Below are 48,585 nucleotides of genomic sequence, written 5' to 3'. Positions count from 1 at the left end.
CGCGATCAACAACCTGTTTGACTGCTTCAATTTTAAACTCTTCGGGATAACGCTTACCGCTCATGGGCACCTCTCTTTAAGCCATCTTAAATGACTCTGAGGTGTCTGTTAAACCCGTGGCGATTCAGTTTGCTCCAGTTCTTCTTCAGACTTTGTTGTGAAACCGATCCCGTAAACTGACTGTCCGGTATAAATATTGCCGAAGGCAGTTAGACGCAGACCTGCGATCGTACCGACCCATTTATCACGGTATGCTCGCATGGTAGTTGAGGCATCCTCACTCATACTAAATATTCCATGCCAATTAGGAACATCTCCCCAGCTCGCTATGACGAGTTCATCTCTCTGATTTTCCAGGTCTGCAAGGTGGTCTTCGGCTATTTCCAGATTTCGTTCTGCACGTCTGACTGAGCGCTCGCGTTTTGCAATAACCTCTGAGGCATCGCTAATTAGCTTTTCAATGGCTTTGATATTTTCACCAGTTGGTAAACTGGACATATCAGTCTCCTGCGGCCGTGGAGAAGGTGACTTGCTCATTGCCCGACCTCCCGACTAACCTTCGTACCGCGTGCGACTTCCGGAATTTGTTTCCACAGGCGCGCGGTCCATTCAGGTTTAAGATGCTCCGGATTGGAGGAACGATAAATTGCGGTCACGTTGCTGCGTTTAGCATCGCCTGTGACTTCTATTGTCAGGCGATCATTAGCTGCCCAGTTCCGGCTCATGCGATAATAAGACCCAGGTTGGGCTGACCAACTGGCACCTTCTGAAATTGCCGATGCTGACCAGCCAGCATTTCCCTGGCCATTGTTTCTTGCTGCTGAAACATCTTCATCTGAGGGAAAACCATAATGTTGCTTCAGGCGTAGTGCAGCAGTATCTACGCCGACTGGCAGGCTGAATGCCTGGGTAATCTCATTACGTTCAGCCTGTTTGTCAGAAGTATGCTGCTCTCCAGGTGATATCATTGTGCTGACATCTGACAGTTGCTGCTGAAACTGATTGAGCTGGTTCTGGCTACACCCCGCAAGAGCCATAAGTACAAAAGAGATACCTGAGCAAAGAATGAGTTTTTTCATAGTGTTCTCCTGAGGACTTCCAGGGCTGTCAGTAAACAGCCCCTTCATTTTGCTGGATCAGAAAGTGAATTGAAGTTGTGCAACCGCCCCGTAGGTACGATCAGTGCCTGCGATGCCCGTGATATCCAGGTGAACCACATCAAACGGAGAGAACCCCAGGCCGGCAGTGAAAGCATTGCCTTCTCCGGAAGCCATGTTCTGGCGGTAACCCGCACGCACCTGCATCCAGTTCCAGGCATTAATCTCGGCACCCAGACTTGCAAACTGACGCTTATTATCACTGGTGAAACCACTCGCTTCAGTCAGGTCGACATCGAGCGCGGTTGTGATGAAGCTGTTGTGCCATGAGGCGCCGGCAGTGGCCTGCGGTTTAATCTTGAACGTTCCCTTTTCACCATTTACTTCTTTGGTATCGATTGAGCGGGGGATGATATTTTGTACGGCCAGACCGAGAGTCCAGTTATCGTTCAGGTTTGTGGACAGACCGACGTCGGCGTTAAAACCGGTTTTGGTATTGCGGTACTCGCTGGAGTCAATGTCGTTTTTGTCAAAATTACTGACGGAAACGTTGTAGTTAAACAGGTCAACGCGCTGGTATTTTGGTGTGATACCAAAGGACCAGGCATGTCCTGCAGTTTCGAACTCATGCGCCATGGCCACGCCGACATCGGTGATCACAGCCGCACGACCGTAGGCTCTTGACGTAAGTGAGTCAGTATCCACTGCAGAAGGGGGGATTGTGCCATCGGCGACCTTGTCGAGGTATTCCAGGTCGTGATCGCTGACCTTACCATCGACAGAGACAGTACCCCATGATTTCACCACAACGGCGAACGGTAGTGTCTGGTTCGGCACAGTTGCAATAACTGAAGCCCCGACCTGGCCGTTCGCATGTGTGTTTTTCAAATCCTGAAGCTTACTCTTGAGTGCCGCGGCGCTTTCGCTGACACCGGACTGATTAGCGACGGCGCTGTCGAAACGATCCCAGAGGTCCTTAACATCATCCGCTTTATCCACGGTTTTATCCGGGTCAGAGACCTGGGCGCCCATCGATGGCAGCACCAGGCTGAAATCATCGGTTGGTCCGGACGTAGTTAACAGAGCAGGGTTAGACAGAGCAGCTGTACCGTAGTGCGCGGATGCCACGCCGGTGCCACCCATAGCATCACCGCGTGCCTCCATCCAGTTCGTCGCAGCATTAACCGATGGCACTGCGGAAACCAGAAGAGCAAGGGAAACGCAGCGTGTAATCATTGAAATTGAAGCTTTCATCATTTATATCCTTTGTCGTTTATGGTGTTTAAGGCAAAAAAAACCCCTGGCGCTGGCGCACCAATAAAACAATGTGTCTGACTGGTTATTTCACTTAATATTGAGGGCTGTTATTTGGCTAACAAATTTACTCCATTCTGGTGTTATAAATTCCTCAGGGAAAAGAAAAGGTTCTCTTTCCTCTTCGGTCCAAATATTTTGAGAAAACTTACCTGACTCTGTTCGTTGAAGTTTCTGAATCTCCCACAGTGCAGCGGCCGGAAGTATCTTTCCTTCTCTCAGCGCATCCAGTAAATAACCGGATGCATAAAATGTGTCGAAACTGTTGAGAATATGCGCTCTGAAGAGAATGTTGCTCATGCTCAGAAATGAATTAAGTTGTGTTTTATAAGCACCTGAAGATGGACAGTGCCCGATACATTCAACTACACGAATTGTTGTGTTATTAACGGTTTTATAGCGCCGAATAAAAATGAAAACATGTCCGGATTCGTCTTTGATATCTCCTGAGGTGTATTGATTCTCTCTGACCAGGAATATGTCAGGACGGGTCAGGTTGTCGTCAGATGTATATTCCTGAATTCTTTTTTTAATTATCATGGCAACCTGCATCCATTCGCTGAAAGCGGTCAGGTACACTGGCCGGGGATCACTTCCTTCCAGCCATCTGGTACTTACACAGAACCAGTCAGATAGCTGTTTCAGCAAAGGTGCAGTTAAGTAATCCATCGTTCTTTCACGGCTTTCCAGAACGCTCAGACCGATATTCCAGTCCGAGAGCAGGCGAGCCACGTCCAGTACCGACAGGCGGTGCTCATCCATCAGCAGCCAGAACCGTTCGTGGATATGTGTGATCACAGCCTGTCGGGGGATAAGCGTCTCGCGCATGATACCCTCGACGAGAATATTGACCAGTTCAGCTGATGAAATACCCAGGCGTCCTGATACCAGTGTGACGAAATCCCTGACAGCTGGTTTAAAACGTATTGCAATAGGGCTGCCAGACGTTTTCTTTCCGTCCGAAAGCTGGGCTACCAGCTGCTGCATATTTTCATCCCGTTCAGTGATGATACTGGCAAGGATGGAGGTGATGTTCAGACGGTTCATATCATTTCCCGGTGTTGGCTAATACATTAATTCGACTTAAGTTATTAATTATTGTATCCACTGTGGATACGTTACCGCGCACCAGAGTGGATGTATAACGATGAAAATCGATCGTTCAGATCGACTACATTGATGTAGCCAGTGTGACAACAGGTGAAAAATCAAAACAGGGGAAATTATTTTTCCGGATTGAAAGTTTTTCGTATGACAAGAACGGGCCATAACGTTCTGGACGGTACACGCCAGCGCCACTGTGCAAGAAGAATTTCCAGTTGCATAACTGCACGCGCAGCGGGTGTGAAGGGGACATGTATGACATGGCTTCGGTAATGTCCGGCCTGAATCTGAAGATGCCTTCTGATACGTTTAATTCGATAAGAGGTGAGGAGATGGGAGGCAATCACGATGGTGTTTTCTCTGCCACTGAGAGCGTCCTCTATACTGGTTAGCACTCCATTCCAGAACCAGGCCACACGTTCGGATGAAATACTGACGGTTGGCTGGTTTGGCGACAGATGCACGAATATCCTTGAGCTGCGCTTATGGTAGCTCAGGATGCAGGGCTGGTTGATGAGTCTGCGCTGCATCCAGTTCACCACTCTCAGAGAAAAAGGGGATAGCAAAACAAGCCCCCAGAGATACACCATCCCATCCTGATACCCCGTAATCAGAGCGATGAGCCCGTAACTCACAAGACCCCAGCAGAGGATAATTCCAGAGACTACTAATCTTTGCATTTCTGTCGCTTCCCTCAGATTTCTGATGGCGCTTAAGGAAGCATGCTGATTAATTCTCTTCATCTGAAAACTGTGAACCGGCCTTTAAGGATTAATGCAAGTTCGTTTTGTTTAATCAGGAACTAAGGCTTTTGACTTGCAAAATACAACCGTCTCCATAGCGTAGCGTCAATTCGGAATCTGGTTATGGGGTGGTTATGCGTGGACTGAAATGGTTAACAGGCCTTGGGCTGGCAGTCGGAACGGAACACTCAGTAAGGCCATCCGTGCAGCCGGCGCAAGCGGGAGGGTTCCGGAACGTACTGTCCGGTCAGTTGTTACTGGGAACTGCGGAGCGACAGAAGTTCGTCCGGATGTTGCGGGAAAATTGCCCACTGTCACAGTCTGCCTTTGACGAATTCTGGCTAAAACCCTTAGAGCAAATGGCCGCTCGCGTTCAGGAAGTACCGGCAGCCTGGGCGGGGCCGTTCGCCACTCCAGGGGGCTTTACTGACCTCAGTTTATCCGTGGCCGCAAGTGCCGTGAGGCTGGTACGCGGTATGATGTTACCTCCGGGAGCGACGCCTGAGGAGCAGGCAGAGCAGGGGCCAGCCTGGATATGCGCAGTGTTCTGGGCTGGGCTTTTTCATCATCTTGACTGGTTGTCGCAGATTGAAGGGAGCCTGGCGAACGGAAAAGCCTGGTGTCCGGGGATGGAAATACCCGGTGCAAACTGGCGGGTGCGTCCCCGGCAGGGGAGAACGGCTTCAATGAACGGAATGTACATTGCCAGTAAACTCATCCCGGATGCTGCGGCTATCTGGCTTCAACGCTGGCCGGCGATTTCAGGTGCGCTATTTTTGTACCTCAGCGGACAAAAAGCTCAGTCTGGAATTCTCAACAGCATCATCAGCGATGCGCTTGCCAGCGTTGCCAATAAATCAGGAACCGTTTCTGGTACAGCAAGCCCCTCTGAAAGCGATAAGGTGATCACCACAGGGGAGGAAGGGGAGGAAGAATCCAGAACAAACAATATCCCAAATTTAATAGACGACGATATGCATCAAACGTCCAGTCACAAAAATATAACACCGGTTCCAGAGCCAATTAACAATGCATCAATAGGTTACGATACTAACCAGACAGGTGATTATGCTGCCAAGGATGTTACCGGTCAGGTTACGTTGCTTTCGGCATTTGATAATCATGATACGCAGTCATCCGATGAACGAACAGGTGATGACACTGTCCCGGATGAGTCGGTATCAACCGCAGAACTTCTTAGCGTGCTTGACCAGATGTCGGGCTCTGGTGCACCTGTTGTTGAAGCGAAGGTTGAAACTACTTCTTCTGAAGAGTTTTCGCTAGTCGGGATGGAATCTGGCACTCCAGGAGAAAAGTTTCTGGACTGGCTGAAATCCTCAATCCATGACGGTACGGTTAGTGTCAATGAGGGCGAGAGTTTTGCACATATTCTTGCTCAGTTTGTATTCATTGTTTCACCTGAGTGTTTTTTTAAATATTTATCGCTGAATACAAACGAGTCACTGGATAAATCAGCGTTACAAAAAAGCTTTGAAGCTCTGAACGTTCATTATTCACGAAATGGTAAAGGCCTCTGGCATTACCATAAATACGATACGCCGGACAAAAGCGGTCGTTACACCAAAATGTCAGGATACATGCTGAGCGCTGACATTATTTACAGAAAAGGAACCTGTCCACCGGACAGCGTATGGCTTGCACGAAGAAATTAATACTATTGCTTAAGTCAGAATAACAATATACGAGGTGAATATGAACAATGCATTTGAACAAGTGCTGGATGATTATTTTTTCAGTAAATCTTTGCGCCCGGCTACGGAGTGGAGCTACAGGAAGGTAGTCAGATCATTCATTTCCTTTAGCGGTGAAGGTATTTCACCTGAGCAGGTTGATAAAACGCTGGTTTTAACGTGGCGCCGAAAAATTATCCATGAGGAAGGACTGAGCAGAACGACCTGGAATAATAAAGTGACTCATATGCGCGCTATATTTAATCACGCCATCGTTAATGGGCTTGTAACGATGAGGGAAAATCCTTTCAACGGGGTAATTACCCGACCCGATGTCAAACGCAAAAAAACACTGACTGATGTGCAGATGAATAAAATTTATCTGCACATGCAGGCGAGGGAAGAGGATGAACGGACTGGTATGATGGAGTTAAGAAAAAGCGCCTTACGGCCAGCATGGTTCTGGTTAACGGTACTGGATGCATTGCGGAGAACAGGGATGCGCCAGAACCAGCTGCTGCACATTCGCCTGGAGGATGTAAATTTTGAGCACCGATGGATTAATCTCCGGCCTGAGGGTTCCAAGAACCATAAGGAACACCGGGTTCCGATTACTGAAAACCTACGACCCAGACTTGAAAGGCTCTATAACCTTTCCCTTGAGCGTGGCGCGAAGATGCAGGATCAGTTGTTTAATCTTTCTCGCTTTGATGGCCGGAAGAATGAAATCAGCAGCAACATGGATTATCCGCCGTTGCGCGCGTTTTTCAGACGACTTTCACGAGAATGCGGTTTTACAGTCAGCCCGCACAGATTCCGACACACCATCGCGACTAACCTGATGCGTTTGCCGGATCGTAATCTGAAGATGGCACAGGACCTGCTGGGTCATTCAACGCCGGCGGTCACGCTGGAGTATGTTGAAAGTGACCTGGATAAGGTCCGGGACATGCTGGAGGAGCTGGATGCGGCATAAGACTAATCTTAAGTTAAATCTAAGTTGATGAAATTAAAAATGGAAAAAAAAGGGATGTTTGCTTTACAAAAGATTGACACAGGGAAGATCTGAGGGTAAATACGTTCGTGAAGTAAATTGTGGACGTGAGAAATCCAGAGGATGGTTCGAACATCCTCTGGATTTAAGTCCCGTGTTCAACTGATGCGGTAACACAAGTACCATCATCATGCCGTCTGGGGACTACTGTCTTGCCCGTTAAGGATCTCATCTCTTAACGAACAGGCTCTGAAGAAGTGGTGCCCGGACTCGGAATCGAACCAAGGACACGGGGATTTTCAATCCCCTGCTCTACCGACTGAGCTATCCGGGCAACGGGGCGCATTAAAACCGATCCGCCTCATTTCGTCAACGAAATTTCTTCAATTCAACGCAGACTGCACAATCTATCACCACTTTGCTGTTATTGCACGCATTCTCAAGCGAAATACGCGGTCCAGGCGGCGGAGATCGGCATGGCGAGGATCAGCGCCGGAAGCATATTGACCACGGCAAACATTTTGATTCCGCAGATGCGTAAACCGGTGGCGACCAGCAGCAATCCCCCGACCGAGCTGAAATCGGCCATCATCGCGGGGGTGGTGAGCGGCAAAATGAGCGCCGCGCAGGTAGCCAGTGAAAGCTGGATGAGCAGCATCGGGGCAGAGATAACCGAAACGGCGATACCGAGCGAACAGGCGAAAATCATGGCGGTAAAGAAATCGAGGAAGGATTTAGCAATCAGGATACTCGGATCGCCTGTCATCCCTTCGCGCATCGCCCCAAAAATCCCCGTACCGCTGGCGCAGAAAAGAACAATGATGGCGACATAATTCTGGATAAACGATTCATGGGGCTGCTTTTTACCCGGGCGCATAAAGAGCGTCTGCGCTTTCGCGACGGCGTTGTTGATCCCCTTTTCCAGATAGCAAAACTCACCAATTAACGCACCGACCAGCGTTGCCAACACCATAACCGGAAGATTGGCGCATTTGACCACCAGTAAAATACCAATGCCAAGTGACGCGAGACCGAAAATAGAGGTCATTGAGACGCGAATCCGTTCCGGTAAACGTTGGCTAAGAAGGGCACCAATAACGCCACCCACCAAAACGGCGCTGGCGTTAATAAAAGGTCCGATTACCACGTTAGCTCCTGTTAATTATTATGTCAGATTGCATTATTATGACCCGATTCTCATTTTCAGTGTTGTTTAACCGCAACAAGTGTGCATAAGAATTAAATCTTGCCCCTCCTGGTTAAAGGTGCCATGATTGCGCGAATTTTCTCCAGTCCGTTTGGGGCCGCACGGGATGAACGCTACACCTTCACATCACCTTTCGCATCGCCGCTTAGCGCGATGGCTGCCCCTTCTCGTTATTCCCTCCCTTTTACTCACCATGCGGTGAGGGCAACGTATGCTCACTGCAGGACAACAGTAAAATCAGAAGCGGTCTGCTTTTACTGATGTCTGGCGGTCGGAGCTGGTGACCAGTTTGACCCAAACATCTCGTGGGGCAGGGCATTGAGCCTTGTCCGGGACTCTTATTCTCCCGAAACGGGTTTTTGCGCTTATGAAATCAATGAACATTGCCGCCAGTAGTGAACTGGTCTCTCGTTTATCTACTCATCGCGGCGTTGTGGCGCTGGACAGTACCGACTTCACCGATGTCGCGGCGGTCGTCATGACCGTTGCCGATAGCCGTAGCGGCATTCTTGCTCTGCTCACACGTACGGGCTTTCATCTGCCGGTCTTTATTCTCACTGAAGAGAAAATGGATCTACCCGCAGGCGCGACGGCGCTCATTAGCGGAAATGCGCAGGAGTGGCTGGAGCTGGAATCAGCCGCCTGTCTGTATGAGGAAGACCTTCTGCCGCCGTTTTACGACACGCTGACGCAGTATGTGGAAATGAAGAACAGCACGTTTGCCTGTCCGGGGCATCAGCACGGTGCGTTCTTTAAAAAACACCCGGCCGGACGTCACTTCTATGACTTCTTTGGCGAAAATGTCTTTCGCGCGGATATGTGCAATGCCGACGTGAAGCTCGGCGATCTGTTGATTCACGAAGGTTCGGCCAAACATGCGCAGAAGTTTGCCGCAAAAGTCTTTCACGCCGATAAAACCTATTTCGTTCTGAACGGCACGTCGGCAGCGAATAAAGTGGTCACCAATGCGCTGCTGACGCGTGGCGATCTGGTGCTGTTCGATCGCAACAACCACAAATCGAATCATCACGGAGCGCTGATTCAGGCGGGGGCGACCCCGGTGTATCTGGAAGCCGCCCGTAACCCGTTTGGTTTTATCGGCGGGATCGATGAACACTGCTTCGATGAAGCGTATCTGCGCGAACAGATCCGTGAAGTGGCAGAGGATAAGGCGGAGCTGCCACGCCCCTTCAGACTGGCAATCATCCAGTTGGGAACCTACGACGGAACTATCTATAACGCGCGTCAGGTGATCGACAAAATCGGTCATCTCTGTGACTACATCCTGTTCGACTCAGCCTGGGTTGGCTATGAGCAGTTTATCCCGATGATGGCCGACGGTTCGCCGCTGCTGCTGGAATTGAATGAAAACGATCCGGGTATCTTCGTCACCCAGTCGGTGCATAAGCAGCAGGCCGGGTTCTCGCAGACTTCGCAGATCCACAAGAAAGATAATCACATTCGCGGCCAGGCGCGTTTCTGCCCGCATAAGCGGCTGAACAATGCGTTTATGCTGCACGCCTCAACCAGTCCGTTCTACCCGCTGTTTGCCGCGCTGGACGTCAATGCCAAAATCCACGAAGGAGAGAGCGGCCGACGCCTGTGGGCAGAATGTGTGACGTTGGGAATTGAGGCGCGTAAGGCAATCCTTGATCGCTGTAAGCTGCTTCAGCCGTTCATTCCCCCGGTCGTTGACGGTCAGGCGTGGCAGTCGTATCCCACCGAGGTAATTGCCCGTGAGCGGCGCTTCTTCAGCTTTGCACCGGGCGCAAAATGGCATGGTTTTGAAGGGTATGCCGACGACCAGTATTTTGTCGATCCGTGCAAGCTGCTGCTCACCACGCCGGGCATTGATGCACAGACAGGGCGTTATACTGATTTTGGTATTCCGGCGACCATTCTGGCTCATTACCTGCGCGAAAACGGTATTGTGCCGGAGAAATGCGATCTCAACTCGATTCTGTTCCTGCTGACGCCCGCCGAGAGTCCGGAAAAGATGGCGCATTTGACGGCGATGCTGGCGCAATTCGAACAACATATTGAAGACGATACCCCGCTTGCAGAGGTACTTCCGACCATCTTCAATAAATATCCGGTGCGCTACCGCGACTACACCCTGCGCGAACTGTGCCAGGAGATGCACGATCTGTACGTTAGCTTTGACGTGAAGGATCTGCAAAAAGCGATGTTCCGTCAGGAGAGCTTCCCGGCGGTGGCGCTGAATCCGCAGGATGCGCACAGTGCTTTTATTCGCGGTGATGTTGAACTGGTGCGCATTCGTGATGCCGAAGGCCGTATCGCGGCGGAAGGGGCGCTGCCATATCCTCCTGGTGTGCTGTGCGTGGTGCCGGGCGAAGTGTGGGGCGGGGCGGTACAGCGTTATTTCCTGGCGCTGGAAGAAGGGGTCAATATGCTGCCGGGGTTCTCGCCGGAGTTGCAGGGCGTTTACAGTGAAACCGATGCTGACGGAATTAAGCGGTTGTATGGGTATGTTTTGAAGTAATCGAAGGAGAATGCCGGATGGCGTTTGCGCTTATCCGGCCTGGTATTCGCTGTAGGCCGGATAAGACGCGAAAGCGTCGCCATCCGGCAGAGAGATTAATGTGCGACGGTCTGCGTGCCGGTCGGTACGCGAACGTGTTTGTACTTAAACAGCGCCACGAAGGCAAAGGCCAGAACCAGCGAGTAGCCGGCAAAAATCAGCCACACGGTTTGCCAGTCGGTAATGCCGTTCAGAGTGTAATACTCCACCACTTTCCCGCTCACCACGCCGCCGAGGATACAGCCGAAGCCGTTGGTCATCATCAGGAACATGCCCTGCGCACTGGCGCGAATTTCGGGGCGAACTTCTTTCTCAACGAACACCGAACCGGAGATGTTGAAGAAGTCGAAGGCGCAGCCATAGACAATCATCGACAGAACCAGCAGTACGGTACCAAACGGGCTCGGGTCACCGTAGGCGAACAGGCCGAAGCGCAACATCCACGCTACGATACTGATCAGCATCACGTTCTTGATACCGTAACGGCTCAGGAAGAACGGAATGGTCAGGATGAACAGCGTTTCGGAGATCTGCGAGATCGACATCATCACCGACGCGTGCTCAACGATAAAGCTTCCAGAGAACAGCGGGTTGTTATCGAAGCTGTGCAGGAAGGTGTTCCCGAACATGTTGGTAATTTGCAGTTCTGCGCCGAGCATCATCGAGAAGATGAAGAAGATCGCCATGCGCTTGTTCTTAAACAGCGCGAAAGCATCCAGACCCAGCATTGAGGTCCAGCTTTGATTCTTCTGCTGATTCGCCACCGGGATGTGCGGCAGGGTCAACGTAAACAGCACCAGTACCACAGAGAGCGCGGCGCCAATATACAGTTGCATATGGCTCAGTTCGAAGCCGGAGAAACTCACGGCCCACATGGCGACGATAAAACCGATGGTGCCCCAGATACGAATCGGCGGGAAGTCGGTGATAATGTCCATGCCTGCGTTCTGCAAGCGATAATAGGAAATGGTGTTGATAAGCCCAAGCGTTGGCATATACGCCAGCGAGTTAAGCAGGATGACGAAGAACATCGCTCCCGGCGTGGTGACTTCGGCGGCGATGAACAGCGTTATCGCGCCCACCACGTGACAGATGGCGTAGACCCATTTTGCACTGAGCCACTTGTCCGCCACAATACCCAAAAGCGTCGGCATCAGAACCGCCGCGATCCCCAGTGAACTGTAGACTGCACCAATAGAAGCACCGTCAAATTTGAGGGTGACAAACATATAGGATCCGAGGGTTGTCAGCCAACTTCCCCACAGGCAGAACTGCAGAAAAGAGAGTATTTTCAGCTGCAGCTTAAGATTCATGTTAATTTCCTCACACCATAAGGCGAATGGATGTTTCGATTGGCACAAATGCCGTTGCTGTATGATGTGATTCTATCAATGACTGTGGGCGATTTTTTGTTACCTGTGACAAATAATTGCAAAACAATTCCCTTTTGCAATGCTAAAGGGTGATGGTCGTCACGATTTCTTGACTCACCCGCTCACCGTTTTATCGGGAGCGGGGGAAGAGGGGAATCAGTTCCGCCGATAGGTTTTTTGCGCGGAATTGACTTTATACAGGTAGCGGCGCGATTCAGAAGAGGGATGACGCGTGGTTAACGTCTGGTACACATCCCCTGGCGTCATGCTGTTGATGATCGTCGCGGCCTGCACTTTATCACTGGAGAAGACGCGCAGTACGCTGCCCGCCCCGCCGTTGTAGGCGGTGATTACCGCATAGCGTCGCGAGGTGGGATTATCGATTCCGCCCAGATAGACATTATTGAGCATCGCCAGATATGCGGTGCCGGTATCAATATTGCTGGCCGGATCGAACAGTTCACTGCGGCTCGGCGTACCGGAGCGGCCCTGCGAGCGATAAACGTCTTTCCCGGCGGTATGCTGAACCACCTGCATCAGACCCAGCGCATCGGAACGGCTCACGGCGTACGGGTTGAAGGACGACTCCGTCTGCATAATCGCCAGAATCAGCGACTCATCAATGCCATATTTATGGGACGCCTTGCGCACCATGCCGAGGTACTTATGCGCACGTTTATCCAGGTGGTTCGGCACCAGGTTAATCGTCACGCTGAAAATCATACGGATCCCGTTGCTGCGGCTTTTCATCCGCGTTTGCAGCAGGTAATCGGCGAAGTTCGTGGCCCGGCCTTCCCAGCGGATGGGTTGTCCCGTGTGATCGAGCACCTGACCGTACAAGAACGGTTCTCTGGAGATCTGAATGTCATCGACGTCAGAGTAGAGGTCGACAGAGGTGGGATCGTCACCCATCAGCAGCGTTTTAATAATGGCGCGACGTAAATGCGCCGCAGGCTCCGTCCCGGCGATGGTCTCAACGGTTATGGTCCCGTCGTCAAAGTTGATATGGCTGCGGGTCTGATATTGATCGGTGTACTTCACGTAGTCCTTCGGACCGGCGATCAGCACTTCCTGATAACCCCACAGATTCTCAATGTTGTGGGCAAACTGCCCCATGAGAATGTCAAAACCGTTGGTATCCTTGACCCAGGCTTCGTTATAAGAATCGCCTTTTTTGGTCGAGCTGGAACAGGAGATGAGCAACGGCGCAATAACGGCAAGCGCGAGAAATTTTTTCATCATTCCGGGAGTGCGTGTTGTGTTTGTCGTTGTGCCATTTTACCGGATAGCGTCATCATTGAGCGACCTACGAATCGTGCCCGCGTAGGCCGGACAAGGCTGTTTACGCCGCCTCCGGCTTCTTTGCATTGCCCGATGGCGCTGCGCTTATCGGGCCTGGAAAATTAGCGCTATAGGCGTTATTTACCTTCCGGCGTATAACCTTCGATATGCACGTCTTTACCTTCAAACAGGAAGTTGATCATCTCCTGTTCCAGCAGTTTGCGGTGCTCGACGTTCATCATACTGAGTTTCTTTTCGTTGATCAGCATGGTCTGCTTGTGCTGCCACTGCGCCCATGCTTCTTTTGAAATCTCGTTATAAATGCGTTTTCCCAGTTCGCCCGGGTACAGCTGAAAATCCTGTCCTTCTGCTTCACGCTGCAGGAAAGTGCAAAAAATCGTTCTGCTCATAACTCATCCTCTTCATCGTCCGGTGCGTTAAACGGGGGCACCGGTACGTAACTGCTGTAATAAACGCTCCACCGGAGCCGCCAGGCCAACGGATGGCGGTTGCGCTAAGTTATACCAGAGCGCGTTGCCTTCATCCATGCATGAACCGCATGAGGACACAGTAAGCCACATAGGCACAATATCCAGATGGAAATGGCTGAAGGTATGGCGAAACGCGTTAAGTTGGGTCAAATTATCAGCGTTAACATGCCGTTGTGCCAGCCATTCCCGTAATTCCTCTTCACTGGCAAACTGCGGGAAACAGAATAAGCCACCCCATAGTCCGCTCGGCGGGCGCTGTGCCAGCAGGATGTCATCCTGATGTTGCAACAGCAGAAAATAACTTGTCCGCTCTGGCAGCGTCTGCTTTGGCTTCTTGCCGGGATAGTGCGACCAGCTGTCGTTCGCATAGGCGATACAGCCGTTCTGCAACGGGCACAGCGAGCATTTCGGTTTTGAGCGCGTGCACACCATCGCGCCTAAATCCATCATCGCCTGGTTAAAACGTTCCACGCCCTTCACCGGCGTTACCTGTTCGCTCAGATCCCAGAGCGTTTTCTCAACCTCTTTTTTGCCTGGCCAGCCGCTAACAGCATAGCAGCGCGCCAGCACGCGCTTAACGTTGCCGTCAAGAATCGGAAAAGGTTTACCCAGCGAGAGCGACAGCACGGCGCCTGCGGTTGAACGTCCGACGCCGGGGAGCGCCGCCACCTCTTCAAAGGTTTCCGGGAAAACGCCCTTATGCAGTGTGGCAACCTGTTGCGCCGCTTTGTGCAGGTTGCGCGCCCGGGCGTAGTAGCCGAGCCCCGTCCACAGGTGGAGCACTTCATCCAGCGGCGCGTTGGCAAGATCGGTCACCGTCGGGAAATGGGCCATAAACCGTTCAAAATAAGGGATAACCGTCGTAACCTGAGTCTGTTGCAGCATCACTTCTGAGAGCCATACTTTGTAAGGCGTCTTATCAATTTGCCAGGGCAGGGTTTTTCGCCCGTATTTATCGTACCAGTCCAGAACCTGGGCTGAAAATTGAGACGCTTGCATGGACACCGAATTCATTATTGTTGGGGGCAAGATTGCAGCACAGAGGCAACAGGCTGTAAACCGGAACTTTCCGCAGCGTGACCGCTTCCTTTACTTGCATCCGGCAACTAACTTTGGATAATGCCCGTTTTCAGACCTTAATCACAAGCAGACTTAACTTTTATGAAAAACGACGTCATCTCACCGGAATTTGATGAAAACGGCCGTCCACTGCGCCGGATTCGTAGTTTTGTTCGTCGCCAGGGGCGACTGACCAAAGGGCAGGAACACGCGCTGGAAAACTACTGGCCGGTGATGGGCGTTGAGTTCAGCGAAGAACCTGTGGATTTCGCGACGTTGTTTGGCCGTGAAGCGCCGGTCACGCTTGAGATTGGCTTCGGTATGGGGGCTTCTCTGGTGGCGATGGCGAAAGCGCGTGCGGAGCAAAATTTCCTCGGTATTGAAGTTCATTCACCGGGCGTGGGCGCCTGTCTGGCGTCGGCCCATGAAGAGGGCGTTGAGAACCTGCGCGTGATGTGTCATGACGCGGTCGAAGTACTGCATAAAATGATTCCTGACAATTCTTTAACGATGGTTCAGCTCTTTTTCCCTGACCCGTGGCACAAAGCGCGTCATAATAAACGCCGTATCGTTCAGGTGCCGTTTGCTGAGTTGGTCAAAAGCAAACTGAAGCTGGGCGGCGTGTTCCACATGGCGACTGACTGGGAAGCTTATGCAGAGCACATGCTTGAAGTGATGTCCTCCATTGACGGGTATAAAAACCTGTCAGAGAGTAACGATTATGTACCGCGCCCACCATCGCGCCCGGTAACCAAATTTGAACAACGTGGCCATCGTCTTGGCCACGGCGTATGGGACTTAATGTTCGAGAGGGTGAAATAATGGCAAAGAACCGTAGCCGTCGTCTGCGTAAAAAAATGCACATCGACGAATTCCAGGAATTAGGGTTTTCGGTGGCATGGCGTTTTCCGGAAGGCACATCTGAAGAGCAGGTTGATAAAACCGTTGATGATTTTATCAATGACGTTATTGAACCGAACAAGCTGGCTTTTGACGGCAGCGGTTATCTGGCCTGGGAAGGTCTGATCTGCATGCAGGAAATCGGCAAATGCACTGAAGAGCATCAGGCGATTGTGCGTAAGTGGCTGGAAGAGCAAAAACTTGAAGAAGTGCGTACCAGCGAACTTTTCGACGTTTGGTGGGACTAACAACGCATACGGGGCCAGCATTTGCTGGCCCGATTTGTCTTGAGGGAAAGTTATGATGCGCAAAACGCTGCTGGCGGCAGCTCTTTCTGTAACGGCGATGACCGCTCATGCAGACTACCAGTGCAGCGTCACGCCGCGTGACGATGTGATTCTGAGCCCACAGACGGTGCAGGTGAAGGGTGAAAACGGCAACCTGGTGATCACGCCGGATGGCAACGTGATGTTTAACGGTAAGCAATACACGCTGAGCGCCGCACAGCGCGAGCAGGCGAAAGATTACCAGGCTGAACTGCGCAGCGCGCTGCCGTGGATTGATGAAGGTGCCAGAAATCGTGTCGAAAAAGGGCGCGCGGCACTGGATAAAATTATTGCCAAAGAAGTCGGCGAGAGCAGCAACATGCGGGGTCGTCTGACGAAACTGGATGCCCAGTTGAAAGCGCAGATGAACCGGATTATCGAGCATCGTACCGACGGTTTGACCTTCCACTACAAGGCTATCGATCAGGTTCGTGCTGATGGTCAGCAGTTGGTGAACCAGGCGATGGGCGGCATTTTACAGGACAGCATCAACGAAATGGGTGCGAAAGCCGTCCTGAAAGGCGGCGGTAATCCGCTGCAGGGCGTGCTTGGCAGCCTCGGCGGACTACAGACGGCGATTCAGGACGAATGGAAGAATCAGGAAAAAGATTTCCAGCAGTTCGGTAAAGACGTGTGCAGCCGCGTGGTGACGCTGGAAGATAACCGCAAGGCGCTGGTCAGCACCCTTAAATAATTTTTTTATATAAAACAATGGTACAGATCGTCTCTGTGCCATTTTCTTTTGCCTTTCTGCTTCGTTTTGATATCCACCTCTAAATTTAACAATCTGGCAGATACATTTATCTGGTTAATTGGATGAAATCACATTATTCGTCTCTGGCATTGGGATAATGCGGCAAATTCACGTAACTGGAGAAATAACATGGAGTTTTTCAGGAAAACGGTACTCGCTGCACTGGTGATGGGCTTCAGCGGTGCTGCGCTCGCCTTACCGAACGTTACTATTTTAGCGACCGGCGGGACCATTGCCGGCGGCGGTGACTCTGCAACCAAATCCAACTATACGGCGGGTAAGGTCGGCGTAGAGAATCTGGTCAGAGCCGTACCGCAGCTTAAGGATATTGCCAACGTTAAAGGCGAGCAGGTCGTCAATATTGGTTCACAGGATATGAACGACGACGTCTGGCTAACCCTGGCGAAAAAAATCAATACCGAGTGTGACAGCACCGACGGTTTCGTGATTACCCATGGTACAGACACGATGGAAGAGACGGCTTACTTCCTCGACCTGACCGTTAAATGCAACAAGCCGGTGGTGCTGGTTGGCGCGATGCGCCCGTCTACCGGAATGAGCGCGGATGGTCCGTTCAACCTTTATAACGCCGTGGTAACAGCGGCGGATAAAGCCTCTGCCAATCGCGGTGTGCTGGTGGTGATGAACGACACCGTGCTTGACGGTCGCGACGTGACCAAGACCAATACGACGGATGTGGCCACCTTTAAATCTGTGAACTACGGACCGTTGGGCTACATTCATAACGGCAAAATCGACTACCAGCGTACGCCTGCGCGTAAGCACACCACCTCCACGCCATTCGATGTTTCTAAACTGAACGCGCTGCCGAAAGTCGGTATCATCTATAACTACGCGAATGCGTCAGATCTTCCGGCAAAAGCGCTGGTGGATGCGGGTTATGATGGGATTGTGAGCGCCGGTGTGGGTAACGGCAACCTGTACAAAACCGTCTTCGATACGCTGGCGACCGCCGCGCATAAAGGGACGGTTGTGGTGCGTTCTTCCCGCGTACCGACCGGCTCAACCACTCAGGATGCTGAAATCGATGATGCGAAGTACGGTTTCGTTGCCTCAGGTTCTCTGAACCCGCAGAAGGCCCGCGTACTGCTGCAACTGGCATTGACCCAGACCAAAGATCCGAAACAGATCCAGACAATGTTTAATCAGTATTAATCTCACAGGCCGGGTCATCGCCCGGCCTGATTTTTTGCATCACTCGGCGAGAAAAAGCTCAAGCAGCGAGTTTAAGAACAGCTTGCCGTGCTGGGTGATTTGCCAGGACGTCTCGCACTCCGTCAGATATCCCTGGGCAATGGCCTCATCAAGCGGCTGACGAATCACCGCTTCAGACAGCCCCGTATACAGCGTAAACTCTGCGCGCGGCGCGGCTTCCAGCAGACGGAAGCGGTTCATAAAGAATTCAAACGGCTTATCAGCCTGCTCCACGTCGCGCTGGCTTTCGAGATAACGTCCCTGCATATAACCGCGCGGATGGCGCGTTTTGGTGGTGCGCAGAATACGCCCATCGGGGAACGTGACTTTACCGTGTGCCCCGCAACCAATGCCCAGATAATCACCAAAGCGCCAGTAGTTCAGGTTGTGCTGACACTGGTAGCCCGGCCTGGCATAGGCAGAGGTTTCATACTGCTGATAACCGGCAGCGGTTAACAATTGGTGGCCCTGTTCGAAGATATCCCACAGCGCATCATCATCGGGTAACACCGGTGGACGAGAACCAAACAGCGTGTTTGGTTCAATCGTCAGTTGATACCACGAGAGGTGCGGCGGATCCAGCGCAATCGCCTGGCGCAGGTCATCCAGCGCGTCGTCCAGCGACTGATCCGGCAGGCCGTGCATCAGGTCGAGGTTAAAGCTGCGCAGACCTAACCCGCTGGCGAGGTTCGCCGCGCGACAGGCTTCCTGTGGACCGTGAATGCGTCCCAGACGCTTCAGTTTCGGTTCACTAAAGCTCTGCACACCGATGGAGATTCGGTTCACCCCGGCATGCTGATAATCGACAAAGCGATCGGCTTCGACCGTGCCCGGATTCGCTTCCATCGTAATTTCCGCATCCGCTGCCAGATTCAGGCGCGCACGCACGCCATCCAGCAGCGTTTGCATCGCCGGGCCAGAAAGCAGGCTCGGCGTACCGCCACCGATAAAAATGGTCTTTACTTCACGGTCCTGTGCATACGCAACGTCCGTGTCGAGATCGTTCAGCAGATGCCGGACGTAATCATCGTGCGGGACTTCACCTTTTAACGCATGCGAATTGAAATCACAGTACGGGCATTTTTGCACGCACCACGGGATGTGAATGTAGAGACTCAGCGGTGGCAACTTAACCATTACGTAAGGCTTCCAGCAGCAGTTTCAGCGCCTGCCCACGGTGGGAGATCGCGCTTTTCTCTTCGCGCGTCAGTTCGGCGGCGGTTTTGCCTTCTGAAGGCACGAAGAAGACAGGGTCATAGCCAAAGCCGCCGTTGCCTGCTGCCGTATGGGCGATCGTGCCCGGCCAACTGCCGTGGCACACCAGCGGCGTAGGATCGTCGGCGTGACGCAGATAGACCAGCACGCAGTGAAAGCGTGCCTGACGTCGATCGTCCGGTACATCCTTCAGAGTAAGCAACAGTTTTTCCAGGTTCTGTTGATCGGTCGCGTCTTCGCCGGCATAGCGCGCGGAGTAGATGCCTGGCGCGCCGCCCAGCGCGTCAACGGCCAGACCTGAGTCGTCGGCAATTGCTGGCAACCCGGTTATCTGCGCGGCGTGACGCGCTTTCAGGATCGCATTTTCAATAAAGGTCAGCCCGGTCTCTTCGGCAGAATCAACGCCAAGATCGGTTTGCGCCACCACATCAAGCCCGAAATCGCTGAGCAGCGACGCGAGCTCACGCACTTTACCGGCATTGCCGGTTGCGAGGACAACTTTTTGCATAGGATACCTAATCAGTTAACGCCGCGACTTCTGGCGGGATCTGTTGCGGATGAATGATTTTAACCTGTTTATGGCGGCCAAGTTCGCCCTTTTCAATGACAACCTGGCTCTTTGCCACGCGGAACTGCTTGCCGAGAAACTTCACCAGATGACTGTTTGCCTGGCCGTCCACCGGCTGGGCGGTAATGGCGACTTTCAGTTCGTCGCCATGTAAACCAACAATGCTGTCGCGGCTGGCTTTCGGCTGAATATAGAGCCGTAAGACCAGTCCATCATCACAGCGTGTCACCGCACTCATAGCGCCATCCACAGCCCCGGCAGCAACATGTTACCGGTTGCCTGCAGAACCTCACCAATCCCCATGTTGATGACATACAACAGCAGGACGAGAACCATTGGCGAGAAATCGATGCCGCCCATCCCCGGGAGAATACGACGAATCGGGCGCAGCAGCGGATCGGCCAGTTGAATCAGCACATACTCAATCGGGCTACGACCCTGGCTTACCCAGCTCATAATGGCCATCACCAGCAGCACCCAGAAGATCAGCAGGCCAATGGTTTTGAGCACGATCAGCACGGCGGCGATCCAGACGATCGGCAGGAAGGTCACCACTTTAAACAGCACTATCGCTTTGATAAAGCTGAGGATAAACGCAACCAACAGCGATGCGCTGTCGACCGGTCCCATCGGGGGAATAATACGGCGCAGCGGCCCAATAATCGGTTGCGTCACTTTCACCACAAACTGGGAGAAAGGATTGTAAAAGTCACAGCGAGCCCATTGCATCCACACGCGCAATAACAGCACCATGGTGTACAGCTCAATTACCGTTGAGAGCAAGAAGGTCAACGTATTCATGGCGTTCCTCAGATTTCCTTAATTTTTTGTGTAATCACGTGCACCAAAAATGGCGGTGCCGATACGTACCATCGTGCTACCTGCCGCAATGGCGGCTTCCATATCGCCCGACATACCCAGCGACAGGGTATCGACGTCAGGATAGCGCGTTTTCAGCCCGGCAAATGCTACAGCCATTTGGCGGGCAACTTCAAACTGCCTTACATAATCTGACTCTGGGGCGGGGATCGCCATCAGACCACGCAGACGAAGGTGAGGTAATTCGGCGACCTCTGCGGCAAGTGCATTCAGTTCCTCCAGCGGAATGCCAGACTTACTGTTCTCATCGCTGATGTTGATTTGAATCAGCACGTTCAGCGGTGCCAGTTCTGCCGGACGCTGTTCGCTCAGGCGGGTAGCAATGCGCAGGCGATCGAGGGTATGACACCAGTCAAAATGCTCAGCCACCAGACGGCTTTTGTTGGACTGTAACGGGCCAATAAAGTGCCATTGCAGGCCTGCGATTCCTTTCTCGCGAAAGTGGCGAATTTTCTCTACCCCTTCCTGCACGTAATTCTCACCAAAGGCCTGCTGACCAGCAGCGATGGCTTCTTCGATGGCGCTCGCAGGTTTGGTTTTGCTCACTGCAAGTAGCGTAACTTCCTCTGAAGCACGCCCGCAACGCAATGCGGCGGCTGAGATTTTGTCCCGGACCTGTGCCAGGTTATGCGCGATATCGTTCATTTTCCGAGGATCTGTGTATGAATATGGAAGAAATTGTGGCCCTTAGTGTAAAGCATAACGTCTCGGATCTACACCTAAGCAATGCGTGGCCTGCGCGTTGGCGAAAACGAGGGCACATGGAACGCGCGCCCTTCACCGCAGCCGACATTACCGGACTGCTGACGGACTGGCTGGATGAAGGGCAACAGGCGACGTTACAGCAAAATGGGCAACTGGATTTCGCCGTTTCGCTTGCGGGAAACCTGCGGTTGCGGGCCAGCGCATTTCAGCAGCGACAGGGGACGTCGCTGGCGCTGCGACTGCTGCCGACACAGTGCCCGACGCTGGAAACGCTGGAGACCCCCTCCGTGCTGCCTGAACTGCTCAGCAGCGAGAACGGCTTAATTCTGGTGACGGGGGCAACGGGCAGCGGGAAATCGACCACCCTGGCGGCGATGGTGGCGTGGTTGAATCAGCATGTCGATGGGCACATTCTGACGCTGGAAGACCCCATCGAGTATGTCTACACCAGCCAGCGCTGTCTGATTCAACAGCGTGAGGTGGGATTACATTGCGCCTCGTTTGCCGCGGGGTTGCGTGCGGCGCTGCGTGAAGATCCGGACGTTATCCTGCTGGGGGAGTTACGCGACAGCGAAACCATCCGTCTGGCGCTGACGGCGGCGGAAACGGGGCATCTGGTACTGGCGACACTGCATACGCGTGGCGCCGCGCAGGCGATCGAGCGGTTGATCGACTCTTTCCCGGCGCAGGAAAAAGACCCGGTACGCAGCCAACTGGCAGGCAGCCTGCGCGCCGTACTGTCGCAAAAACTGGAGTCCGACAAGCAGGAGGGACGCGTTGCGCTATTTGAACTGCTGATTAACACCCCGGCGGCGGGGAATTTGATTCGGGAAGGGAAGTCCCACCAGTTGCCCCACGTCATTCAGACCGGGCAGCAGGTGGGGATGATGACTTTTGCTCAGAGCCTGCAACAGCGACAGGCGCAGGGAAGGCTTTGAGAAACGCGTGGCTTCAGTAGCCCTGCTCGAAGTAACTTTCGAGAATGATGACGGCGGAGGCGGAGTCGATCTTCCCTTTGTTCAACGCGCGATAGCCGCCCTGCTCGAACAGGCCGGAGCGCGCTTCCACGGTGCTGAGTCGTTCATCGTGCAAGGTGACCGTGACGCCGAAACGTCCGTGAATGCGGTTGGCGAATTTACGTGCGCGGGCGGTGAGCGGTTGCTCGGTGCCGTCCATATTCAGTGGCAGACCAACAATGATTTCATCCGGCTGCCACTCTTTGAGCAGACGTTCGATCAGGTTCCAGTCCGGCGTACCGTCCTGCGCTTTAATCGCGGGCAGCGCGCGCGCCGTGCCGGTTACCCGCTGACCAATCGCCACGCCGATACTTTTAGTGCCAAAATCAAAGGCCAGTAATGTTTCGCTCATCAGGCATGCCCTGCCACGCCGGGCATCGTCAGGATGTCGATGCCAATCAGCCGGGCAGCGTCACGCCAGCGATCGGCAATCGGTGTTTTGAACAGGATATTGAGATCGGCAGGGGCGGTCAGCCAGGCGTTATCCAGCAGTTCTTGTTCAAGCTGGCCTTTCTCCCAGGAGGAGTAGCCGAGTGCGACCAGCACGTCGGCAGGCTGTTCGCCCGTGCCTAAGGTTTCGAGCACGTCGCGTGACGTGGTGATCACGGTGTTATCCGAGATGCGAATACTGGAGGCAAAGCGCGACGGCGGCGTGTGCAGGATAAACCCGCGATCTTCCGCTAACGGGCCGCCAAGCATCACTGCTTTATCCAGACGGATCGCCGGATCGCGCGGTTCCGGCGCGATTTTCAGTTTTTCCAGAATCCCTTCAATCTGAAGATTTTCCAGAGGCTTATTCACAATAATCCCCATTGCGCCATCTTCGTTATGTTCGCAAATGTACACTACTGAACGGCGGAAAATCGGATCCTGGAGAGCAGGCATGGCAATAAGAAAGTGATGCTGTAAATTCATTGTCAGAGGTTCTGTTTCCTGGTTCAAAAAAGCAACAGGGGTCAGTATGTGGGTAAAGCGCACGGATGTCACTACCGTAGGCCGGATAAGACGTTCGCGTCGCCATCCGGCATCGGTGTCTTAATGCCTGATGGCGCTGCGCTTATCAGGCCTACAACGGCATGCTGGATGTTGTCATCCAGCAAATGACTTATTTCTGCAAACGTGCTTCGAAAGCGTCCATCAGCATCCCGGTGATGGAGACAGGGAATTCGGCTTCAATCTCACGGATGCAGGTCGGGCTGGTGACGTTAATCTCGGTCAGACGATCGCCAATGATGTCCAGACCGACAAAAATCAGCCCTTTCGCTTTCAGCGTTGGCCCGATACGGCGAGCGATTTCCCAGTCGCTGTCGGTTAACGGACGCGGTTCGCCACGGCCGCCAGCGGCCAGGTTGCCACGGGTTTCGCCACCCTGCGGAATACGCGCCAGGCAGTACGGAACCGGTTCGCCATCAACGACCAGCACGCGCTTGTCGCCATCTTTAATCGCCGGCAGATAGTTCTGCGCCATACAGTAGCGGGTGCCATGCTCGGTCAGGGTTTCCGTAATCACGCCGAGGTTCGGATCGCCTTCTTTAACGCGGAAGATCGACGCGCCGCCCATACCGTCCAGCGGCTTGAGAATAATATCATTGTGCTTTTGCCAGAACGCCTTCAACTGCGCTTTGTTGCGGGTGACCAGCGTTTCCGGCGTCAGGTCAGAGAACCAGGCGGTGAACAGTTTTTCGTTACAGTCGCGCAGGCTCTGCGGCTTGTTGACGATAAGCGTTCCTTTCTCTTCCGCGCGTTCCAGAATATAGGTGGCGTAGATAAACTCGGTATCAAACGGCGGGTCTTTACGCATCAGAATGACGTCGAGAGCGTCCAGCGGCAGATCCTGTTCGCCGGTAAACTCATACCATTTGTCGTAGTTCTGCTCAACGCTCAGAGTACGCGTGCGGGCGCGGGCTTCACCGTTAATCAGATAAAGATCGGCCATCTCCATATAATGAAGTTCGTAACCACGACGTTGCGCTTCCAGCAGCATAGCGAAGCTGGAGTCTTTCTTGATATTGATGCTTGCGATGGGGTCCATCACGATGCCGAGCTTGATCATTATTCTTCTCCGTTAGCCCAGATCGCCAAATCGCACCTGAAGCGCGGTAATGGCGGTGAGCGCAGTTGTCTCAGTACGCAGAACGCGAGGTCCTAACAGGATATCAGTAAACTGATAGCGTGCGGTCATGGCAATTTCCTCTGCCGATAGTCCGCCTTCCGGGCCAATCAACAGACGAACACGCTCAACCGGCAGCGGCAATGTGTTAATGCTGTCGCTGGCGCGAGGGTGAAGGTTCAACTTCAGCCCTTCGTCCTGTTCCGCGCACCAGGCTTCCAGATCCATGGCCGGACGAATTTCCGGTACCCGGTTGCGACCACACTGTTCGCAGGCGGCAATGGCAATTTTCTGCCACTGCTGGAGCTTCTTGTTCAGACGTTCACTGTCCAGTTTAACGCCGCAGCGTTCAGAAAAAAGTGGCGTAATGAGGCTTACACCCAGTTCGATCGATTTCTGGATAGTGAACTCCATCTTTTCGCCGCGCGACATGACCTGACCAAGATGGATATGCAGCGGTGATTCACGATCGTCAATCTCGCTACTCAACACGTTCACGTCCACGCTTTTCTTGCTGGCGTGGGTGATTTCGGCAGCGAAAATCTGGTTGCTGCCATCAAACAGTTGCAGTTCCTGACCCGGTCCCATCCGCAGGACGCGTCCGATATGGTTAGCGGCATCTTCGCACAGGGAAATCTGGCTGCCGGCGGTGATGGGCTCAGGGTGATAAATGCGGGGAATGCGCATAGTTAAAAATCCGCGTCATCTCCCCACGCAGGCTCGCCGCGCGGGGTAAGGGGTTAATCAATCATCCCGCTAGTGTAGGTTAGCTCTTTTGCGCCTGGCAAGCGCGTTGCACGTAAGGGTTGTGGTTTCCCTGAATCTTCGCTATCCGGTCGTCGCGCTCACATTCCCAGTCGGTGACCGGGTACATCTTGTTCCAGGCGTTGAAAAGCTGGGTTTGCTGGCGGGAAAGCGTCAGGTTGTACTGGTCGCGCATATAAAAATAGGTCCGCGCAATCGCGCCGCGCGCGCGGGCTGGCGGCTCGGCGATCTTTTCTTTGAAATCGACCTTCATGGCGCACTGCCCGTACTGACCTTCGCCGCCGTTCCACTGGCTGTACATGAAGTTACCGCGATCGCCATTCACCTCACCCACGGCGGGTTGTAGGTTGTGCATGTCGCTTTCCATTTTGCGATAAACCGGATCCTTGGCGCAGTTTTTTCGTCCACCGTCCTGCCAGCACTGGCGCTGATGGCCAAACTGCCATGCCGGAACCACGTGTTCCCATTCGATTCGGCTGGCGCGATTCTCGTTCTTTCGCACTTTATAGCCGCAGGAGTCGAGATCAACGACCCCCTTTTTTCCCTGCCAGTTGATTTTGCATCCGCAATAGAAGTCGCCAGGGACATCGGCGTTGACCTTGACGCCTGCGGTCTTTGCCTGTGAAAAACTGTTAATGCCAGCGGCCAACGTCTGGCCTGAAAGGGCTACCGTAAAAAGGGTGGTAGCCAAAGAAAGATGACGGTACATCATGAACTCCGTATCAAAACGAGCCCGCAACGTAACGAAAGTTGATGTGTGATGCAATCAGCCAGATCAGGAAAGTTCCTGATAGTTCTGGTTATTTAAGCGGCACCAACGGTTCGCCGCAGTGAACGCAGCGGTAGGTGGCTTCGCCGCGCACGACGCGATTGTGACGACGGATGGTCAATTGATGCTCCTGACACTGGCAGCGGTAAGGGAAGGTATTGCGACGTACCGATTCGAGTTCGAACTGGTGCGTGCGGCGTGCGGGGACGCCGAGCACGCTTTCCATCATCCACTTCCACTCTTTACCGTGCGGCGCAACCCGGCCAAACCGTTTCCACACCAGTAAATGCGACAGTTCGTGCGGCACCACTTCGTTGATAAACGCTTCGACGTTTTCCATCAATAGCACCGGATTGAGGCGAATTTCGTAACTCTCCAGCCAGGCGGTGCCGGCAGAGGTGCCACGTTGCTGATACACCAGCTTTGGTTCGGGATAGTTGCGTCCAAGCTTCAGGTTAGCCTGAGCGAGATTTTCCCGCAGGCTGCGCATAACGGCTTGCTGGACGGCGATAGGGAGACGGGCGGTTTTCATAACGGCAGAGAATAGTGCGACAGAGACGGGACTGCAAGAGGAAGGCGCCCTCCCGCGGGGGAGGACGCAAAAGGCGGATTAATCGTGCGCGCCGATTTCACGCAGCTTACGACCTTTCATCAGGTTACGTTCGATGTGTTCCAGCGAGACGTGTTTGGTTTCCGGAACCAGCCACAGCGTCAGCAGGATAAACAGCACATTCAGACCCGCGTAAACCCAGAAGGTATTCGCGTTACCGAGGTTTTGCAGCATGGTCAGGAACGTCGCGCCGACAATCATGTTGGCAATCCAGTTGGTGGCGGTCGAGCAGGTGATACCGAAGTCTCGGCCTTTCAGCGGCTGGATTTCAGAACACAGCACCCAAATCAGCGGACCGGCGCTCATGGCGAAACCAATGATGAACATCAGCAGCATCGCGATAGCGAAGTACTGCGCGGACGGCGAGTGGATGCCGACATGCATCATCGTCCCGAGGATCCCCATTCCGGCCGCCATCACCAGGAAGCCCAGCGTCAGCGTCGGTTTACGACCCCAGCGGTCAACCAGGCCAATCGCGATAAAGGTGGCCAGCACGTTGGTCAGACCGACAATCACGGTGCCCCACATCTGCTCGGACGTATTGGTGTAACCTGCCATTTCAAAGATTTTTGGCGCGTAATACATGATGACGTTCATCCCGGTGAACTGCTGCATTACCTGCAACAGCACGCCAAGAAACACTGCGCGGCGGAAGTTGCTGTTCTCTTTGAACAGCGCCCAACCGCTTTGTTTCACCTGCAGGCTTTCGCGGATCTCATCTAACTCGCGTTTGGCTTCCGCGCTGGTATCACGCAGACGCAGCAGTACGCGTTCGGCATCGACAAAGCGACGTTTCGCGGCAAACCAGCGCGGGCTGTCCGGCAGGAAGAAGACGCCGATCAGCAGCAAAATCGCCGGGATGATAATCACGCCCAGCATCCAGCGCCATGCGCCGCTGTAGCTGAAGGCGGTATCCGACAGATAGGCGCCGAGGATCCCGATAGTGATCATCAACTGGTACATGGAGATCATGCTGCCGCGAATTTTTTCCGGCGCGATCTCAGACAGGTACAGCGGGGCGGTGTAGGAGGCCACGCCGACGGCCAGCCCCAACAGTACGCGGGAGAGGATCAGCACTTCAACATTCGGCGCCGCAGCGGAGAACAGGGACCCGGCGACAAACAAAATCGCGCCGATCATCAGGCTTTTCTTGCGCCCGAGCCTGAAGGAGAGCCAGCCGCTGCCGACGGCACCGACCGCTGCGCCGAACATCATGGAGCTAACGACCCACTCCTGGGTGTGGGCAGATATCTGGAATTCATCCGTGATAAACGGTAATGCGCCAGCGATAACGCCGATATCCAGGCCAAAAAGTAATCCTGCCAGGGCTGCAAGAAAGCAGACAAAAAAAGTCATCGCCTTATTGGAACGCCCCTGTTTTTTATTGTCAGGCATTATGCCCTCCGGTTGGGTTATCAGTTTTGTTGATAATTAGGGTAGGGGAGTACATCGCAAAAATATGTGATTGTTATCACGTAAGTGTAATCGCTTACACTAGTTCCTTATTAAGACATTATTTAACGATTTGAAAATTATAGATTAATTTGATTGATATTGGATGTGCTTGCTGGCATTTCAGACTTACCTGAAATTAAATGTAACAGCAGAGAAAGCCAGAACATGCAAAGTGATTATTCTGAAATGGGTGCTTTCACTCCAGGGTGTAAGCGGTTTCAATTGATGACGTGCGGGGGCGTTTCAGGCGGGGCGTAAATAAAAAAGGCCAGCGCGAAGCTGGCCTTAAGTCACGGATGTCGGTCGCTTATTTCAGACCGGCAGCCTCGCGCAGTACCTGCGCTTTGTCGGTTTTTTCCCACGGGAAATGTTCGCGACCAAAGTGACCGTAAGCGGCGGTCTCTTTGTAGATCGGGTGCAGCAGATCCAGCATCTGAATCAGACCGTACGGACGCAGGTCGAAGAACTCGCGAACCAGCAGCGTCAGTTGCTCAGTAGGCACTTTCTCGGTACCGAAGGTTTCCACCATGATGGACGTCGGTTCAGCCACGCCGATCGCGTAGGAAACCTGAATTTCACAACGGTCAGCCAGGCCTGCGGCAACGATGTTTTTCGCGACATAACGCCCGGCGTAAGCCGCAGAACGGTCAACTTTCGACGGATCTTTACCGGAGAATGCGCCGCCACCGTGACGCGCCATGCCGCCGTAGGTATCAACGATAATCTTACGACCGGTCAGACCGCAGTCACCCATTGGGCCGCCGATAACAAAACGGCCGGTCGGGTTGATGAAGAATTTGGTGGCAGAGTTCAGCCATTCGGTCGGCAGAACTGGCTTGATGATTTCTTCCATTACCGCTTCTTTCAGCGACGCCTGATCGATATCTTCCGCATGCTGGGTGGAGAGCACGACGGCATCGATGCCGACAATTTTGCCGTCGTCGTACTGGAAGGTAACCTGGCTTTTCGCATCCGGGCGCAGCCACGGCAGAGTGCCGTTTTTACGCACTTCGGCCTGACGCTGCACCAGACGGTGTGCGTAGGTGATCGGCGCGGGCATCAGCACGTCGGTTTCGTTGGTGGCATAGCCAAACATCAGGCCCTGGTCGCCCGCGCCCTGTTCCAGCGGATCGGCACGGTCAACGCCCTGGTTGATATCCGGGGACTGCTTACCAATGGCGCTCAGGACGGCACACGAGTTGGCATCAAAGCCCATGTCGGAATGCACATAGCCAATTTCGCGCACGGTGTTACGTGTGATCTCTTCGATATCGACCCATGCGCTGGTGGTGATTTCACCGCCGACTAAAACCATGCCGGTTTTCACGTAGGTTTCACACGCGACGCGCGCTTTCGGATCCTGTTCCAGGATAGCATCCAGCACGGCATCAGAGATTTGGTCAGCGATTTTGTCAGGATGCCCTTCTGATACGGACTCGGACGTAAAAAGGTGTTTTGCCATTTTTTGTTTCACCTAAGGAGAATTTGGTTAGCTCAAACTGTTGTGCGGAAAAGCCAAAGCAGAAGATTCTACCAAGGCCTGCAGGTTAGTGACACTGGCAGTCTGAGTGTTAATCAGTATGGATGGATTAACATCTGGATGGCTATTTTAGGTCACTTCTTCACCCGATTTCCACTATTTTTTGAATCAGGTCTCACTGTGTTGAAAACCCTGGTGGAAATTTTTACAGACACTGCTGGCAATGTGCGCATTTATGTTTTGCTTTTTGGCCTTCATCCCGGTATAAAACGCGGCGCGCGGCTCATATCCGTCATACTTCAAGTTGCATGTGCGTTGGCTTCCTCGTTCGCCCCAGTCACTTACTCATGTAAGCTCCCGGGGACTCACTGCGTTGCCGCCTTCCTGCAACTCGAATTATTTTGGATAGACAAAAAGCACACGACGTTTTCTTCGTGTCGCCACTTCCAGCCGGGTTAAAACGTAGCTTTGGCTTGTGGGTTCGTTCCTGATGGAGCGACCGTGGAGGTGATAAGAGATAATGAACCGTTGTATTCTGCTGAATCTGTTGCACCGTTCTGGTGTGCGTATGTCTCCCGCAATCTGCATCTCTGCTTTGCATACCTGCCGATGTTATACCCATCTCGGCGCTTCTCAGGACTCCAGAGCCGGTAACTGGCACTAAGGACTGAACAAGGGCGCTCTTGTGCAAACAAGAGTTTTCTCGTGGTTTCGCCGAACCGTCATACGTAAGTTCGGTTACGTGTTTTACAATGATATGAAAAAGAAACCGGTCGCGCAGGCGGACTGCCAGCACTTTCTGCTGGGAAATCCGACTGTTTATGGGTTGTTATCGCCTCTTCGGATTGCGATAGTAGTCAACTGTTTTACACTTGTTACTAAAATTTGAGGTTCGCTATGTCTGACGACATGTCTTTGGGTTCGCCTTCGTCAGCAGGCGAACAGGGTGTACTACGCTCCATGCAGGAGGTTGCAATGAGCTCCCAGGAAGCCAGCAAGATGCTGCGTACTTACAATATTGCCTGGTGGGGCAATAACTACTATGACGTCAATGAGTTGGGTCACATTAGCGTGTGCCCGGACCCGGACGTACCGCACGCGCGCGTCGATCTCGCTAAGCTGGTGAAAGCGCGCGAAGCGCAGGGGCAACGCCTGCCAGCGCTGTTCTGCTTCCCGCAGATCCTGCAACACCGCCTGCGCTCTATTAACGCCGCGTTCAAACGCGCGCGTGAGTCGTACGGCTATAACGGTGACTATTTTCTGGTCTACCCGATCAAGGTTAACCAGCATCGTCGTGTGATCGAATCTCTCATCCACTCTGGCGAACCGCTGGGGCTGGAAGCCGGCTCTAAAGCTGAACTGATGGCGGTTCTGGCGCATGCCGGGATGACCCGTTCCGTGATCGTGTGTAACGGCTATAAAGACCGTGAATACATTCGTCTGGCGCTGATCGGCGAGAAGATGGGCCACAAGGTCTATCTGGTCATCGAAAAGATGTCTGAAATTGCGATTGTGCTGGATGAAGCCGAACGTCTGAACGTCATTCCGCGTCTGGGCGTGCGTGCGCGTCTGGCATCGCAGGGTTCCGGTAAATGGCAGTCCTCCGGCGGCGAAAAATCCAAATTCGGTCTGGCGGCAACGCAGGTACTACAACTGGTGGAAACCCTGCGCGAAGCCGGGCGTCTCGATAGCCTGCAACTGCTGCATTTCCACCTCGGTTCGCAGATGGCGAATATCCGCGACATCGCTACCGGCGTGCGTGAGTCCGCGCGGTTCTATGTTGAGCTGCATAAGCTGGGCGTCGATATTCAGTGTTTCGACGTCGGCGGCGGTCTGGGCGTGGATTACGAAGGTACCCGTTCACAGTCTGATTGCTCGGTGAACTACGGCCTGAATGAGTACGCCAACAATATCATCTGGGCGATTGGCGATGCCTGTGAGGAAAATGGCCTGCCGCATCCGACGGTAATCACTGAGTCTGGTCGTGCGGTTACCGCGCACCACACGGTGCTGGTGTCCAACATCATCGGCGTTGAACGTAACGAATATACCGTGCCTGTCGCCCCGGCTGACGATGCGCCGCGCGCGCTGCAAAGCATGTGGGAAACCTGGCAGGAGATGCACGAGCCGGGCACCCGTCGCTCGCTGCGTGAATGGCTGCACGACAGCCAGATGGATCTGCACGATATCCACATCGGCTACTCTTCCGGCACCTTCAGCCTGCAGGAGCGTGCGTGGGCGGAACAGCTTTACTTAAGCATGTGCCACGAAGTCCAGAAACAACTGGATCCGCAAAACCGCGCGCACCGTCCTATCATCGACGAACTGCAGGAGCGTATGGCGGACAAAATGTACGTCAACTTCTCGCTGTTCCAGTCGATGCCGGATGCGTGGGGTATCGATCAACTGTTCCCGGTCTTGCCGCTGGAAGGACTGGATCAGGTGCCTGAACGCCGTGCGGTGCTACTGGACATCACCTGTGATTCTGATGGCGCCATCGATCACTACATCGACGGTGACGGTATTGCGACAACCATGCCGATGCCGGAGTACGATCCGGATAATCCGCCGATGCTCGGTTTCTTCATGGTCGGTGCGTATCAGGAAATCCTCGGCAATATGCACAACCTGTTCGGTGATACCGAAGCGGTTGACGTGTTTGTCTTCCCGGACGGCAGCGTGGAAGTTGAGCTGTCGGATGAAGGGGATACCGTGGCGGACATGCTGCAATACGTACAGTTGGATCCGAAAACGCTGCTGACGCATTTCCGCGATCAGGTGAAACAAACCGATCTGGATGACGCGTTACAGCAACAGTTCCTCGAAGAGTTCGAGGCAGGTCTGTACGGCTACACGTATCTCGAAGACGAATAATGGCTGATGCCCGGGTGACTTGAACCTGGGCAATTAAGCAGCGATAATTTAGCGAATTACTGTGTTTACGAATCAAACCCTTTCTCGTCGGGCCTAACGACGCGGGAGGGTTTTTTTATATCGACGAATATGAGGTTTTTGCCATGAGCACCTTAGGTCATCAGTACGATAACTCCCTGGTTTCTAACGCCTTTGGCTTCCTGCGTCTGCCGCTGAATTTCCAGCCGTATGACAGCGATGCGGACTGGGTGATCACTGGCGTGCCGTTTGACATGGCAACGTCCGGTCGCGCAGGTGGACGTCATGGCCCCGCGGCAATCCGTCAGGTGTCAACGAATCTGGCCTGGGAACACAACCGCTTCCCGTGGAACTTCGACATGCGTGAGCGTCTGAACGTTGTGGACTGCGGCGATCTGGTTTACGCCTTTGGCGACGCGCGTGAAATGAGCGAAAAACTGCAGGCACATGCAGAGAAACTGCTGGCCGCCGGTAAACGTATGCTCTCTTTTGGCGGTGACCACTTTGTGACGCTGCCGCTGCTGCGCGCGCACGCAAAACACTTTGGCAAAATGGCGCTGGTGCATTTCGATGCCCACACCGATACCTATGCGAACGGCTGTGAGTTTGACCACGGCACGATGTTCTACACCGCGCCGAACGAAGGTCTGATCGACCCGCATCACTCTGTGCAGATCGGTATTCGTACGGAGTTTGACAAAGACAACGGCTTTACCGTGCTGGACGCCTGCCAGGTGAACGATCGCGGTGTTGATGACATCATCGCTCAGGTGAAGCAGATTGTTGGCGACATGCCGGTTTATCTGACCTTTGATATCGACTGCCTGGATCCGGCATTCGCGCCGGGGACCGGTACGCCGGTGATTGGCGGCCTGACCTCCGATCGCGCCATCAAGCTGGTCCGCGGTCTGAAAGATCTGAACATCGTGGGGATGGACGTGGTGGAAGTGGCTCCGGCTTACGACCAGTCCGAAATCACCGCCCTGGCAGCGGCAACGCTGGCGCTGGAGATGCTGTACATTCAGGCGGCGAAGAAAGGCGAGTAACGGGCTAAGTGCCGGATGGCGATGCTAACGCATCTTATCCGGCCTACCACACATATTTGCCATAATGTAGGCCGGATAAGGCGTTTACGCCGCCATCCGGCACTGCTCAATGGTTACTTAATCCCGTCCGCTTTCATGCGATCGCGAATATGTTGCGCACGTTCTGCGGAGGCCGGGTGATCGTCAAACATGGAACTCTGACGACCTTCTTCCAGTTTCGCCAGTTTTTCAAAGCTGGTGGCAAGACCCGCCGGGTTGATACCGCGCTTGCACAACAGATCGTACGAGTAGTCGTCTGCTTCCGACTCCTGACGCTGGGAGAACTGCGAGTTCACCAGTTTTTCCCCCAGATCGCCGAGCTGTGACTGCGACAGGCTGCCGACAATCCCGCCTGCAGAAGCCGCGGCGGCGCGAACGGCGTTGGTGCCCAGCGCCACTTGCATGCCTTTCTTCACGTGTCCGAGCGCAACGTGCCCCATTTCATGGCCAATCACCGCTTCGACTTCGTTATCCGTCATCATGTCCATCAGGCCGCTATACACGCGAATACAGCCATTCGCCATCGCGAAGGCGTTCACGTCTTTCGCCATGTAGACCTTATAGTTTACCGCTTGTCCGTTGATGTTATCACCGAGCGCCGTGGCGATTTTACTCAGGCGCTTCGCGTACTCGCTGCCGGCTGGTGCGATGGTTGCTTTACCATCCATTTCCGTACAGGCCTGGTTGCTTAACGCAATAACCTGCGCGTCGCTCAGACTGTAGGCCTGAAAAGCCTCAGCCCCCGAAGAGAGCAGTCCGTTGGAGTTCATATTCTGGCAGCCGGTCAGCACCGTCGCCATGCCCATAACAAGCAGTAACGCGCGAATCTTCATGTTTTTTCTTCCACACGAAATGAGGATTGTTCTAAAAATGCGCTATTTGCAGATGAATTAGCGCTCACGCTAAGTATAAAGAAAAGAACAACAAGCGGGCGAGCAGATTGCGCAACATGCGAGCGTGATCCGGAGATTTCTGAAGCGGCAAAAGGATGCTCCATGTACATGACAGGCGGCTTGGGTTACATTGTTGGCACTTTTTTCCGGCGTAGCCCAAAACGCGCTGTCGTCAAGTCGTTGCGGGTATGGCCTTCATCATCCGATCTGGAGTCAAAATGTCCTCACGTAAAGAGCTTGCCAATGCTATTCGTGCGCTGAGCATGGACGCAGTACAGAAAGCCAAATCCGGTCACCCGGGTGCCCCGATGGGTATGGCTGACATTGCCGAAGTCCTGTGGCGTGATTTCCTGAACCACAATCCGGGCAACCCGTCCTGGGCCGATCGTGACCGCTTCGTCCTGTCCAACGGTCACGGCTCCATGTTGATTTACAGCCTGCTGCACCTCACCGGTTACGATCTGCCGATGTCTGAGCTGCAGAACTTCCGCCAGCTGCATTCCAAAACCCCGGGTCACCCGGAAGTGGGTTACACCGCCGGTGTGGAAACCACCACGGGTCCGCTGGGGCAGGGGATTGCTAACGCAGTCGGTATGGCTATCGCTGAAAAAACACTGGCGGCACAGTTCAACCGTCCGGGCCATGACATCGTTGACCACTACACCTATGCGTTCATGGGCGACGGCTGCATGATGGAAGGTATCTCTCACGAGGTATGTTCTCTGGCCGGTACCCTGAAACTGGGCAAGCTGGTGGCGTTCTATGATGACAACGGTATCTCTATCGATGGTCACGTTGAAGGCTGGTTCACTGATGACACCGCGAAGCGTTTCGAAGCCTACGGCTGGCACGTCGTTCGTGGCGTTGATGGACACGATGCGGACGCTATCAAACGCGCAGTTGAAGAAGCTCGCGCCGTTACCGACAAACCGTCCCTGCTGATGTGCAAAACCATCATCGGTTTTGGTTCCCCGAACAAAGCCGGTACCCACGATTCCCACGGCGCGCCGCTGGGCGACGCAGAAATCGCTCTGACCCGCGAACAGCTGGGCTGGAAATATGCGCCGTTCGAAATCCCGTCTGAAATCTATGCCCAGTGGGATGCAAAAGAAGCAGGCCAGGCGAAAGAGTCTGCCTGGAACGAAAAATTCGCGGCCTACGCCAAAGCCTTCCCGCAGGAAGCGGCTGAATTCACCCGTCGTATGAAAGGCGAAATGCCGTCTGATTTCGACGCGAAAGCGAACGAATTCATCGCGAAATTGCAGGCCAACCCGGCGAAAATCGCCAGCCGTAAAGCCTCTCAGAATGCGATCGAAGCCTTCGGCCCGCTGCTTCCTGAGTTCCTCGGCGGCTCCGCTGACCTCGCGCCGTCTAACCTGACTATCTGGTCTGGTTCGAAGGCCATTAACGAAGATACCGCTGGTAACTACATTCATTACGGTGTGCGTGAATTCGGTATGACCGCGATTGCCAACGGTATCTCCCTGCACGGCGGTTTCCTGCCGTACACTTCCACCTTCCTGATGTTCGTGGAATATGCCCGTAACGCGGTGCGTATGGCTGCGCTGATGAAACAGCGTCAGGTGATGGTCTACACCCACGACTCCATCGGCCTGGGCGAAGATGGCCCGACTCACCAGCCGGTAGAGCAGGTAGCTTCACTGCGCGTAACGCCGAACATGAGCACGTGGCGTCCGTGTGACCAGGTGGAATCCGCGGTGGCGTGGAAGTACGGCGTTGAGCGTCAGGACGGTCCGACCGCGCTGATCCTCTCCCGTCAGAACCTGGCGCAGCAGGAACGTACTGCAGAGCAACTGGCAAACATTGCTCGCGGTGGCTACGTACTGAAAGATTGCGCAGGCCAGCCAGAGCTTATCTTCATCGCGACCGGTTCTGAAGTTGAACTGGCGGTTGCCGCATGGGACAAACTGACCGCTGAAGGCGTGAAAGCGCGCGTGGTCTCCATGCCGTCTACCGACGCGTTCGACAAGCAGGATGCCGCTTACCGTGAATCCGTTCTGCCGAAAGCGGTTACCGCTCGCGTAGCAGTGGAAGCCGGTATCGCTGACTACTGGTTCAAATACGTGGGCCTGAACGGCGCGATCGTTGGCATGACCACCTTCGGTGAATCTGCTCCGGCAGAGCTGCTGTTCGAAGAGTTTGGCTTCACCGTCGATAACGTTGTCGCGAAAGCAAAAGCACTGCTGTAATCATTACAACAGCCTCTAACGGGTCGCTTCGGCGGCCCGTTATCATCTCAAAAGTTAATTATTTTCTCTCAGGCAAGTGCTTATTGTAGATCTAATTCACAAAAATGATATTTAGTGTGTTTGTATATTTGCAATGCGCATCACGTAATTGCTCTTGCTATTTTAGTTTTAATTCATAACGCTCTGTTTTCTAATGATTTGCATTATTGCCCCTTTTCTCTGCCTCTGTTTTCCCCTTGATTGATTTCATTTTGCCGCACGCGTATTTTGTTTTTAGCGATAAGTTGTACCCTAAAAATAAAATAAGGATAATTTATGCGGTTGATTGACTATTTTCCTGACGCCTCTATCTCAATAAAATCGGCGGCAAAGAACTGGCAGGAAGCCATTGATTTTTCTATGTCATCGCTGTTGGCGAATCATTATGTCAATGCAAACTATATTCAGGCTATAAAAGATTCGACGATAAACAATGGTCCTTATTATATTCTGGCTCCCGGTGTGGCTATGCCTCATGCTCGCCCGGAATGTGGTGCGTTAAAAACAGGTATGTCATTAACGCTACTTAAACAAGAAGTACAGTTTGCCGAAGATGATGAACCCATAAAATTACTCATTGGATTATCAGCGGCGAATGCCGATTCACATATCGGCGCTATCCAGGCGTTAAGCGAACTATTATGTGAAGAGGAAAATCTGGCAGCATTATTCGCTGCTAAATCAGAAAAACAGCTGGCGGATATTATCGCTCGCGCATAATCATTTTCTCCTCGACAGGATATTATCATGGAACACAAGTCTGCTCGTGCAAAGGTCCAGGCTTTTGGGGGATTTTTGACTGCAATGGTCATCCCTAATATCGGTGCTTTTATTGCCTGGGGTTTTATTACTGCATTATTTATTCCGACCGGGTGGATGCCCAATGAGCATTTCGCCAAAATAGTCGGCCCGATGATTACCTATTTGCTACCCGTGATGATTGGTTCCACCGGCGGACATCTGGTGGGCGGGAAGCGTGGGGCAGTGATGGGGGGAATCGGTACCATCGGCGTGATTATTGGCGCGGATATCCCGATGTTCCTCGGTTCAATGATCATGGGGCCGCTGGGTGGTCTGGTGATTAAATACATCGATCGCCTGCTGGACCAGCGTATTCCTGCGGGTTTTGAGATGGTGATTAATAACTTCTCTTTAGGCATTGCCGGGATGTTATTGTGCCTGCTGGGGTTTGAAGTCATTGGCCCGGCGGTACTCATTGCCAATAATTTTGTGAAAGAGTGTATTGAGTCACTGGTGCATGCCGGTTATCTGCCACTGCTCTCATTGATTAACGAACCCGCGAAAATTCTCTTTCTGAATAATGCGATCGACCAGGGCGTTTATTATCCGCTGGGAATGCAGCAGGCCTCGGAAACGGGAAAATCCATCTTCTTCATGGTGGCCTCGAACCCTGGCCCCGGTTTAGGTTTACTGCTGGCGTTTGCCTTCTTTGGTAAAGGGATGGCGAAGAAATCTGCACCTGGCGCCATGATTATCCATTTTCTCGGCGGTATCCACGAACTCTACTTCCCGTATGTGCTGATGAAGCCCCTGACCCTGATCGGCATGATTGCCGGGGGAATGAGCGGAACATGGGTCTTCAATCTGTTAGGTGGCGGCCTGGTGGCGGGGCCCAGTCCTGGATCGATTTTCGCTTACCTGGCATTGACGCCAAAAGGCGCTTTCCTTGCCACGATTGCGGGCGTCACGGCGGGAACGGTGGTGACCTTTGTCATTACCTCCTTCATTCTCAAAATGGAGAAAAATAGCGAAGTTGAAAGCAAAGATGCCTTCAGCGAGTCCGCTAATGCCGTCAAAGCCATGAAGCAGGAAGGCAACTTTTCATATCGCAATGTCAAACGTATCGCCTTTGTGTGTGATGCCGGCATGGGGTCCAGCGCGATGGGGGCAACGACGTTTCGTAAGCGTCTGGAAAAAGCCGGGTTGTCTATCGATGTCAAACATTACGCTATCGAAAATGTCCCTGATGATGCCGATATTATCGTGACGCACGCCAGCCTTGAGGGGCGCGTTAAGCGAGTCAGTAATAAGCCCTTAGTGTTGATAAAAAACTATATTGGCGACCCGCTCCTTGACGATTTATTTAATCACTTAACGTCGAATTAGCATTTCTGGTTCCTGGAGTAAATATGAAAACGAAAGTTGCTGCAATATATGGCAAACAGGATGTCCGTATCCGTGAATTTGAATTACCTGAAATTACGGAAAATGAACTGTTAGTCAGCGTGATTTCTGACAGCGTATGTTTATCCACCTGGAAGGCCGCGACATTAGGCAGTGAACATAAGCGAGTTCCTGATGACCTGGAAAATCACCCGGTGATTACCGGTCATGAATGTGCCGGAGTCATTGTCGATGTCGGAAAAAAACTGACCGGGAAATATAAAAAAGGGCAGCGCTTTGTTTTACAACCCGCAATGGGATTGCCGAGCGGTTATTCTGCGGGATACAGCTACGAATATTTCGGTGGTAACGCCACGTATATGATTATTCCTGAGGTCGCGGTAAATCTGGGTTGCGTATTGCCGTACCACGGTTCTTATTTTGCGGCCGCGTCGCTGGCGGAACCGATGTGCTGCATTATTGGTGCCTATAATGCGAATTATCATACAACGCCTTATGTTTATGAGCATCGAATGGGAATTAAGCCCGGCGGCAATATTGCTCTTTTAGCCTGCGCCGGGCCAATGGGGATTGGGGCGATTGATTATGCCATTAACGGTGGGCTCAAACCGTCGCGCGTGGTGGTCGTGGATATCGATGAAACGCGTCTGGAGCAGGCTAAAAAGCTGCTCCCGGTCGAACGGGCCGCGGGTAAGGGAATCGAACTCATCTATGTGAATTCGTCTGGTATGGCTGACCCTGCGATGCAACTGCGTGAATTAACGGGCGGAGTCGGGTTTGATGACGTTTTTGTCTATGCCGCCGTGCCGGCCGTCGTGGAGATGGCTGACGATATTCTGGCAGAAGACGGTTGCCTGAACTTCTTCGCCGGTCCGACGGAGAGTCGCTTTAAAGTGCCCTTTAATTTTTACAACGTGCATTACAACAGTACACATGTGGTCGGAACCTCCGGCGGTTCTACTGATGATATGAAAGAGGCGATTGCACTGAGCGCAACGGGCCAGCTTCAGCCGTCGTTTATGGTGACCCATATTGGCGGTCTCAATGCAGTGCCAGATACCGTGCTGAACTTGCCGGATATTCCGGGCGGCAAGAAGCTTATCTATAACGGTGTGACGATGCCGCTGACGGCCATTGCTGATTTCGCCGAGAAAGGCAAAACCGATCCGTTGTTCCGGGAACTGGCGCGGTTAGTGGCACAGACGCACGGTATCTGGAACGAGAAGGCGGAAAGATACCTGCTGGCGCAGTTTGGCGTGGATATTGGGGAGGCGGCGGCATGAAGTCTCTGGCATGGCCGCTATTTCGCATCACGGAGCAGGCAGCGCTGGCTGCCTGGCCGCAAACCGGCTGTGGTGATAAGAACAAAATCGATGGCCTGGCGGTTAGCGCGATGCGCTCGGCCCTGAATGATATTGCCATTCGCGGGCGCATTGTCATTGGCGAGGGCGAGATCGATAACGCCCCCATGTTGTGGATTGGCGAAGAGGTCGGCAGCGGCAGCGGACCGGAGGTTGATATCGCCGTCGATCCCATTGAAGGTACCCGAATGGTCGCGATGGGACAGAGCAATGCGCTGGCGGTCATGGCGTTTGCGCCGCGGGAAAGTTTGTTACATGCCCCTGATATGTACATGAAAAAGCTGGTTGTTAACCGGCAGGCGAAAGGGGTGATTAATCTGGCGCGACCGCTAGCGGACAATCTGCGTCATGTGGCGAAAGCGCTGGGCAAACCGCTGGATCGACTGCGCATGGCTACGCTTGATAAACCGCGACTTCAGCCGGCGATTGCCGAAGCCACGCAGTTAGGGGTGAAAGTCTTTGCCCTGCCTGATGGCGATGTGGCGGCTAGCGTTCTGGCCTGTTTGCAGGATAACCCTTATGACCTGATGTATACCATTGGCGGTGCGCCAGAAGGCGTAATTTCTGCCTGCGCGGTGAAAGCGTTGGGAGGCGATATGCAGGCCGAGCTGATCGATTTTTGTGAAGCGAAAGGCGACAGCGCAGCGCATCGTCTGATTGCCACCCAGGAGCGCCAGCGATGCGCGGAAATGGGCGTCGGGGTCAATCGGGTCTATACGCTTGATGAGCTGGTGGCGGGAAATAACGTCCTCTTTAGCGCGACCGGAGTGACCGGCGGCGATCTTGTGAATGGGATCCAGCAGGTCGCGAAAGGGGTGCGCACGCAAACTTTACTGATCGGTGGCGCGGATCGAACGTGTAATATAATAGACTCTCTGCATTCATGGTGATTTATCGAGAAACGAATGACGACGCTGACAGAAGACGATGTGCTGGAGCAACTGGATGCTCAACATGACTTACTTTCGTTTATGACGACGGCACATAACATTTTGCTACAGGGCATTAAGCGCTTTCTGCCGTCGCTATTTGTCGATAACGATGAAGAGATTGTGGAATATGCCGTAAAGCCGTTACTTGCCCAGAGTGGGCCGCTTGATGATATTGACGTTGCGCTACGCCTGATTTACGCGCTGGGAAAAATGGACAAATGGCTTTATGCCGACATTACGCATTTTTCTCAGTTTTATCAGTATGTCAGCGAACGGGATGAGAGCCCGCAATTTGCCGATGATATCACCTGGGATTTTATCAGCAACGTCAACAGTATCACCCGAAATACGACCTTATATAGCGCGCTGGAGTCGATGAAATTTGCCGACTTTGCGGCGTGGTCTGAGGTGCGTTTTACCGGAATGGTCAAGACGGCAATGACGCTGGCGGTGACGACAATTTTGAAGGAATTAACACCGTGAAAATCGGACTGATGGTCAACGGGTTACGGGTTGAAGCCCATTATCATGATGATGAAATAGAGAACGTTCATAAACCGTTATTACGACGACTGGCAAACGTCCATTCCATGAATGCCAGACAACGCACGATTGTTTTTCTGAGTGCGCCGCCCGGTACCGGGAAATCCACACTGACCACGTTCTGGGAATCTCTCTCTCGTCAGGATCCCTCTCTGCCGGAGATCCAGACGCTGCCGATGGATGGTTTTCATCATTACAACGACTGGCTGAATGCCCACAACCTGCGTGCTTACAAAGGAGCACCTGAGACGTTTGACGTTGATAAACTGGCGCAGAATCTGCGCCAGATTAGAGAAGGTGAAGGGACCTGGCCACAGTATGACCGGCAAAAGCACGATCCGGTTGAAGACGCGATTGTGGTGAGCGCGCCGATTGTCATTGTAGAAGGCAACTGGCTGCTACGGGATGACGAAAGATGGCGGGCGCTGGCGGCGTTCTGCGATTTTTCTCTGTTCATTCGCGCGCCAGCGGAAGCCCTGCATGCACGGCTGGTAGGGCGCAAACTGGCTGGAGGATTATCGCCAGCCGATGCCGAAGCGTTTTATCTGCGTACGGATGGGCCGAATGTTTGTCGGGTTCTGGAGAACAGTCGGTCAGCCGATCTTACTCTGGAGATGACGGCGTCAGGAGCGTATCGGATTGCGTGAGCGCTTTATGATGAAGTCGAACAACCCGCGAGAAATGACGTTGGATAAAAGCAGCGTCATGGCTTATGGCGACAACGCAGGTTCCTCGTTCGCGGCAGACGGCAAGCCAGTTTTCAAACACGGCTTGCCAGTGGTGGTCGAAATCCCGGCTGGGTTCATCAAGTAGCAAAACGGTCGGAGCCATCGCTTCCAGACTGGCGACGGCAACCATGCGTCGTTGCGCGGTATGGAGATCCAGCGGATGCGCGTCGGCAACGTCCTGTAGATGGCACAGCCGTAACGCGGCCTGAGTGCGGCGGTTAATGTCGTCGGCAGGCAATTGCTGTAGCGTTAAACCAAAAGCCACTTCATCGGCAACGTTACTGTGAAAGATCTGATTTTCCGCTTCCTGAAACAGGACCCCAAAGTGTCGGGCGCGCTGACGGTTTTTGAGCTGCGCAAGGGGCATTTGCTGAAAGATGACCTCGCCGGAACAGGGGGAAAGCAATCCGGCCATAATTCGCAGGAGTGTGGATTTCCCGGCGCCATTATCGCCCGTTAACGCCAGCCATTCCCCCTCTCTGAGTTCCAGTGAAATGTCACGCAAGCAGTCATCGGTTGCATTCGGCCAGCGATAAGTCATCTGATTTAACGTCAGCATAATGGTATTAGCGCTCCGTCACGCAGTTGCCATGCCCGTTGGCAGCGAGTAAGAAATGTGAAGTGATGACGTTCGAAAAGCACGATAAGAGAATGTTGCTCCAGCGCCCATTGTTGCAACCGCGCCAGTAGCATATCGGTGGCCTGCAATGTCAGGCGGCTGAACGCTTCATCCAGTATGAGTAATTTCGGCATCATCGCGAGCGCACTGGCAATCACTACGCGCTGAGTTTCTCCACCGGAGAGCGTCCCGGGATGGCGATGGCGCAGCGGCTCACACGCTGTCAGGGCCAGCACATCATCAATCCGGCGCATAATCTCCGCCTCGTCCAGGCAGAGATTTTCCGGGCCAAAAGCAACCTCTTCTTCAACGCTGAAAGTACAACCTGAAAGCTGCAGATAAGGGGATTGTTGCACCAACTGGATGGTGGAAGCCTGCTCTACCAGCGGCAATTTACCGACAGGATTACCCAGTAGCGTTCCTTTGCCCTGAATTTCGCCAGGCAGGAAGTCCGGATACCAGCCGGCCATAAGCTGTGCCAGCGTGCTTTTCCCGCTGCCGTTATCCCCTAATATTGCCACCATTCCGGGCGCTGAATGGTGGAACGTAAAGCATGACGGTGGACGCGTGGCATGGACAGGAAGATAGCGAAACTGTTCTAGCGTAACCATATCCAGACTCCTGTCTCTGCCAGTATCAATACCAACATGCCGTAACGTGCCAGGCGCTGGAAGGTGCTGTCTTTCGGCGCCCACAGCGTCGTTCGCGTGCGATGCAGGCGAAATCCCCGCATATCCAGCGCCGCGCCGCGTACGGCCAAATCGTTGAGTGCATTATGGGTGAGGGGAACGATCAGGGCAGGCATTGCGCGTAAGCGCCGATGCCACGCTTCATCCAGCGGGACGCCGCGAGCCCGCTGCGCCTCATAAATAATCGCCAGTTGCCGTTTGAGTTGTTCAACGACCAGCAACGGACCGGCGAGCAGATAAGCGATGCCCGGAGGCAGACGTGATGCGAACAGCGCCCGAATAACGCGTTGAACCGGCACGTACTGCATCCAGAGTTGAGACGTCGAAACAATGGCCATAATGCGCAGCCACAGCGTAACGGCGTCTGCCCAGCGCTGCGGATCCCGTGGACGACCGCTGATCCACTCCGTCAGCCAGCCACCATGTACCAGCCACAGTCCCACCCCCAAAGAGCACATTAGCCAGGCCACGTATTTTGCCCGTCGCCGTGTCGACTTCCACACCAACAGACTGAGAAAGGTGGCTGCGCTGTATACCGGCAGAACGGTCTGCGCGGGAAGAAGCAAGGTGGAGCAGGCAGCCAGCGCCCACAATGTCAACGAGGTAAACGGGTGCATTTAACGCACGGCTGACATTGTTGGGAAGTGGCGTGTTGTACGTAACGGCAGCTGGCGCAAAAGGGTCCAGACGATAATAGCGGTCAGAATTTTATCGACTAAATTTGCTCCCAGTACGGTAATAGCAACAGACTCCACCAGATTCTGACCAACAGAGTGCATCCAGGCGACAAATAAATCGGCACCGCTGCCGGTTACGCCACCAAAGAGTGTGGTGCGTATTGGCACCGCGACCAGCGTGACGGCCAGGGTAATGACCACGCCGCTGACGACCACTTTTGGCAACGTGCGAAACCAACCGGCCCGCGCCAGCCACCCGGCGACGAGGCCGATGACCATCGCCACAGGCGCAAAGGCCGCGGCGATCGGGTCGGTTAACAGCCCCCAAAGTAAATTAGTCAGCAGGCCAGTCAACATGCCGATGACCGGGCCAAGCAGAACGGCGCTGATCAACGTGCCAATAGAGTCGAGAAAAATGGGGAGTTTAAGCATGCTAATAAGCTGACCGCCAACCATATTAATCGCGATGGCAATGACAATGAGCACTAAAGACTGGCTGGAAAACGGGCGACGCGCCATAAGTAACCTCTTATTGAGTCGTTAAAACACGGGGTGAGATATGCAGTTCGTCATAACCGGAAAGGGGGCATGGCTGACGGCTAAACGCCAGTCCTGTGAGTTCGCCAATCACCAGTTCAAGCGTTGTACGCACGGTACAACCTGGCATCATATGCCCTCCAAGCATCGCGCCTTGCGGATCCGAGACGCTCAGATGCAGATGCTCGCCGGTCAACTCCAGCGTGCCATTCAGCGCAATGACCTCCCATGTTCCCGTCAGCAATGTTGTTGCTTCTTGTCCGGCATAGCGCAGAGCGACATTCGTCAGGCTGCCAGTGCACCCGGCGATCCAGCCGGCGCGCAGCGAGTGTTGCTGAATAAATTCATGAAGTTGGGAAAAGATTTCCTGGCCGGGTTGCAGGCGAAGGGCGTAAAAACGCGCTTCTGATGAAGGGGGAATCGGTGTGGTCATCATTTGCGGGTCTCCGAGACTCGGACGTAACGCCGATCATATAGACGCTGACGAATGTGCTCTCTGATATAAATCAGGATTTTCGACACGGCAACGAAAAGATCTTGCTACGCTTATTCGCGATTCTGGAATAAATTCCGCGACAGTGAGTCCTGAAATGTGATGTAGGTCAGATAACTGTCTTCTTCGACTGGACAATCATTCCTTTTATTCCCCGTTTCGCTTATTCTAGCTGAAGCGTTTCAGTCGATTAAATGTTCGACAAATAATCAATCAGTCGCAGTTTGCGACAGGTAAGGTTTCCCTGAACGATGCGCTGGATTACTCTGTCAGCCACATCTGATTCGGGATAGCCTTGCAGGAGATCTATGACCGTACGCGTAGCGATTAATGGCTTCGGTCGCATCGGACGTAATGTGGTTCGTGCTTTATATGAATCCGGACGTCGGGCGGAAATCACCGTGGTGGCAATCAATGAACTGGCGGATGCCTCTGGCATGGCGCATTTGTTGAAATATGACACCAGCCATGGGCGTTTTGCATGGGACGTTCGCCAGGAGCGCGAGCAGCTCATGGTGGGCGACGACGCGATTCGCATTCTGCATGAGCCCTCGCTTGACGCGCTGCCCTGGCGCGAACTGGGCGTTGATATCGTGCTGGACTGTACGGGCGTCTACGGAAACCGTGAACACGGTGAGGCGCATATCGCCGCAGGCGCGAAGAAAGTGCTCTTTTCACATCCTGGCAGTAACGATCTCGACGCCACCGTGGTATTTGGCGTCAATCAGGATCAACTCCGTGCGGAACACCGCATCGTCTCCAATGCTTCCTGCACCACGAATTGTATTATTCCCATTATCAAATTATTGGATGATGCCTATGGCATCGAATCCGGTACGGTGACGACTATTCACTCCGCGATGCACGATCAGCAGGTTATTGATGCATACCATCCTGACCTGCGCCGTACGCGCGCGGCGAGTCAGTCGATCATTCCGGTGGATACCAAACTGGCGGCTGGCATCACGCGTATTTTCCCGCAGTTTAACGATCGTTTCGAAGCGATAGCGGTGCGGGTACCGACGATAAACGTCACGGCAATCGACTTAAGCGTGACGGTGATGAAGCCAGTAAAAGCTAATGAAGTCAACCAGTTGCTGCAAAAAGCGGCACAAGGTGCATTTCATGATATAGTTGACTATACGGAATTACCGTTGGTCTCAGTCGATTTTAATCATGACCCGCATAGCGCCATTGTTGATGGTACGCAAACGCGGGTCAGTGGCGCGCACCTTATTAAGACACTGGTCTGGTGTGACAATGAATGGGGCTTCGCTAACAGAATGCTCGACACCACGTTAGCGATGGCTGCAAAAGGTTTCAGGTAGGGCGCGAAGGCGCCTGCAAAACTTTATCAAGAATCAACGAGAGGATTCACCATGTCTGTAATCAAGATGACCGATTTGGATCTTGCTGGTAAACGTGTTTTTATCCGTGCGGATCTGAACGTACCAGTTAAAGAAGGGAAAGTGACCAGCGATGCGCGTATCCGTGCTTCTCTGCCGACCATTGAACTGGCCCTGAAACAGGGTGCTAAAGTCATGGTAACTTCCCACCTGGGTCGTCCTACCGAAGGCGAGTACAACGAAGAATTCTCTCTGCTGCCGGTTGTTAATTACCTGAAAGACAAACTGTCTAATCCGGTTCGCCTGGTAAAAGATTACCTCGACGGCGTTGAAGTGGCTGCCGGTGAACTGGTGGTTCTGGAAAACGTTCGCTTTAACAAAGGCGAGAAGAAAGACGACGAAGCGCTGTCCAAAAAATACGCTGCACTGTGCGACGTGTTCGTGATGGACGCCTTTGGTACGGCTCACCGTGCGCAGGCTTCTACTCACGGTATCGGCAAATTTGCAGACGTCGCGTGTGCCGGTCCGCTGCTGGCAGCCGAACTTGACGCGCTGGGTAAAGCGCTGAAAGAACCGGCTCGTCCGATGGTTGCTATCGTAGGTGGTTCTAAAGTATCTACCAAGCTGACCGTTCTGGACTCCCTGTCTAAAATCGCTGACCAGCTGATCGTTGGCGGCGGCATTGCGAACACCTTCGTTGCCGCTCAGGGCCACAATGTGGGCAAATCCCTGTACGAAGCCGATCTGGTTGATGAAGCCAAACGTCTGCTGACCACTTGCGATATCCCGGTTCCGACTGACGTTCGCGTCGCGACCGAGTTCTCTGAAAGCGCTGCAGCCACGCTGAAATCCGTCAACGACGTAAAAGAAGACGAGCAGATCCTGGATATCGGCGACGCTTCTGCACACCAACTTGCTGAAATTCTGAAGAATGCAAAAACCATTCTGTGGAACGGTCCGGTTGGCGTGTTTGAATTCCCGAACTTCCGTAAAGGGACTGAAATCGTGGCTAACGCGATTGCAGACAGCGACGCATTCTCTATCGCAGGCGGCGGCGACACTCTGGCTGCTATCGACCTGTTCGGTATTGCTGACAAAATTTCCTACATCTCCACTGGCGGCGGCGCATTCCTCGAATTCGTGGAAGGTAAAGTTCTGCCTGCAGTAGCGATGCTCGAAGAGCGCGCTAAGAAGTAAGACATTCATGGGCAGGGAAACCTGCCCAATTTTCAGCGCGCTTTAGTAGCACGCACCCCTTTCCAAGGCCGAAGATACAGGACTCGTAACATGTCTAAAATTTTTGATTTCGTAAAACCTGGCGTTATCACCGGTGATGACGTACAGAAAGTTTTCCAGGTAGCAAAAGAAAACAACTTCGCTCTGCCAGCCGTTAACTGCGTGGGTACCGACTCTATCAACGCCGTTCTGGAAACCGCTGCAAAAGTTAAAGCACCGGTCATCGTACAGTTCTCCAACGGTGGCGCTGCGTTCATCGCGGGTAAAGGCGTGAAAACTGACGTTCCTCAGGGTGCGGCAATCCTGGGCGCTATCTCTGGTGCGCACCACGTACATCAGATGGCTGAGCACTATGGTGTTCCGGTTATCCTGCACACTGACCACTGCGCGAAGAAACTGCTGCCGTGGATCGACGGTCTGCTGGACGCGGGTGAAAAACACTTCGCGGCAACCGGTAAACCACTGTTCTCTTCTCACATGATCGACCTGTCTGAAGA

Annotated in this window: 52 protein-coding genes and 1 tRNA gene (1 of these 53 running past the window's edge); 23 read left to right on the top strand and 30 right to left on the bottom strand. The window is 53.3% G+C overall.

All coding sequences use genetic code 11. From position 1 onward, the window contains the following. Positions 1–108: 108 nt before the first annotated feature. The 5 genes from QQZ17_RS10060 to QQZ17_RS10040 all read right to left on the bottom strand — a co-directional run bounded on the left by QQZ17_RS10060 (position 109) and on the right by QQZ17_RS10040 (position 4,195). A complete protein-coding gene (locus tag QQZ17_RS10060; protein WP_187696632.1) occupies positions 109–498 on the bottom strand; it encodes a hypothetical protein in 390 nt (129 codons plus the stop codon). A gap of 35 nt (positions 499–533) precedes the next feature. Next, positions 534–1,079, bottom strand: a complete 546-nt coding sequence (locus QQZ17_RS10055; RefSeq protein WP_042999148.1) for a hypothetical protein — start codon at positions 1,077–1,079, stop codon at positions 534–536. A 57-nt stretch (positions 1,080–1,136) separates the two neighbouring features. Continuing rightward, positions 1,137–2,333 (bottom strand): conjugal transfer protein TraF, encoded by a 1,197-nt coding sequence (locus QQZ17_RS10050; protein ID WP_077816025.1) that lies wholly within the window; start codon positions 2,331–2,333, stop codon positions 1,137–1,139. A gap of 108 nt (positions 2,334–2,441) precedes the next feature. Further along, a complete protein-coding gene (locus tag QQZ17_RS10045) occupies positions 2,442–3,458 on the bottom strand; it encodes a hypothetical protein (RefSeq protein ID WP_042999150.1) in 1,017 nt (338 codons plus the stop codon). A gap of 176 nt (positions 3,459–3,634) precedes the next feature. Then, complete coding sequence (locus tag QQZ17_RS10040) at positions 3,635–4,195, bottom strand: hypothetical protein (RefSeq protein ID WP_043001809.1); 561 nt, start codon at positions 4,193–4,195, stop codon at positions 3,635–3,637. A gap of 197 nt (positions 4,196–4,392) precedes the next feature. Here QQZ17_RS10040 and QQZ17_RS10035 point away from each other — a divergent pair, with 197 nt between their 5' ends. Next, positions 4,393–5,931, top strand: coding sequence for a TraI domain-containing protein (locus QQZ17_RS10035; RefSeq protein ID WP_042999151.1), 1,539 nt, complete (start codon positions 4,393–4,395; stop codon positions 5,929–5,931). A 40-nt stretch (positions 5,932–5,971) separates the two neighbouring features. Next, on the top strand, positions 5,972–6,925 hold the full coding sequence (locus QQZ17_RS10030; protein ID WP_042999152.1) for a tyrosine-type recombinase/integrase: 954 nt from the start codon (positions 5,972–5,974) through the stop codon (positions 6,923–6,925). A 276-nt stretch (positions 6,926–7,201) separates the two neighbouring features. On the opposite strand, the gene QQZ17_RS10025 is transcribed toward QQZ17_RS10030, so the two are convergent. Then, positions 7,202–7,277, bottom strand: a tRNA-Phe gene (locus QQZ17_RS10025). A gap of 105 nt (positions 7,278–7,382) precedes the next feature. After that, positions 7,383–8,090 (bottom strand): DUF554 domain-containing protein, encoded by a 708-nt coding sequence (locus QQZ17_RS10020; protein WP_152406004.1) that lies wholly within the window; start codon positions 8,088–8,090, stop codon positions 7,383–7,385. Positions 8,091–8,517: 427 nt separating this feature from the next. Between QQZ17_RS10020 and QQZ17_RS10015 the strand changes: the two genes are divergently transcribed. Next, positions 8,518–10,653: an ornithine decarboxylase gene (locus QQZ17_RS10015; RefSeq protein WP_152406003.1), complete on the top strand. Its 2,136-nt coding sequence runs from the start codon at positions 8,518–8,520 to the stop codon at positions 10,651–10,653. 95 nt (positions 10,654–10,748) lie between these two features. Here the strand turns inward: QQZ17_RS10015 and QQZ17_RS10010 are convergent, their stop codons facing one another. The 4 genes from QQZ17_RS10010 to mutY form a co-directional block, all read right to left on the bottom strand. Further along, positions 10,749–12,005: a nucleoside permease gene (locus tag QQZ17_RS10010; RefSeq protein ID WP_046497197.1), complete on the bottom strand. Its 1,257-nt coding sequence runs from the start codon at positions 12,003–12,005 to the stop codon at positions 10,749–10,751. Between the two features lie 216 nt (positions 12,006–12,221). Continuing rightward, on the bottom strand, positions 12,222–13,304 hold the full coding sequence (mltC, locus tag QQZ17_RS10005) for a membrane-bound lytic murein transglycosylase MltC (RefSeq protein WP_152406399.1): 1,083 nt from the start codon (positions 13,302–13,304) through the stop codon (positions 12,222–12,224). A gap of 179 nt (positions 13,305–13,483) precedes the next feature. Then, a complete protein-coding gene (locus tag QQZ17_RS10000) occupies positions 13,484–13,756 on the bottom strand; it encodes an oxidative damage protection protein (RefSeq protein ID WP_152406002.1) in 273 nt (90 codons plus the stop codon). A 27-nt stretch (positions 13,757–13,783) separates the two neighbouring features. After that, positions 13,784–14,836 (bottom strand): A/G-specific adenine glycosylase, encoded by a 1,053-nt coding sequence (gene mutY, locus QQZ17_RS09995; protein ID WP_152406001.1) that lies wholly within the window; start codon positions 14,834–14,836, stop codon positions 13,784–13,786. Positions 14,837–14,998: 162 nt separating this feature from the next. On the opposite strand from mutY, the gene trmB reads away from it, so the two are divergent. The 4 genes from trmB (at position 14,999) to ansB (ending at position 18,052) form a co-directional block, all read left to right on the top strand. Then, positions 14,999–15,718, top strand: coding sequence for a tRNA (guanosine(46)-N7)-methyltransferase TrmB (gene trmB, locus QQZ17_RS09990; protein ID WP_152406000.1), 720 nt, complete (start codon positions 14,999–15,001; stop codon positions 15,716–15,718). Beyond that, on the top strand, positions 15,718–16,044 hold the full coding sequence (locus QQZ17_RS09985) for a YggL family protein (RefSeq protein ID WP_152405999.1): 327 nt from the start codon (positions 15,718–15,720) through the stop codon (positions 16,042–16,044). Before trmB ends, QQZ17_RS09985 begins: the two co-directional genes overlap by 1 nt. A gap of 52 nt (positions 16,045–16,096) precedes the next feature. After that, complete coding sequence (locus tag QQZ17_RS09980; RefSeq protein WP_152405998.1) at positions 16,097–16,816, top strand: DUF2884 domain-containing protein; 720 nt, start codon at positions 16,097–16,099, stop codon at positions 16,814–16,816. A 189-nt stretch (positions 16,817–17,005) separates the two neighbouring features. Further along, positions 17,006–18,052, top strand: coding sequence for an L-asparaginase 2 (gene ansB / locus QQZ17_RS09975; RefSeq protein ID WP_152405997.1), 1,047 nt, complete (start codon positions 17,006–17,008; stop codon positions 18,050–18,052). A gap of 39 nt (positions 18,053–18,091) precedes the next feature. Here the strand turns inward: ansB and hemW are convergent, their stop codons facing one another. Genes hemW through QQZ17_RS09950 form a run of 5 tightly spaced genes read right to left on the bottom strand, consistent with a single transcriptional unit; the run spans position 18,092 to position 21,398 of the window. Then, complete coding sequence (gene hemW / locus QQZ17_RS09970; protein WP_152405996.1) at positions 18,092–19,228, bottom strand: radical SAM family heme chaperone HemW; 1,137 nt, start codon at positions 19,226–19,228, stop codon at positions 18,092–18,094. Further along, a complete protein-coding gene (locus QQZ17_RS09965; RefSeq protein ID WP_152405995.1) occupies positions 19,221–19,814 on the bottom strand; it encodes an XTP/dITP diphosphatase in 594 nt (197 codons plus the stop codon). Before QQZ17_RS09965 ends, hemW begins: the two co-directional genes overlap by 8 nt. Positions 19,815–19,821: 7 nt before the next feature. Next, entirely contained in the window at positions 19,822–20,112 is a 291-nt protein-coding gene (gene yggU, locus QQZ17_RS09960) for a DUF167 family protein YggU (protein ID WP_152405994.1), read from the bottom strand. After that, positions 20,109–20,675: a YggT family protein gene (locus tag QQZ17_RS09955; protein ID WP_046497238.1), complete on the bottom strand. Its 567-nt coding sequence runs from the start codon at positions 20,673–20,675 to the stop codon at positions 20,109–20,111. Before QQZ17_RS09955 ends, yggU begins: the two co-directional genes overlap by 4 nt. Before the next feature lie 18 nt (positions 20,676–20,693). After that, complete coding sequence (locus QQZ17_RS09950) at positions 20,694–21,398, bottom strand: YggS family pyridoxal phosphate-dependent enzyme (protein WP_152405993.1); 705 nt, start codon at positions 21,396–21,398, stop codon at positions 20,694–20,696. A 17-nt stretch (positions 21,399–21,415) separates the two neighbouring features. Between QQZ17_RS09950 and QQZ17_RS09945 the strand changes: the two genes are divergently transcribed. Further along, a complete protein-coding gene (locus tag QQZ17_RS09945) occupies positions 21,416–22,396 on the top strand; it encodes a type IV pilus twitching motility protein PilT (protein WP_152405992.1) in 981 nt (326 codons plus the stop codon). 13 nt (positions 22,397–22,409) lie between these two features. Here QQZ17_RS09945 and ruvX read toward each other — a convergent pair whose 3' ends face one another. The 8 genes from ruvX to metK all read right to left on the bottom strand — a co-directional run bounded on the left by ruvX (position 22,410) and on the right by metK (position 29,645). After that, positions 22,410–22,826, bottom strand: a complete 417-nt coding sequence (gene ruvX, locus QQZ17_RS09940) for a Holliday junction resolvase RuvX (protein ID WP_042998058.1) — start codon at positions 22,824–22,826, stop codon at positions 22,410–22,412. Beyond that, complete coding sequence (locus tag QQZ17_RS09935; protein WP_152405991.1) at positions 22,826–23,389, bottom strand: YqgE/AlgH family protein; 564 nt, start codon at positions 23,387–23,389, stop codon at positions 22,826–22,828. The genes ruvX and QQZ17_RS09935 overlap by 1 nt, the downstream gene beginning before the upstream one ends. Before the next feature lie 190 nt (positions 23,390–23,579). Beyond that, on the bottom strand, positions 23,580–24,527 hold the full coding sequence (gene gshB / locus QQZ17_RS09930) for a glutathione synthase (protein WP_152405990.1): 948 nt from the start codon (positions 24,525–24,527) through the stop codon (positions 23,580–23,582). A 12-nt stretch (positions 24,528–24,539) separates the two neighbouring features. Beyond that, positions 24,540–25,271: a 16S rRNA (uracil(1498)-N(3))-methyltransferase gene (gene rsmE / locus QQZ17_RS09925; protein WP_152405989.1), complete on the bottom strand. Its 732-nt coding sequence runs from the start codon at positions 25,269–25,271 to the stop codon at positions 24,540–24,542. 79 nt (positions 25,272–25,350) lie between these two features. Beyond that, a complete protein-coding gene (gene endA, locus QQZ17_RS09920) occupies positions 25,351–26,058 on the bottom strand; it encodes a deoxyribonuclease I (RefSeq protein ID WP_152406398.1) in 708 nt (235 codons plus the stop codon). 91 nt (positions 26,059–26,149) lie between these two features. Beyond that, positions 26,150–26,650 (bottom strand): SprT family zinc-dependent metalloprotease, encoded by a 501-nt coding sequence (locus tag QQZ17_RS09915; RefSeq protein WP_152405988.1) that lies wholly within the window; start codon positions 26,648–26,650, stop codon positions 26,150–26,152. 78 nt (positions 26,651–26,728) lie between these two features. After that, a complete protein-coding gene (galP, locus tag QQZ17_RS09910) occupies positions 26,729–28,123 on the bottom strand; it encodes a galactose/proton symporter (protein WP_046497268.1) in 1,395 nt (464 codons plus the stop codon). A gap of 367 nt (positions 28,124–28,490) precedes the next feature. Next, positions 28,491–29,645: a methionine adenosyltransferase gene (metK, locus tag QQZ17_RS09905; RefSeq protein ID WP_152405987.1), complete on the bottom strand. Its 1,155-nt coding sequence runs from the start codon at positions 29,643–29,645 to the stop codon at positions 28,491–28,493. Between the two features lie 138 nt (positions 29,646–29,783). Between metK and QQZ17_RS09900 the strand changes: the two genes are divergently transcribed. The 5 genes from QQZ17_RS09900 (at position 29,784) to speB (ending at position 33,601) form a co-directional block, all read left to right on the top strand. Then, positions 29,784–30,122 carry a hypothetical protein gene (locus QQZ17_RS09900; protein WP_235922392.1) on the top strand — a complete coding sequence of 113 codons (339 nt, stop codon included), beginning with the start codon at positions 29,784–29,786 and terminating at the stop codon, positions 30,120–30,122. Positions 30,123–30,183: 61 nt separating this feature from the next. Beyond that, positions 30,184–30,327: a hypothetical protein gene (locus tag QQZ17_RS09895; RefSeq protein WP_284554133.1), complete on the top strand. Its 144-nt coding sequence runs from the start codon at positions 30,184–30,186 to the stop codon at positions 30,325–30,327. A 93-nt stretch (positions 30,328–30,420) separates the two neighbouring features. Next, a complete protein-coding gene (gene yqgB, locus QQZ17_RS09890) occupies positions 30,421–30,552 on the top strand; it encodes an acid stress response protein YqgB (RefSeq protein WP_152405986.1) in 132 nt (43 codons plus the stop codon). Positions 30,553–30,560: 8 nt separating this feature from the next. Next, positions 30,561–32,537 (top strand): biosynthetic arginine decarboxylase, encoded by a 1,977-nt coding sequence (gene speA / locus QQZ17_RS09885; protein ID WP_152405985.1) that lies wholly within the window; start codon positions 30,561–30,563, stop codon positions 32,535–32,537. Between the two features lie 143 nt (positions 32,538–32,680). Next, positions 32,681–33,601, top strand: coding sequence for an agmatinase (gene speB / locus QQZ17_RS09880; RefSeq protein ID WP_152405984.1), 921 nt, complete (start codon positions 32,681–32,683; stop codon positions 33,599–33,601). A 113-nt stretch (positions 33,602–33,714) separates the two neighbouring features. On the opposite strand, the gene loiP is transcribed toward speB, so the two are convergent. After that, the gene (loiP, locus tag QQZ17_RS09875; RefSeq protein ID WP_152405983.1) at positions 33,715–34,473 is read right to left on the bottom strand and encodes a metalloprotease LoiP; all 759 of its coding nucleotides are present in this window, start codon (positions 34,471–34,473) and stop codon (positions 33,715–33,717) included. Positions 34,474–34,751: 278 nt separating this feature from the next. Here loiP and tkt point away from each other — a divergent pair, with 278 nt between their 5' ends. From tkt to QQZ17_RS09840, 7 genes are all read left to right on the top strand, one after another. Next, on the top strand, positions 34,752–36,743 hold the full coding sequence (gene tkt / locus QQZ17_RS09870) for a transketolase (RefSeq protein ID WP_152405982.1): 1,992 nt from the start codon (positions 34,752–34,754) through the stop codon (positions 36,741–36,743). 315 nt (positions 36,744–37,058) lie between these two features. Then, entirely contained in the window at positions 37,059–37,502 is a 444-nt protein-coding gene (gene cmtB / locus QQZ17_RS09865; RefSeq protein WP_152405981.1) for a PTS mannitol transporter subunit IIA, read from the top strand. A gap of 27 nt (positions 37,503–37,529) precedes the next feature. After that, a complete protein-coding gene (locus tag QQZ17_RS09860; protein WP_152405980.1) occupies positions 37,530–38,909 on the top strand; it encodes a PTS mannitol transporter subunit IICB in 1,380 nt (459 codons plus the stop codon). A gap of 23 nt (positions 38,910–38,932) precedes the next feature. Then, a complete protein-coding gene (locus QQZ17_RS09855; protein WP_152405979.1) occupies positions 38,933–40,210 on the top strand; it encodes a zinc-binding dehydrogenase in 1,278 nt (425 codons plus the stop codon). Beyond that, positions 40,207–41,178, top strand: a complete 972-nt coding sequence (gene glpX / locus QQZ17_RS09850) for a class II fructose-bisphosphatase (RefSeq protein ID WP_152405978.1) — start codon at positions 40,207–40,209, stop codon at positions 41,176–41,178. The genes QQZ17_RS09855 and glpX overlap by 4 nt, the downstream gene beginning before the upstream one ends. A gap of 15 nt (positions 41,179–41,193) precedes the next feature. Next, on the top strand, positions 41,194–41,703 hold the full coding sequence (locus tag QQZ17_RS09845) for an MltR family transcriptional regulator (RefSeq protein WP_152405977.1): 510 nt from the start codon (positions 41,194–41,196) through the stop codon (positions 41,701–41,703). Then, entirely contained in the window at positions 41,700–42,410 is a 711-nt protein-coding gene (locus QQZ17_RS09840; RefSeq protein ID WP_152405976.1) for a nucleoside/nucleotide kinase family protein, read from the top strand. Before QQZ17_RS09845 ends, QQZ17_RS09840 begins: the two co-directional genes overlap by 4 nt. Here QQZ17_RS09840 and QQZ17_RS09835 read toward each other — a convergent pair. Genes QQZ17_RS09835 through QQZ17_RS09815 form a run of 5 tightly spaced genes read right to left on the bottom strand, consistent with a single transcriptional unit; the run spans position 42,367 to position 45,449 of the window. Beyond that, entirely contained in the window at positions 42,367–43,050 is a 684-nt protein-coding gene (locus tag QQZ17_RS09835; protein ID WP_152405975.1) for an ABC transporter ATP-binding protein, read from the bottom strand. The genes QQZ17_RS09840 and QQZ17_RS09835 overlap by 44 nt on opposite strands. Further along, positions 43,044–43,721 carry an energy-coupling factor ABC transporter ATP-binding protein gene (locus tag QQZ17_RS09830; protein WP_152405974.1) on the bottom strand — a complete coding sequence of 226 codons (678 nt, stop codon included), beginning with the start codon at positions 43,719–43,721 and terminating at the stop codon, positions 43,044–43,046. Before QQZ17_RS09830 ends, QQZ17_RS09835 begins: the two co-directional genes overlap by 7 nt. Further along, positions 43,709–44,416: an energy-coupling factor transporter transmembrane component T family protein gene (locus tag QQZ17_RS09825; RefSeq protein ID WP_152405973.1), complete on the bottom strand. Its 708-nt coding sequence runs from the start codon at positions 44,414–44,416 to the stop codon at positions 43,709–43,711. Before QQZ17_RS09825 ends, QQZ17_RS09830 begins: the two co-directional genes overlap by 13 nt. After that, positions 44,417–44,995, bottom strand: coding sequence for an ECF transporter S component (locus QQZ17_RS09820; RefSeq protein ID WP_152405972.1), 579 nt, complete (start codon positions 44,993–44,995; stop codon positions 44,417–44,419). Positions 44,996–45,005: 10 nt separating this feature from the next. Further along, a complete protein-coding gene (locus QQZ17_RS09815) occupies positions 45,006–45,449 on the bottom strand; it encodes a PPC domain-containing DNA-binding protein (protein WP_152405971.1) in 444 nt (147 codons plus the stop codon). A gap of 365 nt (positions 45,450–45,814) precedes the next feature. Between QQZ17_RS09815 and epd the strand changes: the two genes are divergently transcribed. From epd to fbaA, 3 genes are all read left to right on the top strand, one after another. Continuing rightward, positions 45,815–46,834 carry an erythrose-4-phosphate dehydrogenase gene (gene epd / locus QQZ17_RS09810; RefSeq protein WP_152405970.1) on the top strand — a complete coding sequence of 340 codons (1,020 nt, stop codon included), beginning with the start codon at positions 45,815–45,817 and terminating at the stop codon, positions 46,832–46,834. 51 nt (positions 46,835–46,885) lie between these two features. Continuing rightward, a complete protein-coding gene (pgk, locus tag QQZ17_RS09805; protein ID WP_152405969.1) occupies positions 46,886–48,049 on the top strand; it encodes a phosphoglycerate kinase in 1,164 nt (387 codons plus the stop codon). 90 nt (positions 48,050–48,139) lie between these two features. Beyond that, a protein-coding gene (gene fbaA / locus QQZ17_RS09800; protein WP_152405968.1) for a class II fructose-bisphosphate aldolase crosses the window boundary here: on the top strand, positions 48,140–48,585 show its start. The gene runs 634 nt beyond the window's last position; 446 of the gene's 1,080 nt are visible here — the first part of the coding sequence; the start codon lies at positions 48,140–48,142; its stop codon lies beyond the right edge, outside the window.

The sequence above is a fragment of the Citrobacter sp. T1.2D-1 genome (assembly GCF_950098555.1).
Classification (GTDB): Bacteria; Pseudomonadota; Gammaproteobacteria; order Enterobacterales; family Enterobacteriaceae; genus Citrobacter_A; species Citrobacter_A telavivensis.
Note: the sequence above shows the minus strand (reverse complement) of the source record. Positions and strands in the feature narration are given on the sequence as shown.

What these genes read in the sequence shown, in the direction of transcription:
- trmB (WP_152406000.1), top strand. Translation starts at nt 14,999, where the DNA reads ATGAAAAACGACGTCATCTCACCGGAATTTGATGAAAACGGCCGTCCA.
- QQZ17_RS09985 (WP_152405999.1), top strand. Translation starts at nt 15,718, where the DNA reads ATGGCAAAGAACCGTAGCCGTCGTCTGCGTAAAAAAATGCACATCGAC.
- yggU (WP_152405994.1), bottom strand. Translation starts at nt 20,112, where the DNA reads ATGAGTGCGGTGACACGCTGTGATGATGGACTGGTCTTACGGCTCTAT.
- QQZ17_RS09830 (WP_152405974.1), bottom strand. Translation starts at nt 43,721, where the DNA reads ATGGTTACGCTAGAACAGTTTCGCTATCTTCCTGTCCATGCCACGCGT.
- QQZ17_RS10030 (WP_042999152.1), top strand. Translation starts at nt 5,972, where the DNA reads ATGAACAATGCATTTGAACAAGTGCTGGATGATTATTTTTTCAGTAAA.
- QQZ17_RS09845 (WP_152405977.1), top strand. Translation starts at nt 41,194, where the DNA reads ATGACGACGCTGACAGAAGACGATGTGCTGGAGCAACTGGATGCTCAA.
- ansB (WP_152405997.1), top strand. Translation starts at nt 17,006, where the DNA reads ATGGAGTTTTTCAGGAAAACGGTACTCGCTGCACTGGTGATGGGCTTC.
- QQZ17_RS10050 (WP_077816025.1), bottom strand. Translation starts at nt 2,333, where the DNA reads ATGATTACACGCTGCGTTTCCCTTGCTCTTCTGGTTTCCGCAGTGCCA.
- QQZ17_RS09855 (WP_152405979.1), top strand. Translation starts at nt 38,933, where the DNA reads ATGAAAACGAAAGTTGCTGCAATATATGGCAAACAGGATGTCCGTATC.
- tkt (WP_152405982.1), top strand. Translation starts at nt 34,752, where the DNA reads ATGTCCTCACGTAAAGAGCTTGCCAATGCTATTCGTGCGCTGAGCATG.
- galP (WP_046497268.1), bottom strand. Translation starts at nt 28,123, where the DNA reads ATGCCTGACAATAAAAAACAGGGGCGTTCCAATAAGGCGATGACTTTT.
- QQZ17_RS09915 (WP_152405988.1), bottom strand. Translation starts at nt 26,650, where the DNA reads ATGAAAACCGCCCGTCTCCCTATCGCCGTCCAGCAAGCCGTTATGCGC.
- QQZ17_RS09815 (WP_152405971.1), bottom strand. Translation starts at nt 45,449, where the DNA reads ATGATGACCACACCGATTCCCCCTTCATCAGAAGCGCGTTTTTACGCC.
- QQZ17_RS09895 (WP_284554133.1), top strand. Translation starts at nt 30,184, where the DNA reads ATGAACCGTTGTATTCTGCTGAATCTGTTGCACCGTTCTGGTGTGCGT.
- QQZ17_RS09825 (WP_152405973.1), bottom strand. Translation starts at nt 44,416, where the DNA reads ATGCACCCGTTTACCTCGTTGACATTGTGGGCGCTGGCTGCCTGCTCC.
- QQZ17_RS09980 (WP_152405998.1), top strand. Translation starts at nt 16,097, where the DNA reads ATGATGCGCAAAACGCTGCTGGCGGCAGCTCTTTCTGTAACGGCGATG.
- mltC (WP_152406399.1), bottom strand. Translation starts at nt 13,304, where the DNA reads ATGAAAAAATTTCTCGCGCTTGCCGTTATTGCGCCGTTGCTCATCTCC.
- hemW (WP_152405996.1), bottom strand. Translation starts at nt 19,228, where the DNA reads ATGGTTAAGTTGCCACCGCTGAGTCTCTACATTCACATCCCGTGGTGC.
- QQZ17_RS09955 (WP_046497238.1), bottom strand. Translation starts at nt 20,675, where the DNA reads ATGAATACGTTGACCTTCTTGCTCTCAACGGTAATTGAGCTGTACACC.
- mutY (WP_152406001.1), bottom strand. Translation starts at nt 14,836, where the DNA reads ATGCAAGCGTCTCAATTTTCAGCCCAGGTTCTGGACTGGTACGATAAA.
- QQZ17_RS09945 (WP_152405992.1), top strand. Translation starts at nt 21,416, where the DNA reads ATGAATATGGAAGAAATTGTGGCCCTTAGTGTAAAGCATAACGTCTCG.
- cmtB (WP_152405981.1), top strand. Translation starts at nt 37,059, where the DNA reads ATGCGGTTGATTGACTATTTTCCTGACGCCTCTATCTCAATAAAATCG.
- QQZ17_RS10015 (WP_152406003.1), top strand. Translation starts at nt 8,518, where the DNA reads ATGAAATCAATGAACATTGCCGCCAGTAGTGAACTGGTCTCTCGTTTA.
- QQZ17_RS10045 (WP_042999150.1), bottom strand. Translation starts at nt 3,458, where the DNA reads ATGAACCGTCTGAACATCACCTCCATCCTTGCCAGTATCATCACTGAA.
- QQZ17_RS09950 (WP_152405993.1), bottom strand. Translation starts at nt 21,398, where the DNA reads ATGAACGATATCGCGCATAACCTGGCACAGGTCCGGGACAAAATCTCA.
- gshB (WP_152405990.1), bottom strand. Translation starts at nt 24,527, where the DNA reads ATGATCAAGCTCGGCATCGTGATGGACCCCATCGCAAGCATCAATATC.
- metK (WP_152405987.1), bottom strand. Translation starts at nt 29,645, where the DNA reads ATGGCAAAACACCTTTTTACGTCCGAGTCCGTATCAGAAGGGCATCCT.
- yqgB (WP_152405986.1), top strand. Translation starts at nt 30,421, where the DNA reads ATGAAAAAGAAACCGGTCGCGCAGGCGGACTGCCAGCACTTTCTGCTG.
- speB (WP_152405984.1), top strand. Translation starts at nt 32,681, where the DNA reads ATGAGCACCTTAGGTCATCAGTACGATAACTCCCTGGTTTCTAACGCC.
- QQZ17_RS09820 (WP_152405972.1), bottom strand. Translation starts at nt 44,995, where the DNA reads ATGGCGCGTCGCCCGTTTTCCAGCCAGTCTTTAGTGCTCATTGTCATT.
- loiP (WP_152405983.1), bottom strand. Translation starts at nt 34,473, where the DNA reads ATGAAGATTCGCGCGTTACTGCTTGTTATGGGCATGGCGACGGTGCTG.
- QQZ17_RS10000 (WP_152406002.1), bottom strand. Translation starts at nt 13,756, where the DNA reads ATGAGCAGAACGATTTTTTGCACTTTCCTGCAGCGTGAAGCAGAAGGA.
- rsmE (WP_152405989.1), bottom strand. Translation starts at nt 25,271, where the DNA reads ATGCGCATTCCCCGCATTTATCACCCTGAGCCCATCACCGCCGGCAGC.
- QQZ17_RS10055 (WP_042999148.1), bottom strand. Translation starts at nt 1,079, where the DNA reads ATGAAAAAACTCATTCTTTGCTCAGGTATCTCTTTTGTACTTATGGCT.
- QQZ17_RS09900 (WP_235922392.1), top strand. Translation starts at nt 29,784, where the DNA reads ATGGCTATTTTAGGTCACTTCTTCACCCGATTTCCACTATTTTTTGAA.
- QQZ17_RS10035 (WP_042999151.1), top strand. Translation starts at nt 4,393, where the DNA reads ATGCGTGGACTGAAATGGTTAACAGGCCTTGGGCTGGCAGTCGGAACG.
- endA (WP_152406398.1), bottom strand. Translation starts at nt 26,058, where the DNA reads ATGTACCGTCATCTTTCTTTGGCTACCACCCTTTTTACGGTAGCCCTT.
- speA (WP_152405985.1), top strand. Translation starts at nt 30,561, where the DNA reads ATGTCTGACGACATGTCTTTGGGTTCGCCTTCGTCAGCAGGCGAACAG.
- pgk (WP_152405969.1), top strand. Translation starts at nt 46,886, where the DNA reads ATGTCTGTAATCAAGATGACCGATTTGGATCTTGCTGGTAAACGTGTT.
- glpX (WP_152405978.1), top strand. Translation starts at nt 40,207, where the DNA reads ATGAAGTCTCTGGCATGGCCGCTATTTCGCATCACGGAGCAGGCAGCG.
- QQZ17_RS09835 (WP_152405975.1), bottom strand. Translation starts at nt 43,050, where the DNA reads ATGCTGACGTTAAATCAGATGACTTATCGCTGGCCGAATGCAACCGAT.
- QQZ17_RS10040 (WP_043001809.1), bottom strand. Translation starts at nt 4,195, where the DNA reads ATGCAAAGATTAGTAGTCTCTGGAATTATCCTCTGCTGGGGTCTTGTG.
- QQZ17_RS09860 (WP_152405980.1), top strand. Translation starts at nt 37,530, where the DNA reads ATGGAACACAAGTCTGCTCGTGCAAAGGTCCAGGCTTTTGGGGGATTT.
- ruvX (WP_042998058.1), bottom strand. Translation starts at nt 22,826, where the DNA reads ATGAGCGAAACATTACTGGCCTTTGATTTTGGCACTAAAAGTATCGGC.
- QQZ17_RS10060 (WP_187696632.1), bottom strand. Translation starts at nt 498, where the DNA reads ATGTCCAGTTTACCAACTGGTGAAAATATCAAAGCCATTGAAAAGCTA.
- QQZ17_RS09965 (WP_152405995.1), bottom strand. Translation starts at nt 19,814, where the DNA reads ATGCAAAAAGTTGTCCTCGCAACCGGCAATGCCGGTAAAGTGCGTGAG.
- QQZ17_RS09935 (WP_152405991.1), bottom strand. Translation starts at nt 23,389, where the DNA reads ATGAATTTACAGCATCACTTTCTTATTGCCATGCCTGCTCTCCAGGAT.
- epd (WP_152405970.1), top strand. Translation starts at nt 45,815, where the DNA reads ATGACCGTACGCGTAGCGATTAATGGCTTCGGTCGCATCGGACGTAAT.
- QQZ17_RS10010 (WP_046497197.1), bottom strand. Translation starts at nt 12,005, where the DNA reads ATGAATCTTAAGCTGCAGCTGAAAATACTCTCTTTTCTGCAGTTCTGC.